The following is a 55,901-nucleotide window of genomic DNA, read 5'->3' as shown; positions in this document are numbered from 1 at the left end:
GCCATTCTCGGCCGGAAATGATGCGGGGGATGATGTCGAAGGGGATGAGTTTTTCGGCGCTGTCGGCGTGTCCGTAGACCGCGAAGGTGATGCCGGTTTTTCGAAAGAGGTTCTCGGCGTCCCTCGATTTGGCGATCAGGCGCGCCCGATCCTGTGTTTCGTACCACTCGTGATAGGTCTGGTAGGGTTGCCGCGGACCGGAGCCCGCATTCATCATTTCGTCAAATGCCAAAGGCGTGTTCCCCATTTTTCGTCATTTGAGTACAACGCCTCGGGCAATGCAAGAACCATGCTCCATGAGCGTTCAATAAATTTCACACCGCTTTGGAGGCGTTGGCGCGGGCTTTTGCAGCGGGCTGCCGCGTCCGTGGGCATATGCCTGAAAAGGCATCGGACCGCTTTTCCTTGAACCTAAGCATCAAGGAAATTCCTTTGACCCCTGCGGCCGCTCCGCCTATCGCTCCCGCACCGATTGTCCTCCTCCGGAAGCTCCATGACCCTCGATCGCCTGGCCCCGGCCATCTTCGTCCTGCTCTGGTCGACCGGCTGGGTCGTCGCCAAGTTCGGCGCCATCGTCTCCGAGCCGCTGACCTTCCTTTCCATCCGCTATTTCACGGCGGCGGTGCTCTTTGGAGGATTGTGTCTCGCCTCCGGCGTTTCCTGGCCGCGCGACGGGCGCACCGTGCTCCATGCGCTCGTCTCCGGCGCCTTCCTGCACGGGCTCTATCTCGGCGCGGTCTGGTGGGCGATCGGCGAGGGCGTGCCGGCGGCGCTCTCCTCCATCATCGCCGCGCTCCAGCCGCTGATGACGGCGCTTGCCGCACCCTTCGTCATCGGCGAGCGGCTGAGCCTGCGGCAGAAACTCGGGCTCGGGCTCGGCTTCCTCGGGGTGCTGCTCGCCGTGCTGCCGAAGTTCTTCGGCGCGGAGGCGGCGGAGATGCCGGCCTCCGCCATCGTCGTCAACATGCTGGGCATGGCCGCCGTGACCTACGGCACGATCTACCAGAAGCAGCACCTGCAGAAGGGCGATATCCGCGCCATCGCCACCCTGCAATATATCGGCGCGCTCGCCGTCACCTTCCCCTTCGCGCTGGGGCTGGAAAGCCTGCATGTCGATTTCGGCCTTGCCTTCCTTGCGCTGCTCGCCTGGTCGGTGCTCGGCATATCGATGGGGGCGATCCTGCTGCTGCTCTACCTCATCCGCCGCGGGCAGGTCTCGCGCGCCGCCTCGCTCATCTACCTCGTCCCGCCCATCGCCGCCCTGCAGGCCGCCGCCATCTTCGGCGAGGAACTGACGGTGCCGATGATCCTCGGCACGGCGATCGTGGTGGCCGGGGTGTACCTCACCAACCGCAAGGACGTCGCGCCGGCGGAGTAGTTGGCGCTCGGTGGGTGTGGCACAAACGAAAACGGCGGGCCGAAGCCCGCCGTTTCTTTATCCATGATGCGTCGGCTCACGCCTGTTCGCGGCGCTGGCCTTCCGCGCGGCGCGGCTTGCCGCGGTGCTGCGGGCGGCCCTGGCCGTTGCCGCCGCCGTGGTTGCGGTTCTGGCGCTCGCCCTGCTTCTGCGGCGGGCGGCCGCCCGGGCGCTTGGCGCCGCCGGCTTCGGCCTGTGCACCGTCGCCGAAGGGCTGGCGCTGCGGACGCTGTGCGGCGCGGCTGTTGCCGGAGCGCTGGCCGCCACGGCCCTTGCGCGACTTGCCGCCGGGGCCGGCGGTCACGACCGCCGGGGGCTCGCCGCTGGCGACGGTGATCTGGATGCCCATCAGCTTTTCGATGTCGCGCAAGAGGTGCGCCTCGTCCGGCGTGCAGAAGGCGATAGCGATGCCGTCGCGGCCGTTGCGGGCCGTGCGGCCGATGCGGTGGACATAGGCGTCCGGCACTTCCGGCAGGTCGTAGTTGTAGACGTGGGTGACGCCGGGAATGTCGATGCCGCGGGCGGCGACGTCGGTGGCCACGAGCACGCGGATCTCGCCGTCCCGGAAGGCCTTGAGGGCGCGCTCACGCTGGCCCTGGCTCTTGTTGCCGTGGATCGAGGCGGCCTTGAAGCCGATATGGTCGAGGTGCTTCATCAGCTTCTCGGCGCCGTGCTTGGTGCGCGAGAAGACGAGCGACAGGCCGTCCGGGTTTTCCGAAAGCGTCTTGCGCAGGATCTGCGCCTTCTGGTCCTTGCCGGGAACGTGGTGGACATACTGTTCCACCTTGTCGGCGGCCTTGCCGGGCGGGGTGACTTCCACCTTCTTCGGGTTGACCAGATACTCGCCGGCAAGCTCGGAGATCAGCTTGGGCATGGTGGCCGAGAAGAGCAGCGTCTGGCGGTTCTTCGGCACCATCTTGGAAATCTTGCGCAGGTCGTGAATGAAGCCGAGGTCGAGCATCTGGTCGGCCTCGTCGAGCACGAGGTAGCGGGCCTGCGTCAGCGTCACGGCCTTGCGGGCGACGAGGTCGAGCAGACGTCCGGGGGTGGCGACGAGGATGTCGGTGCCGCGGTTGAGCATTTCCGACTGCTTGTTGATGGAGGCGCCGCCGACGACGGTGACGACGCGCAGCGGCGTCTTTTTCACGAAGTCGCGCAGGTTGTCGGCGATCTGGTTCACGAGTTCGCGGGTGGGGGCGAGGATGAGGGCGCGGATGTTGCGCGGGTCGGGGCGGCGGGCCTCTTCCAGAAGCTTCTCGATCATCGGCAGGCCGAAGGCGGCCGTCTTGCCGGTGCCGGTCTGGGCAAGGCCGATCAGGTCCGAGCCTTCGAGGACGAGGGGAATGGCTTTTTCCTGGATCGGGGTCGCTTTTTCGAAGCCGAGCGCGGAAAGGGTGGCGACGATGGTCTTCGAGAGGCCGAGGTCGTGGAAAGTGGTCAAGTCAAATACCTTTCGGGGCGCCAAACGCGATTGCCCGGAACGCACCATGCGCTTCCGGTTTCGTCTGGCGTCAAGAACCCCGCGTGAATTGGGAACTTGTGGGTTGGGTTGGCTATCGTCTGCGCAGTCATCCGCAAATGGGAGGCGGATCGTTCTCTTGCGCTTGTCCTTCTTAGCATCCCGGTTCAGGGAAATCGCTGGGCTCGCTCACGCGGCGGCCGAAGGGCGACGCTTGCCGCTCATGTCGTTGTTTTGCGGCCAAAAGTCAAGCGCTACTTTCGCAGGTGCGAAACGGCGGGCCTGGCGGGGAACATGAATTGGGCCGCCGCGTTGGGCCGATACGCATCCTGCCACAATCCTGTCGGATGCTGTCACGGCAGCTCCGCTGCTATCCACGAACCTTCGCTACGGGAGTGAAAAATGACCGCTACGACTTGGATTCTCGCCGCCGACGGCAACCAGGCCCGCCTGCTCAAGGGGGTGAACCTGATGAAGGATGGCCAGCAGAGCCCGGAGCAGGAGGTTTTTCGCTGGGAGCCGAAGAAGGTGCAGGACATCATGGCCGACAAGCCCGGCCGCAGTCATTCCTCCGTCGGTCCCGGCCGGTCCGCCATGGAATATTCGAGCGATCCCGTGCGGGAGGAGCAGCAGAAGTTCACCGCGGAAGTCGCCAGCCGCCTCGATGACTACGCCGCCGAGGGCGCCTTCGACCGGCTCGTCGTCTGCGCCGCGCCGCAGACGCTCGGCGACCTGCGCAACAAGCTCTCCGAAAAGACCCGGACGCTGACGACGGCCGAGATCGACAAGAACTTCTCCAACCTGCCGACGGACAAGCTGATTTCCTCCGTCCGCTCGATCATGTTCGACGCCTAGGGCATCCTGCGTCCGGAACCGTCCGGGCGCAGACAAGACGCTCTAGAAGTCGGTCGGGACGCCGCCCTCTTCCTTGCGCCGGGCGACGAACGCGTCCAGTTCGTCCTCGATCGCCGGGTCGAGCGGCGGCCTCTCGTAGGCGTCGAGCTTTTCCCTGAAGATGCGGTTGGCGTGGTCGTAGGTGGTGGGCCGGCCAGCCTCTGTCCATGTCTCGAAATTGCGCCAGTCGGAGAGGATCGGCGAATAGAAGGCCGTCTCGTAGCGGGCGAGCGTGTGCGGCGTGCCGAAGAAATGCCCGCCCGGGCCGACGTCGCGCACGGCATCGAGGCCGAGCGCATCCGCGCTGACGTCGAGCGGCGTCAGGTATTCCGCCACCATCTGCAGCATGTCGACGTCGAGGATGAATTTCTCGAAGGAGGCCGTCAGCCCGCCCTCGCTCCAGCCGGCCGAGTGCATGATGAAGTTGCCGCCGCCCTGCGTCAGCGCCCAGAGCGAGAAGGCCGATTCGTAGGCGGCCTGTGCGTCCAGCGTGTTGGAGGCGTTGGTGTTCGAGGTGCGGTAGGGGATGTTGTACTTGCGGGCGAGCTGGCCGCCGGCGATCACCGCCTTCATGTATTCCGGCGTGCCGAAGGCGGGCGCGCCCGTCTTCATGTCGACGTTCGAGGTGAAGCCGCCATACATGACCGGCGCGCCTTTCCTGACCATCTGCGTGAAGGCGATGCCGGCGAGCGCCTCGGCGTTCTGCTGCACGAGCGCGCCGGCGATCGTCACCGGCGCCATGGCGCCGGCCAGCGTGAAGGGCGTGACGACGACCACCTGGTTGCGCGACGACATCTCGATGATGCCCTGCAGCATCGGCCCGTCGAGGCGCAGCGGCGAGGAGGTGTTGATGATGGTGAAGAGCGAGGGTTCGCGCTCCATCTCCTCCATGGAGATGCCGCGGCCGATGCGGGCGATCTCGATGCCGTCGAGGTTGCGCTGCCGGCCGAGCGAATAGACGTGGAAGACCTTGTCCGTCAGCTTCACCATGTCCGACAGGCAGTCGAGATGGCGGACGGAGGCGTGGATGTCGACCGGCTCGACGGGATAGCCGCCCGTCGTGTGGATGATGTCGTAGGACTGGGCGAGCTTGACGAGCTTGCGGAAGTCCTCCTGGTTGCCGGCGCGCCGGCCGCCCTCGCGGTCCGCCACGAAGGGCGCGGAGGCAACCTGCGCGAAGACGAGGTTGTTGCCGCCGATCTCGACGTTCCGCAGCGGGTTGCGGGCATGCATGGTGAAGGAAGAGGGGACAGAGGCCATCATCTCCATGACGAGGCCGCGGTCGAAGCGCACGCGGTCCGTGCCCGGCGTCACCTCGGCGCCGGCCGCCTTCATGCGCTCGCGCGCCTCCGGCAGGATGATGTCCATGCCGATCTCTTCGAGGATCGTCAGCGAGGCCTCGTGCACGGCCTCCAGCGCATCCTCGGAGAGGACGGCGGATTTCGCGGTCGTGTTGACGAGGTTGAGGTATTTCGTGGCGGCGGGGGGTCGGCGGGTCCGTTCGGCGCTGCGTCCGCCGCTTCGCCGGCGCCGCTCGACGGGCGGATCGCCTGCCGCCGTCTCCGGTTGTTCGAGGTGATTTTCGAGCTTGATCACGTCACCCATGCAGCGCAGCCCCGGTCGGTTTGCCTCTCCGCCTTGTCGCATATCCCGGGCCGCGATGCCCCCGCCATTTGCGACAGCGAAGTGCCCTCGTGGATAAGGCGGGGCCGGCTGCCCCGACCTTTGGCAACGATCGGTTAACCATCCGTTCAAGGATTGGTGATACTCCCCGAGTGGTACGAAACCCTTCTTCCTTGCCGCTTCGGGAGCGCCAGGCGTGGCTGAAACTCAGGACGAATTGCTGGTGGCGGCCTGCGCGCGCGTTCGCGAACACCCGCATCCGGCGTACGTCAAGAGCAGCGAGCTGCGTTATCTCGCCGTCAACGAGGCCTATGCGCGCCTGTTCGGCCAGGCCCCGGACGCGATGATCGGCCTGCGCAGCGACGAGATGGCGGAAGTGCGCGGCCACGGCGACCGCGACGATCCCGAGCGCCGCTGCCTGATCTTCGGCAATCCCGAGCGCGCCCGCTATGTGCATCCTTTCGGCGGCGGCAGTTTCGACATCGCGCTGAGGCGCGAACGCATCTCGCCGGCGCTTTCCATTCTCGTCGGCCTCTTCACGCCCTCGGCCGACGCGCTTGCGACGACGGTGCGCAGCGCTGCGAACGGCAACGGCGGATCGCCGCTGCCGGCGGGCGCTCCGGTGTCCGAGTTCTCAGCCGATCCGGTCCGGGGCGCGCTCGACGCGCTCGGCGCGGGCGTCGCCGTCTTCGGCGCCGACAACCACCTGACCTATGCCAACCGCAGCATGCGGGAATTCTACCGCGTCCTCGTCGGCGATGCCGCGGACGGCGCCGTGCCGCTCGCCACGCTCACCGGGGCCCTGCACGATCTGGAGATGGGCCGGAGGCCGGCGGAGGAGCGCGAGCGCTGGCTTGCCGCCCGGCTTGCCAGCTACGACCTGCCGCTCTACGAATCCGTCGCCCGCCTTGCCGGCGGCTGGACGCGCCTCGTCACCCAGCGCCGGCCGGACGGCACGCTCGTCGCCCTGCGCTTCGACGTGACGGCGCAGAAGGAGAGCGAAGGTCGCCTGAAGCAGCATTCGCAGGAGATCAGCCTCTACCGCGCGCTGCTCGACGAGCTGCCCGTCGCCAGCTTCATGCGCGACGAGAGCCAGCGCATGATCTTCGCCAACCGCGCCTATGTCGAGCTGACGGGCCGGCAGCCGGAGGAGCTTGTCGGCCTCACCACGCTGGAAATGTTCCCCGATCAGGGCGAGGCGTTCTACGAGCAGAACCAGTTCGTGCTCGATACCGGCGAACTTCTGGAAGCGGAGACCGAATACAGGCGCGCGGACGGTTCCGTGCTGCCGACGATCTCGCGGCTCTACCGCGTCACCACGCTCGACGAGAAGAGCTACCTCATCGGTTCCATCACCAACACGACGGTGCTGAAGAACCGCGAGAAGCAGTTGATCGAGGCCCAGCGCCAGGCGGAAGCGGCGCGCTCGGACCTTGCCAGCGTCGTGGAATCGCTGCCGGTCGGCATCGTCGTGGTGGACGAGGCCGGTGTCATCGAGCTGGTCAACGGCGCCTTCGAGGACCTGTGGGACGACGCGCTGCCGCCGCTGAAGGGGCGTCCGCTCGGCGAGCTTCTGCATTTCCAGCGGGGGCAGGGCGGCCAGTGCGAGGGCGGCGGCTGCGGGGTCTGCGAGGAAAGCCACGAGCAGGCCCTCCGGGACATCCGTTCGGGCCTGCGCCCGGTGCGGGAGATCGCCTATGCGAACGGCCGCACGGTCATCGAATCGGGCAGCGTGATCTCCGGCGGGCGCTGCCTGCTCACCTATATCGACATCACCGAGCGGCGCGAGCGCGAGCGCGAGGTGCTGGCGACGCGCAGCGCCCTCGAAGAGGTGGGCAGCCTCGTCAAGGATGCCGTCTCCTCCATGAGCCAGGGGCTGCTGATCATCGAGGGCGAGACGGTGGTGCTCTCCAACGAGGCCCTTTCCACCATGATCGCCATGCCGCAGGAGCTTCTGCAGCCCGGCGCGCTGGTCGCCGACGTGCTGCAGAGCTGCATCGACCGCAAGATCGCCGGTTTCGTCGGCGAGGAGCCGGTGGACGCGAGCGAGTTCGGCAAGATCCTCTTCACCGGCAAGCCGGCCTCGCTGACGGTCTTCAGCGGCTACCAGCGCTGGCTGCGCCTCGATGTGACGCCGACGAGCCGCGGCCGCTCCGTCATGGTCTTTTCCGACATCACCGACCTGAAAAGCCGCGAGGACGAACTGCGCCGGCTCGTCACCCGCGCCGAGACGGCCGATAAGGCCAAGTCGGAATTCCTGGCCAATATGAGCCACGAGATCCGCACGCCCATGAACGGCGTGCTCGGCATGGCCGAGCTGCTTGCCAAGTCCAATCTCGACACGCGGCAGAAGACGTTCATCGACATCATGGTGAAGTCCGGCAATGCGCTCCTGACGATCATCAACGACATCCTCGACTTCTCCAAGATCGACGCCGGCCAGATGACGCTGCGCAACGCCGCCTTCAACCCGGTCGAGGCGATCGAGGACGTGGCGACGCTGCTCTCGGCCAAGGCCGCCGAGAAGGACATCGAGCTCGTCGTGCGGGGAGCCGCCGACATGCCGGCGGCGGTGATGGGCGATGCGGGACGCTTCCGCCAGATCGTCACCAATCTCGTCGGCAATGCGGTGAAGTTCACCGACCACGGCCATGTGCTGATCGACCTTGCCTCCAGGACCACGGAAAGCGGCGTCGAGATCGTGATCCGGGTGGAGGATACGGGTGCGGGCATTCCCGCTGAGAAGATGGATTCGATCTTCGAGAAGTTCTCGCAGGTCGACAGCTCCTCCACGCGCCGGCACGAGGGCACCGGCCTCGGCCTTGCGATCACGGAAGGGCTGGCGCGCCTTTTCGGCGGCACGCTGGAGGCGGCGAGCGAGGTGGGCAAGGGCTCGGTCTTCACCGTGCGCCTGCCGATGGCCCTTGCCGTCGTCTCGCTTCCCGCCCGCATCGTACCGGCAAGGGCGCCGGGCGCGCGCATCCTCGTCGTCGACGAGCACGCGCTGTCGCGCAAGGCGGCGCACGACATGCTGCTCGACTGGGGTTTCGACGCGACGGCGGTGAGCTCCGAGGGCGAGGCGCTCGCCGTGCTGGCGGCGGCCGGCGACATGGGCGTCTCGGTCGATGCGGTCGTGCTCGACTACCGGCCGGAGCATTCGCCGGCCTTCCTCGGTGCGTTGCGCGCAAGTCCCGTGACGGCCGGCGTTTCCGTCGTCGTGCTGACCTCCATGAACCTTCCGGCCGAAGATCCGCTCCTCACCTCGCCGGATATCCAGGCCCATCTCATGAAGCCGGTCCGGGCCGATCTCCTGCGCGAGACGGTCACCGAAGTGCTGCGTGCGGCGCGCGGCGCCAGGCCGGCGGAAGCCGAGAGCGCCGCCAAGATCCTGCCGCTGCGGCCGGGCGCCGCCCTCCCGGAGGCTGCCGTGCCGGACGGCGAGGTGCTGGACGTGCTGGTCGCGGAGGACAACGAGGTCAACCAGATCCTCTTCACCCAGATGCTGATGGCCGCGGGCGTTCGCTTCCGGCTGGTCGGCAACGGGCAGGAGGCGGTCGAGGCCTTCCGCACCGGCCGGCCCGGCATGATCCTCATGGACCTTTCCATGCCGGTGATGAACGGGCTGCAGGCGAGCCGGGCGATCCGCGAGATGGAGAGCGGCACGGGCCGGCGCGTGCCCATCGTCGCCGTCACCGCCCATGTGCTCGAAGGCGACCGCGAGGAATGCCTCGCCGCCGGCATGGACGACTACCTGACGAAGCCGATCAGTATCGAGAAGCTGGAAGAAAAGCTCGATCGCTGGCTGAAGCGCACCGGCCCGCAGGCGGCCGGCGGCACGCTCCACTGAGCGTTCAGGCGGCCGGCTTTTCCCCGCACAGCATTTCGCGCTTTCCGGCAAAGCCGGGGCGCCGCTCCACGGCAAAGCCCGCGCCCGCAAGGTTGCGCCGCACGAAGCCGGCCGCGGCATAGGTGCCGAACCGCCCGCCGGGAACGGTGAGGCGGAAGACTTCCGCCATCAGCTCCGCCGACCACATGTCCGGATTGCGCGACGGCGCGAAGCCGTCGAGATACCAGGCGTCGAAGGGCGTCTTTTCCCGGCCGAGGCTTTCCAGCGCCGCGCCGATGACGACGGTGAGGCGGACGCCCGGTTCAAGATCGATCTCCACGCGGCCCTCCGGCGCATCCGGCCATTCTTCGGTGAGGAGGGCGCGCTCGCGCTCGATCTCCGGCCAGTGGGAAAGCGCCCGGGCGATATCGCCCCGCGCCATCGGAAAACGCTCGAAGGAGGTGAAGGAGAGGCTGGCGCCCGCCGGTGCGCTTTCGCGCCATTGCCGCCAGGTCTCGCAGAAATTGAGGCCGGTGCCGAAGCCGAGCTCGCCGATGCGGAAAGGCCCGGGATGCTGCCAGCGCTGCGGCAGGCCGTTGCCCGCAAGGAAGACGTGGCCGCATTCCAGCCGGCCGTCGCTGCGACAATAAAAGTGATCGTCAAAGGCGCGGGAATAGGGCATATCGCCCTCGTGCCAGTCGAGGACCGTTTCGGTCCGGCGTTCGTTTTCGGGATCGTGGTCAGCCATGGCAGTAGCCGATAATCGCGGTAAGCCGGCCGGTCAACCGGCCGTGGACCTCATCGTCGCCGGCGGCGGCGTCATGGGCCTGTGGACTGCGCTCTTCGCCGCCCGCAAGGGGCTTTCCGTCCGGCTCGTCGAGCGCAGGGCCATCGGCGCGGGCGCGAGCGGCGGCATGCTGGGCGCGCTGATGCCGCATCTTCCCGACCGCTGGAACGCCAAGAAGGCCTTCCAGTTCGAGTCCCTCGTCTCGCTGGAGGCGGAGGTTGCCGCGCTGGAGGCCGGGACGGGCCTTTCGGCCGGCTATCGCCGCTCCGGCCGCCTCATTCCGCTGCCGAAGCCGCATAACCGCGACATCGCGCTCGGCCACGCCCGCGATGCTCTGGACGTCTGGGCGACGCCGGATCGCGCCTTCGCCTTCGAGGTGCTGGATGCCGCGCCCGTCCCCGGCTGGCCCGATGCCGCCGCGATGGGCTGTGGCCTCGTCCACGACCATCTTTCCGCGCGGATTTCTCCGCGCGCATTGCTTGCCGCGCTCCGCGCCGCGCTCGACCGCCTGCCGAATGCGACAGTCGAGGAGGGCAACGGCCTTGCCGGCCTCGATCCGGCGGCCGGTCTCGCGCGTCTCGACGACGGCGGCACGTTAGCCTTCGGCCATTGCGTGCTGGCGGCGGGCGTCGAGACCTTCGGGCTGCTTGCACCGCTGAACCCGCCGCTTGCAAAGCCGGTCGGTTCTGCGGTGAAGGGGCAGGCGGCGCTGCTGCGGGCGGCGATCGACCCGGCGCTGCCGGTGATCTTCGCCGACGGGCTCTACATCGTTCCGCACGAGGACGGCATCGTCGCTGTTGGCAGCACGAGCGAGAACAGCTTCGCCGATCCGGTGGGCACGGACGATCTCCTCGAAACCCTGCTTGAGAAGGCGCGGCAGATGGCGCCGGTGCTGGCGGATGCGCCGGTCGTCGAGCGCTGGGCGGGCCTGCGTCCCAAGGCCATCGGCCGCGAGCCGATGGTGGGCCGCCACCCCGATCACCCGGCCGTCAGCCTGATGACGGGCGGGTTCAAGGTGAGCTTCGGCCTTGCCCATGCGCTCGCCCGCGCGGTGCTGGACGAAATCGAGGGCGGCACGCCCGGCGTACCGCCCTCCTTCACCGTCGCGGCCCATTTCGAGGAAGCGGGCCGGCTCTGATACCGGGTCACATCCAGTAGGGCGGAACGCCGTAATAGTCGCTGATGACCTTGCCGTTGCGGCGGTTCCACTCGTATTCCGCATCGCTCTCGTAATGCGGGGCGTTTTCCACCTGCTCCTTCGTGACGTCGACGCGATAGCCGCCGAGGCCTTCGTCGTAGTTGAGCTTGGCCCAGGGCAGCGGATAGTGGTCTTGGCCGAGGCCGAGGAAGCCGCCGAAGGAGAGGACGGCATAGGAGACGCGGCCGCTGCGCTTGTCGAGAATCAGCCGTTCGACCGAGCCGATATGCTTGCCATCCGCGCCGTAGACGCTGGTGCCTTCGACCTTGTCGCTGGCGATGAGATCCTGGGTTTCGCGAATGTTTGCGTCCTGCATGACCATAGGTGTTTCTCCTCGGTTGTAATGGACAGGAAACGGCGGGAGGGGCTATTGGTTCCCCTGCATGGCGTTCCGCAACGGCTTTCCGGCCGGAAAAGCCGCGGGTTGCGCCCCCTTTTCGAGGTGATCGAATGAGCGAGAAGACCTATCCGCGCGACCTGATCGGTTACGGCCGCACCCCCCCGAAAGTCCGCTGGCCGGGCGATGCCAACATCGCCGTGCAGTTCGTGGTGAACTACGAGGAGGGCGGCGAGAGCTGCATCCTCGACGGGGACGCGGCCTCCGAATGCCTGCTGTCGGAAATCGTCGGCGCGCAGCCCTGGCACGGCCAGCGCAACCTCAACATGGAATCGATCTACGAATACGGCTCGCGCGCCGGCTTCTGGCGCCTGCACCGGCTGTTCACCAGTCGCAACGTCACCACGACGGTCTACGGCGTGACGCTCGCCATGGCGCGCAACCCCGAGGCCGTCGCCGCGATGAAGGAAGCCGGCTGGGAAATCGCCAGCCACGGCTACCGCTGGCTGGAATACAAGGACTATTCGGAGGAAAAGGAGCGCGAGCACATCCGCGAGGCGGTGCGCCTGCACAAGGAACTGACCGGCTCGCACCCGCTCGGCATGTACCAGGGCAAGCCCTCGGACAACACGCTGCGGCTCGTCATGGAGGAGGGCGGCTTCGTCTATTCCTCCGATTCCTATGCCGACGACCTGCCGTACTGGGTTCCCGGCCTCGACGGCGAGCCCTTCCTCATCATCCCCTATACGCTCGAAACGAACGACATGCGTTTCGCCACCCCGCAGGGCTTCAATGCCGGCGACCAGTTCTTCAACTACCTGAAGGACGCCTTCGACGTGCTCTATCAGGAAGGTGCGGAAGGCAGCCCGAAGATGATGAACATCGGCCTGCATTGCCGCCTCGTCGGCCGCCCGGGCCGCGCCGCCGCGCTCGCCCGCTTCGTCGACTACGTACTGGGCCATGAGAAGGTGTGGATCCCGCGCCGCATCGACATCGCCCGCCACTGGATCGAGAACCACCATCCGTCGAAGGCGAAGGGCGCATGATCGACCGCAGCGATTTCCTCGCCCGCTTCGGCGGCGTCTTCGAGCATTCGCCCTTTATCGCCGAACGGGCGCTCGATGCGGGCGCCGTATCCGAGCCGCTGACGGCCGCGGGCGTGCATGCCGCGCTTGCCGATGCCTTCCGGGCGGCAAGCCATGCGGAGCAGCTCGGCGTGCTGCGCGCGCACCCGGACCTTGCCGGGAAGCTGGCGGTTGCCGGCGAACTGACGGAGGACAGCCGCAAGGAACAGGCCGGCGCCGGCCTCGACCGCCTGACGCCGGCCGAACATGCCCGCTTTACCGCGCTCAACACCTCCTATACGGAGAAATTCGGCTTTCCCTTCATCATCGCGGTGAAGGGCCTTGGCAAGGACGACATCCTCGCCGCCTTCGAAACGCGCATCGGCAACAGCGCCGAGGTGGAGTTCGAGACGGCGAAGAACCAGGTGGAGCGCATCGCGCTCCTCAGATTGAATGCTCTGCTCCCCGGAGATTGAAAATGCCTGAACACCAACGACCGCCCTTCCTCTCCCCGGGAGGGCTGTCCGATGGCTGAAATACTGAAGATCCAGCCCCTGACCCGCGACGCCTTCGCCCCGTTCGGCGAGGTGATCGAGACCGATCCTTCCGCCATGCGTTACATCAACGGCGGCACGACGGAGCGCTACCATGCGCTTGCCGAGGCCGAGGCCACCGGCGAGGACGCGCGCGTCATCATCAACATCTTCCGCGGCAGCCCGCGCACCTTCCCCTATGCCGTCGACATGATGGAGCGCCATCCCTTCGGCAGCCAGAGCTTCTCGCCCATCGACAACCGGCCGTGGCTGGTCGTCGTGGCCGAGGACGAGGGCGGCAGGCCCGGACGGCCGAAGGTCTTCCGCGCCGGCGGGCGGCAGGGCGTCAACTATCGCCGCAACGTCTGGCACCATCCGCTGATGACGGTCGGCGCGGTCAGCGACTTCCTCGTCGTCGACCGCCTCGGCAAGGGCGTGAACCTCGTGGAATATTCCTACGAGACGCCCTTCGTCATCGAGGCGCCGTAAGCGGGGCTTTCAAAGCCCCGCCTTCATCGGCCTGCCGGCCACATAGGTCTCGCGCACCGCGCGGTCGTCGCCGAGCGTCTGGAGCAGGAAGAGCTCGTCCGTGAGCGAGCGCGTCACCTCCATCTTCAGCGCCATGGCGGGCGTCGCGCCCGCGTCGAGCACCACGAAGTCGGCGTCGGTGCCGGGCTCCAGCGTGCCGATGCGGTCCGAAAGCGACAGCGCCTCGGCATTGCCGAGAGTCATGTGGTAGAAGCTCTCGAACGGGTTCAGCCGCTCGCCCAGCAATTGCTGGATCTTGTAGGCCTCGTCCATCGTCTTCAGCATGGAATAGCTGGTGCCGCCGCCGACATCGGTGGCGACGGCGACGCGCACCGGCCTTTCCCGCCGCGACAGGCTCTTGAGCGGGAAGAGGCCGGAGCCGAGGAAGAGGTTGGAGGTCGGGCAATGCACCGCGACCGCCCCCGCCTCGCTCATCGCGTCCGCCTCGCGCTCGGAGAGGTGGATGCAATGGCCGAACAGGCTCTTCGGCCCGAGCAGGCCGTACCGCGCATAGACATCCGTATAGTCGACGGCCTCCGGGTAGAGTTCGCTCGTAAAGCGGATCTCGTCGCGGTTCTCGGAAAGGTGCGTCTGGATGTGGAGGTCCGGGAATTCGCGGGCGAGCGCGGCCGTCATCTCCATCTGCGCGGGCGTCGAGGTGATGGCGAAGCGCGGGGTGATGGCGACGTGGTTGCGGCCCTTGCCGTGCCACTCGGCAATCACCGCGCGCGTCTCGTCATAGCCCGTCTCGGGCGTGTCCAGCAGGCCCTGCGGGGCGTTGCGGTCCATCATCACCTTGCCGCCGACCATGCGCATGCCGCGCTTGAGGGCTTCGGCAAAATAGGCGTCGGCCGAAGCCTTGTGCACCGAACAATAGGCGACGGCGGTCGTCGTGCCGTGGCGGATCATCTCGTCGTAGAAATGGCGGGCGATGCGGGCGGCGTGCGCGCTCTCGACGAAGCGGCATTCCTCCGGGAACGTATAGGTGTTCAGCCATTCGAGGAGGTTGGCGGCATAGGAGCCGATCACCTGCATCTGCGGGAAATGCGCATGTGTGTCGATGAAGCCGGGCAGGATGAGATGCGGCCGGTGGTCGATCTCCTCCGCATCGGCGGCCGCCATGGCGCGCACCGCCGCATAGGGGCCGGCATCCACGATCATCCCGTCCTCGACCAGCAGGCCGCCGTCCTCCTCGTAGCGATAGCTCGCCGTGTCGTCGATCGCTTCAGGGCGGCGCAGGAAGGAGAGCAGGCGTCCTCGGACAAGGGTTTGGGTCATGACGGTCGGCTTCCTTCTGCGAGGGTTTGGAGTGGGCTCTCTTCAGCGGCGGACAGCACCTTACCAGCAGATAGATCGCGCGGGCGGGCGGGGCAACCTCTTGTCGCCGCGCGCTCATGCCTCCTGCGGCAGCGCGGTGAGGATCCAGTCGCGGAAGGCGCGGATTTTCGGGATGCCGCGGCGGCTCTGCGGATAGGCGAGCCAGTAGTCGCGGCCGTCGTTGCAGGTGAGTTCGAAGGGCTGGAAAAGCTGGCCGGCCGCGACTTCCGCGCGGAAATGGCCGGGGTTGAGGATGGCGACGCCCTGGCTGGCGATGGCGATCTGCGCGTCGATGGTCTGCGTGCCGAGCTCGTTCGGCGGATAGCGCTCCAGGTCGGGATCGTCGATGCCCGCGGCGGAGAACCATGTGCGCCACCAGATGTCCCGCGCGCTGACGATGGGCAGCTTGAGGAGGTCGGCGGGCGCTTTCACCCCGCCGATGCTTTCCGAGAGCGCCGGGCTCAGCATGGGCGTGAAATTCATGCGCATGACGCGGTGGCATTCGAGGCCCGGCCAGTCGCCCTTGCCCCAGCGGATCGCGACATCCGCCTCGTCCTTGGCGAAGTCGATCACGTCCTGCGAGGTGGAAAGCCGCACGGCGACATTGGGGTGGCGAAGCTGGAAATCGCCGAGGGTGCGGCTCAGCCATTGCAGGGCGAAGGTCGGCGTCGAATGAATGTGCAGTTTCTGCTCGCTCGCCCCGCGCAGGTCCGCGATCGCCTCGGCGAGCTTGCCGAGCCCCTCGGCAACCTTCGGCAGCAGGCGCTCGCCCGCCTCGCTGAGCACGACCTGCCGCGGCTGGCGCAGGAACAGCGTTTCGCCCAGCGTCTCCTCCAGAAGCTTGACCTGATAGCTGACGGCCGTCTGCGTCATGCCCAGCTCGTCGCCGGCGCGGGTGAAACTGCCGTGCCGCGCCGCCGCCTCGAAGACGCGGAGCGCATTGAGCGGGAGGTTGCGCGACATCTTCAAGGCCAAGTTCTTTTTATGGATGCAGACGAAGGTTCGATTGGAATTCCATCATTTTCCGGCGCATCGTGCAAGCAATGGATAGGATTTTCGAGGCTCTGTCATGACCTGCATCGCCGAACACGCCGTATTCGAGGCGCCCGCAACCCGCCGCGAGCGCTTCTGGCACAAGCTCTTCCTGTTTCTGACGCGGCGCCGGACGCGCCGGCTGCCGCCGCTCGATCCGCAGGCGCTTTCCGATCATCTCAAGCGCGACCTCGGCTTCCTGGATGGCCGCAGCCGGCGCTAGCCCTTCTGCCGCCGGGCGGCGAAGGCGAGGAGGAGTTCGGCGGCGGTCATGGCGGCGATGACCTCCGGCCGCTTGTCGCCCGCCGCCGTGCCCCCGATGGGCAGCACCAGCCGGTCGGCCGCCGCGCGGCCCGGGCCTTCCGCGTCGAGATACCTGAGGAACGCGGCGCGCTTGGCCGCCGAGCCGATCATGCCGACATAGGCAAGGTCGGTGCGCATCAGCGCCGCCCGCCCGATGCGGAAGTCGAAGGCGTGGTCGTGTGTGACGATGACGACGGCCGCGCCCGCCGGGATATCGGCGACCAGCGTGGCGGGCAGGGTCTCCAGCCGGTGATGCACCTCCGAGGTCAGCAGGTCGAGTTCGCTTTCCCGCGCCTCGACCACGAAGACCTTGAGCGGCAGCGGCGTCAGCGCATCGGCGAGCGCCCGGCCGATATGGCCCGCGCCGAAGATCCAGACCTGCGGCTTCTGCCGCTCTTCCTCGGCCAGACGTTCCGTGAGCGCCTTGCGCGCCGCCTCGTCGGCGAAGGTGAAGGAAAGCTCCACCTCGCCGCCGTTGTCGGGGCTGAGCGGAATGGCAAGCCGCGCCTCACCGCCGGCATCGCCCAGCATCTTGCGGGCGTTCTCGATGGCTTCGTGCTCCAGCGCGCCGCCGCCGACCGTGCCGTGGATATCCGTCGGCGCGACCAGCATGAACGCGCCCTCGTCGCGGGGGGCCGAGCCCGTCACCGCGGCGACCTCGACGATGACGACGCGGTGTTCGCGGGCGAGGAACCCTTCGAGGCTGTCCTGCAGGAAGTTCATCGCGGCCTACTGGGCGGTCCAGCCGCCGTCGACGGAAATATGGGTGCCGTTGATCGATTTCGCCGCGTCCGAGGCGAGGAACATGGCGATGGCCGCCACCTCGTCCGTGCCGACGAATTCCTTCGTCGGCTGGAATTTCAGCATCACGTCGGTCTTCACCTCGGCCTCGCTGATGCCGCGCGCCTTGGCGGTGTCGGGGATCTGCTTTTCGACGAGCGGCGTCAGCACGTAGCCGGGGCAGATGGCATTCACGGTGATGGCGTTCTCGGCGACTTCCAGCGCCACGGTCTTGGTGAGGCCCATGACGCCGTGCTTGGCCGCGACATAGGCGGCCTTGAAGGGCGAGGCGACGAGGCCGTGCGCGGAGGCGACGTTGATGATGCGGCCCCAGCCCTTGCGCTTCATGTGCGGCACGGCGTTACGGATGGTGTGGAAGGAACTGGAAAGGTTGATCGCGATGATCTGGTCCCATTTCTCGACCGGGAAATCCTCGATCTTCTCGACATGCTGGATGCCGGCATTGTTGACGAGGATGTCGACGCCGTCGAAGGTCTCCACCGCCGTCTCGATGAGGTCGGAAATCTCGTGCGGCTTCGTCATGTCGGCGGGATGGTAGATCACCTTGCCCTTGCCGAGGCCGTCGAGCCTCGCCCGCGTCGCCTCGATCTCGTCCGCAGCGCCGAAGCCGTTGATGACGACATTGGCGCCGCTTTCGGCGAAGGCGGTGGCGATGGCAAGGCCGATGCCGCTGGTGGAGCCGGTGACGACGACGCTCTTCATGGCTTTCACTCCCGATATGCTGCGTTGCGGCAGCCTACGCCGAAAACTCGAGCGATGACAATTGCGTTTTCCGCGCGGTACAGTCCCGCTGGAGGCGGGACACGATTTGCGTTTTATTTTCCTTTGACATTCGTTTTAGTCTCGTATTGAAGATTCCGAAGGGTCTGGGAGTGACCCTTTGCTGGGGAGGAAGTGATGGGCGGATATGTTCTCGCGATCGATCAGGGCACGACGTCGAGCCGGGCGATCGTCTTCGACGGCAAGCAGAAGGTCGTCGGCTCCGGGCAGAAGGAGTTCACCCAGATCTTCCCGCAATCGGGTTGGGTCGAGCACGATCCTGAGGAGATATGGGAAAGCGTCGTCTGGTCGGTCAAGGCCGCGCTGAAGAAGGCCGGTGTCGCGGCCTCCGACATCTCCGCCATCGGCATCACCAACCAGCGCGAGACGGTCGTCGTCTGGGAGCGCGAGAGCGGCAAGGCGATCCACAACGCCATCGTCTGGCAGGACCGCCGCACGTCCTCCTATTGCGAGAAGCTGAAACGGCAGGACCTCGAAAAGACCTTCACGAAGAAGACCGGCCTGCTGCTCGACCCCTATTTCTCCGGCACCAAGCTCTCCTGGATGCTCTCCAACGTGAAGGGCGCGCGTGCGCGCGGCGCAAAGGGCGACCTCTGCTTCGGCACCATCGACACCTTCCTCATCTGGCGGCTGACAGGCGGCAAGTCCCATGTCACCGACGCCACCAATGCCAGCCGCACGCTGATGTACAACATCGCCACGAACGCCTGGGACGACGAACTGCTGGAGATCCTGCGCGTGCCGAAGGCCATGCTGCCTGAGGTGCTGGACTGCGCGGCCGATTTCGGCGTGACGGAAAAGAGCCTGTTCGGCGCGGAAATCCCCATCCTCGGCGTTGCCGGCGACCAGCAGGCCGCCACAATCGGCCAGGCCTGTTTCGAGCCGGGCATGATGAAATCCACCTACGGCACCGGCTGCTTTGCCCTCCTCAATACCGGCGCGGACATGGTGCGCTCGAAGAACCGGCTGCTCACCACCATCGCCTACCGGCTCGACGGCGAGACGACCTATGCGCTGGAAGGCTCGATCTTCATCGCGGGCGCGGCCGTGCAATGGCTGCGCGACGGGCTGAAGGTCATCAAGGCGGCGTCCGATACCGGCGATCTCGCCGCCAAGGCCGACCCGACGCAGAACGTCTACCTCGTACCCGCCTTCACCGGCCTCGGCGCGCCGCACTGGGACCCGGAGGCGCGCGCGGCGATCTACGGCATGACGCGCAACACCGGGCCGGCGGAATTCGCCCGCGCCGCGCTGGAGGCCGTCTGCTACCAGACGCGCGACCTGCTCGACGCCATGCACAAGGACTGGAAGGCGAACGGCAAGGAGACGGTGCTGCGCGTCGACGGCGGCATGGTCGCCTCCGACTGGACCATGCAGCGCCTTTCCGACATCCTCGACGCCCCCGTCGACCGCCCCACGATCCTGGAGACGACGGCGCTGGGCGCCGCCTGGCTCGCCGGCCAGCGCGCCGGCGTCTGGCCCGACCGCAAGGGCTTCGCCAAATCCTGGGCCCGCGACACGCGCTTCACGCCGAAGATGGACGAGAAGACGCGGGCCGTGAAGATCAAGGGCTGGAAGGATGCGGTGCGGCGGACGCTGAGCGCGGGGTAACCGCCGGCCCTAAAGAACGGTGCGATATCCGGCCGCCGCGCCGCGATCCGGCAGCCGTGCCGCGGTGGGGCTTCGGCGCTTCCCACACCCTCCTCCGTCATCCTCGGGCTTGACCCGAGGATCCAGCCCGATATTCTGCGCGTGCCGTTTCGATGGATCCTCGGGTCAAGCCCGAGGATGACGACGGAGGTGTTGGGAGGGGCACTTCTTTCAGCACGCGTGCTCACCCATCCATCAAAAATATTCCGGTGCACCCTGTCGGCCAAGACGCTACTCCTACGTCTTTCAACCAACGGGAGTTTACCATGCTGTATGCCGTTCTCTGTTACGATGCCGAAAGTGAAGTCTGCGCCTGGTCGAAGGAGATGGACGACAAGGTCATGGCCGATCTCGGGGCGGTCAACCAGCGCTATGCCGAGGCCGGCAAGCTGGGGCCGGTCGCGCGGCTGATGCCGACGACGGCGGCCGTCACCGTGCGCAAGGGCGCGACGGAGAATATCGTCATGGACGGGCCCTTCGCCGAGACCAAGGAACAGTTCCTCGGCTTCTTCGTGCTTCAGGCCGAGACGCTGGACGAGGCGATCGCCTTCGCCCGCGAGCTTTCCGCCGCCAACCCGGCGAACGGCACCTACGAGATCCGGCCGTTGCAGTTCTTCAATCCGGGGGTGCCCATAACATGAGAGACCTTGCCTGGATCGACCTGGCGCTGACATCGGCGCGGCCGCAGGCCATGGGGGCGCTGCTGCGCTATTTCCGTGACCTCGACATGGCGGAGGAGGCCTTCCAGGAGGCCTGCCTTCGTGCGCTGAAGACCTGGCCCGACAAGGGCCCGCCGCGCGATCCGGCCGCCTGGCTCATCTTCGTCGGCCGCAACAGCGGCATCGACCAGGTGAGGAAACGCGCCCGCAACCAGCCGCTTCCGCCCGAAGAGGTCCTATCGGACCTCGAGGATACGGAGAGCGACCTTGCCGAACGGCTGGACGGCGCGCACTACCGCGACGACATCCTGCGCCTGCTCTTCGTCTGCTGCCATCCGGACCTGCCGGCGACGCAGCAGATCGCGCTGGCGCTGCGCATCGTTTCCGGCCTTTCGGTAAAGCAGATCGCCCGGGCCTTCCTCGTCTCGGAAGCGGCGATGGAGCAGCGCATCACCCGCGCCAAGGCGAAGGTCGGCGCGGCCGGCATCGCCTTCGAGACGCCGGATGCGGCGGCGCGGGCCGAGCGGCTCGGCCTCGTCTCGGCGATGATCTACCTCGTCTTCAACGAGGGCTATTCGGCCGGCCTGCCGGAAAAGGCCGATACGCCCTTCTGCGCGGAGGCGATCCGCCTTGCGCGGCTGCTCCTGAAACTCTTTCCCGCCGAACCGGAGATCATGGGGCTGACGGCGCTGCTCCTCCTCCAGCAGTCGCGCCTTGCCGCCCGCTTCGACGCAGAGGGGCAGATCGTGCTTCTGGAGGATCAGGACCGTTCGCTCTGGGACCGCGCGATGATCGACGAGGCGCTGGTGCTGATCGACAAGGCGCTGCGCCACCGCGCGCCGGGGCCGTTCCAGATCCAAGCCGCCATCGCCGCCCTCCATGCCCGCGCCGCGACGGCCGCGGAGACGGACTGGGTGGAGATCGACCTTCTCTACCAGACGCTGGAACGCATCCAGCCCTCGCCCGTGGTGCGCCTCAACCGCGCCGTCGCCGTCGCCAAGCGCGAGGGACCCGAGGCGGCGCTGGCGCTCATCGAGCCGCTCGCCGGCAAGCTCTCCGGCTATTTCTATTTCCACGGCCTTCGCGGCGGGCTCCTCAAGCAGCTCGGCCGCTACCGCGAGGCGCACGAAGCCTTCGACCGCGCCATCGCGCTCGCCACCACCTCCGCCGAAGCCGCCCATATCCGCCAGCACATCGACCAGATGCAGCGCGAGGCGGCGGGACTGTAAACACACTGTTTCGCCGCCGGCCCTTTCAACGCGCCGCGGCAGGCCGTATCTCTCGGCAAACGACCTCTGACCCCGGACCCTCCCATGGAACTTGGCCTCTATACGTTTGCCGATGTCGATCCCGCTGCCGCCGACAAGGGGAGGGAGGGGGAGCGCCGGCTCAAGGAGCTGATCGAGGAGATCACGCTTGCCGATGAAGTCGGGCTCGATGTCTTCGGGCTCGGCGAGCATCACCGGCCCGACTATGCGGCCTCCGCGCCGGCCGTGGTGCTGGCGGCGGCGGCTGCGCGCACGAAGACCATCCGCCTCACCAGCGCGGTGACGGTGCTGTCGTCGGACGATCCGGTGCGGGTGTTCCAGCAGTTTTCGACGCTCGATCTTCTGTCCGGCGGCCGGGCGGAGATCATGGCGGGGCGCGGGTCCTTCATCGAATCCTTCCCGCTCTTCGGCTATGCGCTCGACGATTACGACACGCTCTTCGAGGAGAAGCTGGACCTCTTGCTCGCCATCAACGAGAGCGAGACGGTGTCCTGGAGCGGCACGATGCGCGCGCCGCTGCCGGGGCTCGGCGTCTATCCGCGCCCCGCGCACGGCCGCCTGCCGATCTGGATCGCCGTCGGCGGCACGCCGCAATCGGTGGCGCGGGCAGGGGCCTACGGCCTGCCGCTGGCGCTTGCCATCATCGGCGGCACGCCGGCGCGCTATGCGCCGCTCTTCGACCTCTACCGCGAGGCCGCGCGCCGTGCCGGGCAGGATGCGGAAAAGCTGAAGACCAGCATCAACGTGCATGGCTTCATCGCCGATACGGGCGAGGCGGCGGCGGACGCCTTCTACGGGCCGCAGGCCGAGGTGATGAACCGCATCGGCCGCGAGCGCGGCTGGGGGCCGACGAGCCGGGCGCAGTTCGACCAGTCGATCGGGCCGGACGGCCATCTCTTTCTCGGCGATCCGGAAACCGTCGCGAAGAAGATCGTCGCGCACCACAGGATTTTCCGCAACGACCGCTTCCTCCTGCAGATGGCCATCGGCCCGATGCCGCACGACAGGATCCTGCGCGGCATCGAGCTTTACGGCACGAAGGTCGCGCCGCTGGTGCGCGAGATGCTGGCCGAAGCGACGGCAAGCGCCTGACAGCGGCGCGCGGGCATGATAGGAGGCGGGCGAAAGAGAGACGCGATGACCCTTGAGAACGACGAAGACCTGCGCGGCCTGCAAGCCATCGGCCGCATCTGCGCCAACGTGCTGCAGCACATGTCGACCGCCATCCGGCCCGGCATGACCACGGCGGAGCTCGACCTGATCGGCCGGCGCATGCTGGAGGCGGCGGGCGCCCGCTCGGCGCCGGAAAGCTGCTACAATTTCCCGGGTGCGACCTGCATTTCCGTCAACGAGGAAGTGGCGCACGGCATTCCGGGCGACCGGGTGATCAAGGACGGCGACCTCGTCAACATCGATGTCTCCGCCGAGCTCGACGGCTATTTCGCCGATACCGGCGCGTCCTTCACCGTCGGGCGCGCGGCGCCTTCGGTGGAGCGGCTCTGCCGCGACGGCAAGCGCGCGCTCTGGGTGGGCCTCAAGGAGGTCAAGACCGGCAAGCCGCTCGCCGAGGTCGGCAACGCCATCGGCGCCTTTGCCCGCAAGAACCGCTATACGCTGATCGCCAACCTCGCCAGCCACGGCGTCGGCCGCTCGCTGCACGAGGAGCCCTCGGAAATCGCCACCTGGCCCGATCCGCAGGAAAAGCGCCGCATGACGGAAGGCCTCGTCTTCACGGTCGAGCCGTTCCTGTCGCTCGGCGCGAACTGGGCGGAAGGCGGCGAGCGGGACGAATGGACGCTCTACAGCGACCCGAGTGCGCCGACGGTGCAGTTCGAACACACGGTCGTCGCCACCCGCAACGGCCCGCTGGTGCTGACGCTTCCGGGCTGACCGCCTTCAGCGCGGCTGATCCGCCGATCAATAAATGTCGTTTGTCGCCTTTATGCTGCGGTGCAATAGTCACGGCATGACGCAACGCATCCCCGCCTTCTCGCGCGAGCCCGTCCGGGCGGCCGTCGCCGGCGCGCTCGCCATGGCCGTCGCCATGGGGCTCGGCCGCTTCTTCTATACGCCGGTCCTGCCGGGCATGATGGCGGGGCTGGGGCTCGATGCCGCTGCGGCCGGCGTCATCGCGGCGGCGAATTTCGCCGGCTATCTCGTCGGCGCGGTGCTTGCGGCCTATGGGTGGGCGGCGGGATATGAGCGGCGCCTTGCGCTCGGCGCGCTCTTCGCCACGGTGCTGCTGCTCTTGGCCATGGGCGTGCTCTCCGATGTCACGGCGCTCTCCGTCGTGCGGTTCCTCGCGGGGCTTGCCAGCGCCTTCGCCATGATCTTCACCATCGGCATCGTGCTGACGGTCGGCCTCCAGCACCGCGATCCGCGCGTGCAGATGGCGCATTTCGCCGGTGTCGGCTTCGGCATCGCGGTCTCGGCGCTGCTGGTCTATCTCCTCTCCTTCATCGATTTCGGCAGCCTTTCCCCATGGCGCGCCGACTGGCTGTTCGGCGCGCTGCTCGGGGCTATCGGCCTTGCCGCCGTCATGGTGCTTTTGCCGCGGCCGGCGGTCGGGGCCTCGGTCCTGCGCGAGCCGCCCATCGCCTGGACGCGGCCGCTCGCGGCGCTGACGGTGAGCTACGGGCTCTTCGGCATCGGCTATGTCGTCACGGCCACCTTCATCGTCGCCATCGCGCGGGAAGGGGCGGAAAGCCCGCTGCTCGAATCGCTGACCTGGCTCGTCACCGGCGTTTCGGCGGCGGTCTCGCTTCTTGCCTGGAAGCCGGCGGAGCGGCGCTATGGCGTGGCGGCGGCCTATCTTGCGGCGATCCTCGTCGAGATGGTCGGGGTGGCGATCACCGTCACGCTGCCGTTTCCCGCTTCCGCGCTCATCGGCGGCGCGCTGCTCGGCATCACCTTCATCGTCGTCACGGCCTACGGCCTCCAGCTCGGCCGGGTGCTTGCCAGCGAAAGCCCGCGCCGGGTGCTGGCGCTGATGACGGCGGCGTTCGGCGTCGGGCAGATTCTCGGGCCGCTCGGCGCGGGCTTCCTTGCCGCGCGCACGGGCAGCTATGTCCTGCCCAGCCTTGCCGCCGCCGGCATCCTCCTGCTTGCGGCCGTCATCGCCGCGCTCGGCGGCGCGCTCTCCATTAAATCTCGGTAATGCCGGCGCCGGGCAATTGTTGGCTCAGGCAAACTCATCTAGGTTCTGCGCGAACCGGCGGCATCGCCGCCCTTTGAAAACGAGAGTTTCGCGCCTTGTTCCATTCCTTCTTCCCGCAGCCGAAGCTGTTCTTTTCCTCCGGCGCCCTTTGGACCGTGATCTGCATCGCCGTCTGGTACACCGTGGGGCCGCAGATGGGGGCGGCCGTCGGCCTTCCGCCGCTCGGCCCCGACGAGAAGGCGCCGATCGGCCTTGCCTACTTCTTCTCGCCGGACAATCTCTGGTTCTACCTCTATTTCACGGTCTTCGTTCTGGCCTTCGGCCTCTTCTGGAAAGCCATCGCGCGCAACCATCCCTGGACCAACTGGTCCATCTGGGGGTCCGCCTTCATCATCTTCATCGCCTATTTCTCGGTGCAGGTCTCCGTCGCGCTCAACAACTGGCGCGGCCCGTTCTTCGACCTCTTCCAGGCGGCGCTGTCGAAGCAGGGCAACGTCACGGCGGCGCAGCTCTATACGCTCCAGCTCCGCTTCCTGGAGATCGGCCTCGTCGGGGTGGTGCTCAACGTCGTCACCGCCTTCTTCACCAACCACTATGTCTTCCGCTGGCGCACGGCGATGAACGACTACTACATGTCCAAGTGGTCGAAGCTGCGCCATATCGAGGGTGCCTCGCAGCGTGTGCAGGAAGACACGATGCGCTTTGCCAACATCCTCGAAGGCCTCGGCGTCACGCTCATCAACTCCGTGATGACGCTGGTCGTCTTCCTGCCGCTGCTCTTCCGCATGTCGGAATATGTCAGCGACCTGCCGGTGATCGGCGCCATCCCGCATGCGCTGTTCTGGCTGGCCATCGCCTGGTCGCTGTTCGGCACGGCGCTGCTCGCCTTCGCCGGCATCAAGCTGCCGGGCCTGCAGTTCCGCAACCAGCGCGTCGAGGCGGCCTATCGTAAGGAGCTCGTCTACGGCGAGGACCATGCGGACCGCGCCGATCCCGTCACCGTGCGGGAGCTCTTCGCCAACGTGCGGCGCAACTATTTCCGCATGTACTGGCACTATTGCTACTTCAACGTGGCGCGCTACACCTACGGCCAGCTCGACGCGATCTTCCTCAACTTCATCCTCATCCCGACCATCGTGGCCGGCCGCATCACCATGGGCACCTGGCAGCAGATCGCCACGGCCTTCGGCGAGGTGAGCAATTCCTTCCAGTACCTCGTGAACTACTGGTCGACGATCATCGAGCTCCTGTCGATCCACAAGCGCCTCAAAGCCTTCGAGGCGGCGATCGAGGACGAGCCGCTGCCGGAGATCGACCGGCGTTACCTCAAGAGGGCGGCGGAGGAGGGCGAGCTTGCGGCCAACGAGCCATAAGCCTCAGAGGGCGGCTCCGGCCGCCTTCTTCTCTTTTGCGAGGATGTCCACCGCCTCGGCATAGCTGACACAGGCGACGTCCGTTTTCCCGCAGGTCTCCGTCAGGAAGCGGTCGAGCGCGCGCCAGTAGGCGCCGGCATTCATCTCGACGAAGTGGAAGCCGAGCTGGAGGGGAATGCGTGTCCCCTCATATTGCGCGGCAAAGGCCTTGCGGTAGGCGGCAAGGGCGCTTTCCTCGAAGGCGGCGCTCTTTTCCGGGTTCTCCTTGCCCTTGGAATGGCGGACATAGAGATTGTAGTCCATGGCGATGACGGGGCGTCCGGTGGCGCCTTCGGGAATGAGCGGCAGGCCGAAGCGGGCGATGTCGCCGCTTGCGACGGGCATGGCCGGCCCCTTCGTCACGAGGCTGGCATCATAGGAAAAACCGTTCTTCTCCAGCGCCTTGACGAGGCTGCTTCCCGCCGAAAGATAGGGTGCGCGGAAACCCTTGACGTCCTGCCTGACGAAGCGGCGCCAGTCCGCCGGTTCCCGTTCGCCGACGCCGGCATTCCGCCAGCCGTTTTCCAGCGCGTTGCGGGAGAAGGTCAGTTCCTGCGTCCAGTCCGCCTCGGTCCACTTGCCGCCGTCGAAATGGCCGCAGGCATGGCTGCCGATATCGTGGCCCTCGAGTTTTGCCAGCCAGATCTCGCCGAGGCGCTGGATCGTGTCCTCCCTGTCCGGTGCGAAGCCGACATTGGAGCGGCCGCGCTTTTCATGCGGCGCCTGGTAGGTGGCGCGCTCGGCCTTCGGGAAAAGGAAGGTGCAGGAGAGGAAATAGGTGAAATGCGCGCCGGTGCGCTTTGCCATGGCGCGGCTCTTTTCCCACAGGAGATTGTCGTGCGCGCCGTCGAAGGAGACGACGACGAGCTGCTTGCGCTTCGGTGCCGCATCTTCGGCAAGAGCGGGACCGGAAAGGGCTGCGGCGAGCACGGAAAGGACGATCCGGGAGGAAAAAGACGACGACATGGCACCCCGCGACAATTTGCAAAGGGTCCCTCATCGGTGTCGAATGCGGCAATCCTTTGATCGGATTGGAATTGTCGGATATTCCAGTCGCACGAAAATTTTCCCAACGGGGGCATTTCCATGACGCTGCTTATTATCGGTCTCGTTCTTTTCGTCGTCACCCATCTTTTGCGCCCCGTCGCGCCGGGCCTGCGCAACGCCGCCATCGCGACGCTCGGCAAGCCGGCCTGGATGGCCTTCCACGGCATCGTGTCGCTCCTCAGCCTCGCCCTCATCGTCTACGGCTTTATCGATGCGCGCGCGAACGGCGGCGACGGCGTCTTCATGGTCTACACGCCGCCGGCCTTCATGGCGCATATCACGCTGACGCTGATGATCATCGCCTCGGTCTGTCTCGTCGCGGGCTTCCTGCCGGCCGGCCATATCCGCACGAAGCTGAAGTTCCCCATCCTCGTCGCCATCAAGATCTGGGCCCTTGCCCACCTGCTTGCCAACGGCGAGAGCTATTCCGTCGTACTCTTCGTGACGATCCTTGCCTGGGCGATCATCCTGCGCATCACGCTGAAGCGGCGCATCGCCAGCGGCGAGACGAAGCTGCCGGTCTTCGTGTCGGCGAAATACGACGTGATCGCCATCGTCGTCGGCCTCGTCCTCTATGTCGCCATCGTCTTCAAGCTGCACGAATGGATCATCGGCGTCGCGCCGCTGCCCTGATCGTTTCGCTCATCTGGGGCTTTTCGTGCCTGCCCCCTTACAACGCCGTCAAAATGGGGTAGAAGGCGCTAACTTCAAACGTTAGCTCGGGCGCGAAATGGTACATCAGGACGACAGCTTTATCCGCGAGGTGAACGAGGAACTGCGTTCCGATCAGATGCGCCTGATCTGGAAGCGCTTCGGCCGCGTCCTCATCGGCGCTGCCGTGCTGGTCGTCCTCGGCACCATCGGCAAGGTCGGCTACGATTACTGGCGCGACAGGGAGGCCTCGGCCTCCGGCGACCAGTTCCTCGCCGCCCTGACGCTGGCGCGCGAAGGCAAGAATGAGGAGGCGCTGACCGCGCTCACCAACCTGGAGAAGGACGGCTTCGGCTCCTATCCGGTGCTTGCCCGCATGCGCGCCGCCTCGCTGACGGCCGAGACCGACGTGCCCGGCGCCATCGCCGCCTTCTCCGCCATCGCCAAGGACACCTCCGTGCCGCAGGCGCTGCGCGATGCCGCGCGCCTTCGCGCCGCCTATCTCCTCGTCGACACCGGCACCTACGAGCAGGTCTCGGCCGAGGCCGAGCAGCTTGCGACGCCGCAGGATGCGCTGCGCCATTCGGCGCGCGAGGTCCTCGGCCTCTCCGCCTACAAGCACGAGGATTACAAGCGCGCCAAGGAATGGTTCGAGGCGATCCTCAACGACAGCGAAGCGCCGCGCAACCTTGCCAACCGCGCGCAGATGCTGCTTGACCTGATTGCGGCAAGCGGCAAGCTGTCCTCCTGACCGGACAGAACGGAACACGTCCATGAGCTTCACCGTCGCCATTGTCGGGCGCCCCAATGTCGGCAAGTCCACCCTGTTCAACAGGCTTGTGGGCAAGAAGCTCGCGCTCGTCGACGACACGCCGGGCGTGACGCGCGACCGCCGGCCGGGCGATGCCCGTCTCGTCGACCTGAAATTCCGCATCATCGATACGGCCGGCCTCGAGGAGGCCGCGCCCGATACGCTCGAAGGCCGCATGCGCGCCCAGACGGAGGCGGCCATCGAGGAGGCGGACCTTTCGCTCTTCGTAGTCGATGCCAAGACGGGGCTGACGCCCGTCGATACGGCGCTGGCGGACATGCTGCGCAGGAAGGGCAAGCCCGTCGTGCTCGTCGCCAACAAGTCCGAGGCGCGCGGTTCCGACGGCGGCTTCTACGACAGCTTCACGCTCGGCCTCGGCGAGCCGACGCCGATCTCCGCCGAGCACGGCCAGGGTATGCTCGACCTGCGCGACGCCATCGTCGCGGCGATCGGCGAGGAACGCGCCTTTCCCCCGAAGGAGGACGAGGCCGTCACCGACGTCGACGTGCGTGCCGAAGCGGCAGCCGAGGACGAGGATTTCGAGCCGGAATACGACGAGACGAAGCCGCTGCGCGTCGCCATCGTCGGCCGCCCGAATGCCGGCAAGTCCACGCTGATCAACCGCTTCCTCGGCGAGGACCGGCTGCTGACCGGCCCCGAGGCCGGCATCACGCGCGATTCCATTTCCGTCGAATGGGACTGGAAGGGTCGCACGATCAAGATGTTCGACACGGCCGGCATGCGCCGCAAGGCCAAGGTGCAGGAGAAGCTGGAAAAGCTCTCCGTCGCCGACGGCCTTCGCGCCATCCGCTTTGCCGAGACGGTGGTGATCGTCTTCGATTCCACCATTCCCTTCGAAAAGCAGGACCTGCAGATCGTCGATCTCGTGCTGCGCGAGGGCCGCGCCGCCGTGCTCGCCTTCAACAAGTGGGACCTCATCGACGATCCGCAGGCCGTTCTCGCGGAGCTGCGCGAGAAGACCGACCGGCTCCTGCCGCAGGCGCGCGGCATCCGCGCCGTGCCGGTCTCCGGCCAGACGGGCCGCGGCCTCGACAAGCTGATGCAGGCCGTCATCGACACGGACCGCACCTGGAACCGCCGCATCTCCACCGCCAAGCTCAACCGCTGGCTCGATGCGGTGCAGACGCAGCATCCGCCGCCGGCCGTTTCCGGCCGCCGCCTGAAGCTGAAATACATGACGCAGGTGAAGGCCCGTCCGCCGGGCTTCATGATCTCCTGCACGCGCCCCGATGCGCTGCCGGAATCCTATGTCCGCTATCTCACCAACGGCCTGCGCACCGACTTCAACCTGCCGGGCGTACCGATCCGCATCCATTTCCGCGCGGCGGACAACCCGTTCGCCTCGAAGGCCAGGAAGAAGCGCTGACGCCGTCAGGCGGCCGGCAGCTTGTCCCTTGCCACCAGCGCGCCGTGGTGCTGGATGACGGCGGCGGCGACGCCTGCCGCAAAGCGGGCGGCTTCCTCCGGGCTTGCGCCGATGGCAAGGCGCGCCAGGAACGCGCCGTTGAAGCTGTCGCCGGCGCTGGTCGTGTCGACGATCGTCTCGACCTTCGCGGAGGGAACGTGGCTGCGTTCGCCGCCGAAGACGAGCGTCGCGCCTTCGCTGCCGTCCTTGACGACGAGCCCTTCCACGCCAAGCCCGCGATAGCGCGCGATGGTTTCCTCGATCGACGCATCGCCGAAATGCGTGGTCTCGTCATCGAGGCTCGGCAGGACGAGCGTTGCCGCGCGCGCGCCCTCGGTGATCGTTGCGCGCATCCGCTCGGCATCGTCCCACAGGCGCGGGCGGATGTTCGGGTCGAAGACGACGCGCTTGCCGGCGGCTTTCGCGCGGCGCAGTTCGGCCAGCAGCGTTTCGACATCCCCGGCGGGAAGGATCGCCAGCGTGATGCCGGAGAAGACGACGATGTCGGAGGCTTCCATCGCGGCGCGCAGCCGGTGGCCGTCGCGGGCGAGCAGCTTTGCGGCGGAGGTCGAGCGCCAGTAGGAAAAGCTGCGCTCGCCGTCCTTCAGGTGGATCATGTAGAGGCCGGGCGAGCGGCCCTCGATGCGCGCGACGTGGCCGGTGCCGATGCCGCGGCTTTCCATGAAGGCCAGCATCTCGTCGGAGATCGTGTCCGCGCCGACGGCGGAGAAATAGTCGACGTGCCAGTCGCCCGGCAGGTACTGGCGGGCATAATAGGCGGTGTTGAACGTGTCGCCGGCGAAACCCTTGCGCATTAGGCCGCCTTCGGCCTGCATCAGTTCCACCATGCATTCGCCGATCGAAAGCAGCCGTCCCGCCATGTCGTTTCCCTCCCGGCCAAGTGCGCCGAAAGAGGAAATACTGTCAAAGAGTTGGCGGGGCAAGCCGTTGCCGGCGCTTTCCGGAGGTGTCGAGGAGGCCGGGTGTTTCGTCCGTTGCCGAAAAATCCGGCGCCTGCCGTTTACGCTCCGCGGGGTGCGCGCTACATCTTCCCGGCGAGCAACGGGACGTGGAGTGAGAGCGCATGGTCAAACACCGCAAGCATGCCGACGACTGGTGGCGCGGCGCGGTCATCTATCAGGTCTATCCCCGCTCGTTCCAGGACACGACCGGCGACGGCATGGGGGACCTGCGCGGCATCACGAAGAGGTTGGGCCACATCGCCTCGCTCGGTGTCGACGCCATCTGGCTTTCGCCCTTCTTCAAGTCGCCGATGGAGGACATGGGCTACGACGTCTCGGATTATTGCGACGTCGACCCGATGTTCGGCACGCTTGCCGATTTCGATGCGATGCTGGCGGAGGCCCACCGTCTCGGCCTCAAGATCATCATCGACCAGGTGATCTCGCACACCTCCGACCAGCATCCCTGGTTCGTCGAGAGCCGCTCCAGCCGCGACAACCCCAAGGCCGACTGGTACGTCTGGGCCGATCCCAAGCGGGACGGCACGGCGCCCAACAACTGGCTGTCGATCTTCGGCGGCCCTGGCTGGGAATGGGACGGCGTGCGCAAGCAATATTACATGCACAACTTCCTGATCTCGCAACCGGACCTCAACTTCCACAATCCAGATGTGCAGGATGCGCTCTTGAAGACCGTGCGCTTCTGGCTTGACCGGGGCGTCGACGGCTTCCGCCTCGACACGGTGAACTTCTATTTCTGCGACAGGAAGCTGAGGGACAATCCGCCCCACGAGCCCAATCCCGACGAGATCGGCCTCGATGCGCCGGACGTCAATCCCTACGGCATGCAGACGCATCTCCACGACAAGACGCAGCCGGAGAACATTGCCTTCCTCAAGCGCTTCCGCGCGCTGCTCGACGAATACGAGGGGCGCATGACCGTGGGCGAGGTGGGCGACGGGGCGCGCTCGCTGAAGACGGTCGCCGACTATACCAGCGGCGGCGACAAGCTGAACATGTGCTACACGTTCGACCTGCTGGGGCCGGACTTCACCGCCGACCACATCCGCAAATGCGTGCAGAGCTTCCAGCGCGCGGTGACGGACGGCTGGGTCTGCTGGGCGTTCTCCAACCATGACGTCAACCGGCATGTCAGCCGCTTCATCAAGGCGCCGGAGGAGCGCGAGCGCGTCGCCAAGCTCGCCGTCACGCTGCTTTCGACGCTGCGCGGCTCGATCTGCCTCTACCAGGGCGAGGAACTGGGGCTGACGGAGGCGGACCTCGCCTTCGAGGACCTGCGCGATCCCTACGGCATCCGCTTCTGGCCGGCCTTCAAGGGCCGCGACGGGTGCCGCACGCCGATGCCCTGGCAGCGCGGCGAGGCCCATGCCGGCTTCAGCAGCGCCAAGCCCTGGCTGCCGGTGCCGGAGGAGCATGCGCGCCTTGCCGTCGACACGCAGGAGAAGATTGCCGGCTCCGTGCTCAACCACTATCGCACGACGCTCGCTTTCCGCAGGGAACATGCGGCGCTTCACGACGGCGACATGTCCTTCGTCCATTCCAACCAGGATATCCTCGCCTTCACCCGCGAGAAGGACGGTGAAAAGCTGCTCTTCGTCTTCAACCTGACGCGCGAGAAGGCCGAATTCGTGCCGGCGAAATCGCTGAAGCTCGGCGAACCGCTCTCGGTCCCCGGCTTCGGCGCGAAGCTGAAGGACGGGACGATCGAGCTGGACGGGCTGGATATGGCGTGTGTACGGGTTTAGCGTTTGCGGCCTACGAGCCGGTCGTACTCGGCATGTGAGCCGATCCAGAACCAGACGAGCGTTTCGCTCTCTGGATCCTTGACCGCAAGTGCCCGCCAGGAAAGGCCGACGCGGGCGGACCAGAAGCGCCCAACGGATTTAAGCTGCAACGACGGATGGTCGGGATTTGTCCTGAGCAGGCCGAAATTCTTGTCTGCCAATTGGCGAACGGTCGGCGGCAGTGCACCATAGCACTTCCAGAACGCGTCCGTCGCATGATGCTTCAAAGCGACCGCGTCCGTTGGCTGCGAAACTGTGAAAGGGCAAGCTCCGCAAGCTCATCCAACGTGCCGTTGGCGACGTCCTCCGCCATTTCTCGATCCCAGCGCTCTGCCTGAAGGGCTTCGAACCATGCGGAGAAGCGTTCGAACTCATCCGGGCTAAGCTCGGATACGCTTTTTTCGATCTGTTCGAGTTTCGTCATGTCGATGGTCCTTTCGTAGGTATTGTACGAAAAGGAGACGTGCGCGAAAAGCCTAATCCGTCACCCGATCAGCGCGAACCGGTCCACGTCCACCATGCCCCTGTCGGAAATCTTCAGGTGGGGGATGACGGGGAGCGGCAGGAAGGCGAGCTGGAGGAAGGGTTCTTCGAGCGTGGCGCCGAGGGCGAAGGCGGCGTGGCGCAGGTGGTGGAGCGTGTCGCGCACGCTCTCGTAGGGCTCGAGGCTCATGAGGCCGGCGACGGGCAGGGCGATCTCGCCCTTCACCTTGCCGTCTTCCACCACCACGAAGCCGCCCTTGATCTCGCCGAGGCGGTTCGCCGCCGTCGCCATGTCGTCCTCGTTGACGCCGACGACGCAGATATTGTGGCTGTCATGGCCGACGGTGGAGGCGATGGCGCCCTTCTTCAGCCCGAAGCCCTGCACGAAGCCGTTGGCGTGGTTGCCGTTCTTGCCGTGGCGCTCGATGACGGCGACCTTGATGATGTCCTGCGCGAGGTCGAGGGCCGTCTGGTTGCCCTTCGCCGGCAGGCGGTAGCGGCGGTGCTCGGTGATGATCTTTCCCGGCAGGACGCCGATCACCGGCGTTTCCCCGTCCGTGACGGGTACGGCGAAATGGGCGGCGGCGACGGGGCGTGCCTTGACGCTGTCGAGGCCGACGGGCTCCACCGGCCTGCGGGTGGCAAAGAGGGCGTCGTCCACCTTGCGGCCGGCGGAGAAGACCGTCTCGGCCTTGCAGGTCTCCAGCGTGTCGATGACGACGAGGTCCGCGCGCCAGCCGGGGGCGACGAGGCCGCGGTCGCGAAGCCCGAAGGCCTTTGCCGCGGAGATGGAGGCGGCGCGGTAGACGGCGAGCGGTGCGCGGCCGTGGCTGATCGCGGTGCGGATCATGTAGTCGAGGTGGCCTTGCTCGGCGATGTCGAGCGGGTTGCGGTCGTCGGTGCAGAGCGCCAGGAAGGGCGAGAGCCGTTCGGTGAGGATCGGCATCAGGGCATGCAAGTCCTTGGAGACGGAGCCCTCGCGGATGAGGATATGCATGCCCTTGCGGATCTTCTCCAGTGCCTCCTCGGCGGTGGTGCATTCGTGCTCGGTGCGAATGCCGGCGGAAAGATAGCCGTTGAGGTCGTTGCCGGAAAGCAGCGGCGCATGGCCGTCGATATGGCCGCCCTGGAAGGCTTCCAGCTTGGCGAGACAGACGGGGTCCTTGTGGATGACGCCCGGAAAATTCATGAATTCGGCAAGGCCGATGACCTTCGGGTGATCGCGGAAGGGCAGCAGCCGCTCGATCGGCAGGTCCGCGCCTGAGGTCTCCAGATGCGTCGCCGGCACGCAGCTCGAAAGCTGCACGCGGATATCCATGATGGTTTCCAGCGCGCTGTCGAGGAAGAACTGGATGCCTTCGGTGCCGAGCACGTTGGCGATCTCGTGCGGATCGCAGATCACCGTCGTCACGCCGTAGGGCAGCACGCAGCGGTCGAATTCGTGCGGCGTCACCAGCGAGGATTCGATGTGGAGATGCGTGTCGATGAAGCCGGGCACGACGATGCGGCCGGAAATGTCGATCTCCGTGCGGCCCCGGTATTCGCCGCAGGTGCCGACGATGCGCTCGCCGGAAATGGCAATGTCCGAGGCGACGAGCTCGCCCGTCACGAGGTCGAAGAACCGGCCGCCCTTCAGCACGATATCGGCCGGTTCGCGGCCGGTTCCCTGGTCGATGAAGCGTTCCAAGTCGGTCATGGCAGTCTCCGATTCCCTTTTCGCGACTGTAGCCGCCTTGCGGCGGGAGAAAAGGCGAATGTTCAGGCCGGGAAGGTGACGGTGAAGGCAAAGCGCCTGCTTTCGCCGGCCGGAAGCGTCGTCGTGTAGGGCCGGTCCTTCAGTTCGCGCGCGCCGCCATATTCGGCGGCGGTGCCCTGCCAGGGCTCGACGCAGAGGAACGGCGCGCCGGGCTTCGTCCAGAGCGCGAGGTTCGGCAGGGCCTCGAAATGGAAACGGAGGGCCGGCCCGCCCTCGGCGGCATAGGTGAGGCCGTCGCCCGCGCCTTCGGGGAAGACGAGCGCGTCATGCTCGAAGAGATCGTGTGCGAGGAGGAGACGGCCTTTGTCGAACGGAGAGGGATCGCGGACCTGCGAGAGCAGGCCGTTTTCCAGCGGCTGGCGTAGCGGCTCCGCGCCGTTGTCGAGGGTGACGACATGCGGCCTGCCTTCGCCGCCCGGCAGCGGCCAGAGAAAGGCCGGGTGAAAGCCGAGGCCGAAGGGCATCGGCGTCTCGCCGCCGTTCTCCACCGTTGCCGCAATGGTGAGGGCCGGGCCATCGAGGCTATGCTCGACGGAAAGGCCGAAGTCGAAGGGGTAGACGGCGCGCGTTTCGGCCGAGGCTTCCAGCCGGTAGCGGCAGGTCGTCGCCGAGGCCGCTTCGAGGGTGAATTCCCGCCGGCGCGCGAAACCGTGCTGCGCCATGGAATAGGACCTGCCGTCGACGAGGAGCGTATCGTCCGGCGTCTTGCCGACGATGGGGAACAGCACCGGCGAGCGCCCCGTCCAGAAGGCGGCGTTGCCGTTCCACAGCCAGTTCGCCCCGTCGCGCGTCGTTGCCGACTGCATCTCGGCGCCGAGAGAGGAGACCTCGATGGAGAGGTGCTGGTTTTCAATGCGGGTGGAGGTCGGCATCGGTTGGCCCTCGTCGTGGTGGCCGCACAATTGCGCTGAACGGGGCGGACTTGCAAGAGCCGCATTGCATCGCCTCAACCACCGTCGTCATCCTCGGCCTTGAGCCGAGGATCCACCGCCGCGGGTGCCGCGTGGATGATCGGGTCAAGCCCGACCATGACGGAGGAAGGGACTGTGTGGCACGTCCCCTCGCCCCGCTTGCGGGGAGAGGGGGCGGGGTAAGGGGCAGGCGCCGTATCCGCCTCAGATGTTGTTCTGCAGCACCTCGCGCAGCTTGCCGAACAGTTCGTCGATCTCGCGCTTCTCGATGATGAGCGGCGGGGAGAGGGCGATGATGTCGCCGGTCGTGCGGATCAGCAGGCCCTTTTCGTAGGCCTTGAGGAAGGCGTTGAAGGCGCGTTTCGTCGGCTCGCCGGCGATCGGGGCGAGCTCGATGGCGCCGATCAGGCCGACATTGCGGATGTCGATGACGTTCGGGCAATCCTTCAGCGAATGCAGGGCGTCCTCCCAGTAGGGGGCAAGCTCGGCGGCGCGGGTGAGAAGGCCTTCTTCCTTGTAGGTGTCGAGCGTGCCGAGGGCGGCGGCCGAGGCGATCGGGTTGCCGGAATAGGTATAGCCGTGGAAGAACTCGATCATGTGTTCCGGGCCGTTCATGAAGGCGTCGTGGATTTCCGACGTCACGAAGACCGCGCCCATCGGGATCACGCCATTGGTGAGGCCCTTGGCGGTGGTGATGATGTCCGGCTTGACGTCGAAATACTGCGCGGCGAACGGCGTGCCGAGGCGGCCGAAGCCGGTGATGACCTCGTCGAAGATGAGGAGGATGCCGTGCTGCGTGCAGATCTCGCGCAGCTTCTGGAGATAGCCCTTCGGCGGGATGAGGACGCCCGTGGAGCCGGCGACCGGCTCGACGATGACGGCGGCGATGGTCGAGGCGTCGTGCAGGGTGATGATGCGCTGGAGTTCGCTGGCGATGTCGCCGCCGTGCTCCGGCTCGCCGCGGGTAAACGCGTTCCTGTCCGGGAAATGCGTGTGCGGCATGTGGTCGACGCCGGTCAGCAGCGTGCCGAACATCTTCCGGTTGGAGACGATGCCGCCGACGGAGATGCCGCCGAAATTGACGCCGTGATAGCCGCGCTCGCGGCCGATGAGGCGCGAGCGCGCGCCGTCGCCCTTGGCGCGGTGATAGGCGAGCGCCACCTTCAGCGCGGTCTCGACCGATTCCGAGCCGGAATTGGTGTAGAGGACGTGGTCCATGCCCTCGGGCGCGATGTCGACGAGGCGGTTGGCAAGCTCGAAGGCCTTGGGATGGCCGAGCTGGAAGGCGGGCGCGTAGTCGAGTTCGCCCGCCTGCTCGCGGATCGCCTCGGTGATCTTCGGGCGACAATGGCCGGCATTGACGCACCAAAGGCCCGCCGTGCCGTCGAGCACCTGCCGGCCGTCATGGGTCGTGTAGTACATGTCCTTCGCGCCGACGAAGAAGCGCGGCTCCTTCTTGAACTGGCGGTTGGCCGTGAACGGCATCCAGAAGGCGCGCAGATCGTTGGGGGTATTGAGGCGGTTGGACATGCGGTCTCTCCTGGGTTTCGGCTGCAAGGCGGGAATTTTACCTGTCGGTCAAATTATCAAGGCGGCCCGGGCCGTCAAGGCGAATAAGGGGCCGCGCGGGCGTGCGGGAACCGCGCCAAAGCAAAACGCCCCGGACGCTGGTCCGGGGCGTGGGAAATGCGAAGATTTCCGTCCGTCAGGCGATGCGGAGCTTCTTTTCCGAAGCGCCGTTGCCGGGGGTCTTGTAGATGCGGTCGAGCGCGTCCAGAATGGTCAGGACGGCGTCGGACTTGCTCGAATAATAGATGGTCTGGGCATCGCGGCGCGTGGTCACGAGATTCTGCGCGCGCAGCTTCGACAGGTGCTGCGAAAGGGCCGACTGGCTGAGGCCGACCTGGCCCGCGAGCGCGCCGACGGCGATTTCACCGCCGACCAGCACTTTCAGGATGAGGAGGCGCTTGGGATTGGCCATGGCGGAAAGGAAATCGGATGCAATCTCGGCCTGCGCGTGTTCTGCGTCTGAAATCTTGTCCATCTGAAACTCCTTGGGGCGTTTCCGCTTCAAATCATGTGTTTTTATGTGAATCCGCTTGTTAGCATATAAACAAACCCACCCCCATCAAGAGCAAGAAATGGGGGTAGGTGCACGCATGGCGACAGGTGCCTTACGGGAACGATAGGCGCCGCCTGGCGGATGTCTTCGCGAAAACGCCGGTTGCTCAGCCTGCTGCTCTTGCTTCGCGGAGCAAACGTGCAAGCTCGGCGCGAAGTTCCCCGGCCTCCTCGAGTTCGCGGGAAAATTCGAGCCGCTTCAATCTGTCGCCGCTGGCAAGGTCGACCCCGGCCGCGTCCAGCCCCACGATCGTCCATTCGCCGTCCTTCGCGCCGCAATAGTGGCGGGCGTAGATGCCGGCGGCCTCCGCATGGTCGCTGTTCATGTGTTCGACGGCGCCGGTTTCCATCTCGGCAAGGGCGCTGCGGGCGGGTGAGCGGATCAGCAGGTCCTCGGCCGTGAGCACGAAGGCCTTGCCGAAGCCGCCGTTGAGAAGGGCGCGCTGCGGCACGAGGCGGAAGAAGGTGAAATCGGGGAAATCGACATAAAGCTTCGCCTTCGGGTGGCGGCGGATGAAGCGCTCGCGAAGGGCGGCGCGCGCCTCGCTCTCGCGCGGCACCTCCTCGGCAATCGAGATGACGGTGAGGCGCGGATGGGCGAGCGGATCGCCCTTGCCGGGCTCGCCGGCGAGCAGCGAGGCGCGGGGATCGGCCCTGAGCGCCTGCGTGTGGAAGGAAAGGGCCGAGACGAGGATGACGGGCGTGCCGTCGGTATCGGTGCCGGTCAGGGTGCGGCTGGCGAAGGGAAAGCCCGTCTCCGGCTCGAACACGGCGAGAGGGCAACTGCGCGCCGAGCGCAGGAGGGTGCGCGCAAGGCGGCGGGCCTCGTCGTCCGTTACGCGCAGAACGCTCGGTTTGTCCTTCTCGGTCATGATGTCTGGCTCCGTATGTCGATAAAAAGGCGGCGCCCCGCATGGAGGCGCCGCCCTATCTAATCCGATCGCCGGCCGATGTCAGCCGCGCCGGCGGTGCCGCGTCAATCCGTTGACGATGTCCTGCGCGTTGATCGTGCCGATCACCGTGCCGTTGTCGACGACGCCGACATTGCCGGGCGTGCGGGCCATGGCGTCGAGGACGTCGACGAGCGGGGTCGTCGGCGCGGCGGTCGCCGTCACGCCGCCGCTGCCGTCGGAGGCGCCGTGCTGCATGACGTCCCCGGCGGTCAGCATGTTGATCGGGTTCATGTTCTGCACGAAATCCGCGACATACTGGTTGGCCGGGTTCTTCACGATCTCCTGCGGCGTGCCGCACTGGATGATGCGCCCGCCCTCCATGATGGCGATGCGGTTGCCGATGCGGAAGGCCTCGTCGAGGTCGTGGCTGACGAAGATGATGGTCTTCTTCAGCCGGCGCTGGAACTCCAGGAGCTCGTCCTGCAGGCGCGTGCGGATCAGCGGGTCGAGCGCGGAGAAGGGCTCGTCCATGAGCAGGATCGGCGCGCCGGTCGCAAAGGCGCGGGCAAGGCCGACGCGCTGCTGCATGCCGCCCGAAAGCTCGTTGACCTTGCGGTCCGCCCATTTGGAGAGGTTGACGAGCTCGAGCTGTTCGCCGACGCGCGCCTTTCGCTCGGCATCCGGCACGCCGGCAAGCTCGAGGCCGAAGCCGACATTGTCGGCGACGGTGCGCCAGGGCAGGAGCGCGAACTGCTGGAACACCATGGAGACGGTGTGCATGCGGAAATCGCGCAGCGCCTTGGGCGTCGCCGTGTAGGGATTGACCGAGCCGGCGCCGGCCTTCACCTCAACCTCGCCGCGCACCACCGGGGCAAGCCCGTTGACGGCGCGAAGCAGCGTCGACTTGCCGGAGCCCGAAAGGCCCATCAGCACGAGTATCTCGCCCTCGTTGATGGAGAGCGTGGCGTCGGCCACGCCGAGCACGAGGCCGGTTTCCGCGCCGATCTCGTCGCGGGTCTTGCCCGCGTCCACCATCGAGAGGGCCTTTTGCGGATTGTCCCCGAAGATGATGGAGACGTTCTTGAAGACGACGGTATCGGTCATCAGGAGTCTCCTTCATCGGAAGAGCGGAAGAGCCGGTCGAGGATGATCGCGAGGATCACGATGCACAGCCCCGCCTCGAAGCCCATGGAGATGTTGACGGTGTTGAGCGCGCGCACCACCGGAACGCCGAGCCCTTTGGCGCCGACGAGCGCGGCGATGACCACCATCGACAGCGACAGCATGATCGTCTGGGTGAGGCCGGCCATGATCTGCGGCATGGCGTAGGGCAGCTCCACCTTGCGCAGCACCTGGCCGGGCGTCGCGCCGAAGGCCTGGGCGGCCTCGACCAGCGACGGGGGCGTCGAGATGATGCCGAGGCGCGTCAGGCGGATCGGCGCGGGTATGGCGAAGATCACGGTCGCGATCAGGCCCGGCACCATGCCGAGGCCGAAGAGGATGAGCGCCGGGATGAGGTAGACGAAGGTGGGAATCGTCTGCATCAGGTCGAGGATGGGGCGCAGGATCGAGTAGAACCACGGCCGGCGCGCGGCCGCGATGCCGAGCGGCACGCCGACGACCATGCTGACGCCGGTCGCCGCCAGCACGAGCGCGAGCGTTTCCGTCGTCTCCTTCCAGTAGCCCTGGTTCACGATGAGCAGCAGGCCGAAGAAGGTGAAGGCGGCAACGCCGATGGAGCGGTGGAAGCGCCAGCTTACCGCCGTCAGGAGCACGATGAGGAAGAGCGCGAAGGCGAGCTTGCCGCCCGCGCTCTCGATGAAAGGCCCCTGCAGCAGGAACAGGAGGGCATCGATGCCGGCCTGAAGCACGACCTTGAGGAAATCGAACAGTCCCTTGCCGTTCGTCGTCAACCAGTTGACGGCGTCCTTGGCGATCGGACCGATCGGAATTTTGGAGACGGTGAGCCAATCCACGGCAGCAGACCCTTGGCTGGAGGTTGAGGATGCGCCTTCACGCTTCCGAAAATCCGGGTGCAAAACCGCTCGAACGTTTTCGCTGGGATTGCAGTATCCGGAGGGAAGAAGAAGGGCGGGAAAGTTTCCTTCCCGCCCTGGTCTTGCCCGTTAGAGGCCGAGCGCGGTCTTTGCCGCTGCAAGGGCCTCGCCGCTGCCGTCCTTGGTGGTCACGCCCGCAAGCCACGGCTCGATGGCGGCGGGGTTGGCCTTCAGCCATCCGGCCGCTGCCGTTTCCGGATCCTGCCCGTCGTTCAGGATCTTGCCCATGATCTGGTTTTCCATTTCCAGCGTGAACTTGAGGTTCTGCAGGAACTTGCCGACGTTCGGGCATTCGGTGGTGTAGCCCTGGCGCACGTTGGTGTAGACGGTGGCGCCGCCGAAGTTCGGGCCGAAGACGTCGTCGCCGCCCGTAAGGTAGGTCAGCTTGAAGTTGGCGTTCATCGGGTGGGGTTCCCAGCCGAGGAAGACGATCGGCGCGTTTTCCTGCTCGGAGCGGGCGACTTCAGCCAGCATGCCCTGCTCGGAGGATTCGACGACCTCGAAGCCGGAAAGGTCGAACTTGTTGCCGGAGACCATGTCGATGATCAGGCGGTTGCCGTCATTGCCCGGCTCGATGCCGTAGATCTTGCCGTCGAGCTCGGCCTTGTGGGCGGCGATGTCCTTGAAGTCCTTGATGCCGATCTCGGCGCCCTTGGCATTGGTCGCCAGCGTGTACTTCGCGCCTTCGAGGTTCTCGCGCACCGTCTCGACAGAGCCGTCGTCGCGGAAGGGCTTGATGTCGGCTTCCATGGTCGGCATCCAGTTGCCGAGGAAGACGTCGATGTCCTTGTTCTTGAGCGAGGTATAGGTGACCGGAACGGACAGGACCGTTACTTCCGTTTCATAGCCGAGGCTCTTGAGGATGGTGGTCGCGGTCGCCGTCGTGGCGGTGATGTCCGTCCAGCCGACGTCGGAGAAACGGACCTTGCCACAGCTTTCCGCCTCGGCGGCCGAAGCCGTTGCGACGCCGACCGCCAGAACGGATGCGGCGGCGGCAAGCAGCGTCTTGAACGATGATGCAGTCTTCATTTTATTGCTCCCCTTATGACTGGTGTTTAGCCAATCACCAAAACGATATGCTTTCAAGCGCCTTGGCGTAACCGGAAGGCCCTGAAAGGTCCAATAAATTTCGGCCCTGTTCGCAATTTCGCACATGGATGTCGCAACGGATGGGCCCCGATGATTTCTGTGGTTTTGCGGCCTTTCCCGCTGGAAAAGCGCGCCCTGCCGGGCCATGAGACGGGCAGCGGAGAAAATCATGGCCAAGCTCTATTTCAGTTATGCGACGATGAACGCGGGCAAGTCGACGCTGCTCCTGCAGGCGTCCTACAACTACCGCGAACGCGGCATGCGCACGGCGATCCTCATCGCCGCCTTCGACGACCGCGCCGGGCAGGGGCGCATCTCCTCGCGCATCGGCCTTTCCGCCGACGCCATCGCCTTCGACCGGGCGGACGACCTCTACCGGCATATCGAGGAACTGAACGGGGAGGGCGACGACAGGATCGCCTGCGTCTTCGTCGACGAGGCGCAGTTCCTCACCGAGGAACAGGTCTGGCAGCTTGCGCGCGTCGCCGACCGGATGCACATTCCCGTCATGGCCTACGGCCTGCGCACCGATTTCCAGGGCAAGCTCTTCCCCGGCTCCAGGGCGCTTCTCGCGCTTGCAGACGAACTGCGCGAGGTGCGCACCATCTGCCATTGCGGCCGCAAGGCCACCATGGTCGTTCGGCTCGGGGCGGACGGCAAGGTCGTGAAGGAGGGCGCGCAGGTCGAGATCGGCGGCAACGACAAATACGTCTCCTACTGCCGCCGCCACTGGGACGATATCATGGCCGCCGACTGAGGCCGTCCGGCGGCGAAAGGACGAACGATGAGAAAGCTCTGCACCCTTGCCGCCATTTCCCTCTGTCTTTCCGCCCCCGCGCATGCGGAGGGCGATGCGGTGGCGGGCAAGGCGGTCTTCCGGAAATGCGCGCCGTGCCATTCGACGGAGCCGGTCAACCGCGTCGGGCCGACCCTTGCCGGGGTCGTCGGGCGCCCGGTCGCTTCCGTAGCCGACTACAGCTATTCCCCGGCGATGAAGGCCTTCTCCGAGGGCGGCAAGGTCTGGAACGAGGCGGTGCTTGCCGAATACCTGCAATCGCCCAAGGCGATGGTGCCGGGAACGCGCATGACGTTCGCGGGGCTGAAGAAGATCGAGGATATCGCCAACCTCATCGCCTATCTGAAGGCGCCCGCCGGACAATAGCGGCGCGCGGAAAATTTCGCCGGCCATCTTGCGGCGCGTTCGCCGTGTCCCACATGTTTGACCGGGAAAACCCGCGGACAGGTTCCTATCTGTCTGAAATCGTATAGTGTCGCGGCGGAATAAATCGCGCGGCGCGGACGTCTGCCGTGGAGAGACAAGGGGAGAGGGATGGCCACACTTCAGAACTTCGATACGGAAATCGCAAAGACCCGCGGCGTCGTCAACGAGATGCGCGGCAAGCTGGAGCAGTCCGGCGTCGTGCTGGAGCAGTTCGCCAAGGCCGACACCAAGCTCGGCGACGTCAATTTCGATATCGAGAACGCCCGCATCCAGGATGTCATCGCCCAGCAGAAGGTGATGGAGGGCAACATCGCCGACCTCATCATCGGGCTGGAGGACGCCACCAACGTCTTCGGCACCGAATTCGAGAGCATGAAGAGCTATACGGGCTACGAGAAGTTCATCGGCATCTTCTCCAAGCAGAAGATGCAGCGCATGCGCACCGACCGCGTGCGCAACATGTCGCTGGCCGGCAATCTCCAGGAACTGCTCTCCAAGTCCGACACCATCGTCGGCATCCTCAAGGAGCAGAAGTCGATCCTCGACCAGCGCTACAAGACCTCCGAGGCGAGCCTCGTGCAGGTGATCGAGCGGCGCAAGGGCACGATGGCGAACCTCGAAACGACGCAGAAGCGCATCGAGGAACTGAACCCGCTCCTGATGGACCTCGAAAACCGCATCGCCGCCTCGACGGACCAGAAGACCCGTACGGAGCTTGAGGGCGAGCGCTCGGCGCTGGCGACCGAATACAACCAGATGCAGGCAAGGGAACAGGAGCTTCTGGCCGAAAGCCAGACGCTGGAGCGCTATACCTCCATGTTCCAGACCTTCGTGGATTCGCTCAACAACCAGATCGCCGCGCAGAACACGCTGATCAACAAGCTGACCATCGACACCGAGCAGCGCATCGTCCTCTACAAGGCGCTGGAGGATTCGCTGAAGACGGCCGCCCAGCAGGACGTGGCGCACAAGATCAACACGCTGGGCTCGCAGGTCGATACGGCGGCGGAAGAGACCATGGCCGGCATCGGCTCGGCCGCCCAGCGCCATATCGGCGACCTTCTCGAAATGCACGAGAAGAACATGCTCGCGACGCAGGACATCCAGCGCCGCAAGAAACTCGCCGACGACGCCTTCGCCCGGCGCTTCCAGGCCGTGATGGACAAGCACAACACGGCCAATTACGTGAAGTCGTGATGGTTTTTTCGATGACGGGTTTGTTGTCGGCAAGGTCGACGGGTGTGGCTACCCCCCTCTGCCCTGCCAGGCATCTCCCCCTCAAGGGGGGAGATCGAATCGTGGCAACGTCTCGGTCATCACTTTCGCTGCAAGAGGAAAGAAGCCCCTGCTTCCAGCCAATCTCCCCCCTTGAGGGGGAGATGCCCGGCAGGGCAGAGGGGGGTATTTTCGGGGCACGCCCCCGATGAACACCCCCGCTGACAGCCCCGTCGCGCAATATTTCGCCACCATCCGCTCCGCCCTCGGCGGGCTCGAAATCTTCCTTGGCGACCGCAATTCGCCGCTCTACCGCAATTCCGTGGTGGGGGAGGTGGTCATGCCGTATCTCTCGCGGCTGAAGGCGTCCTTCGCCTGCTGGGAGAACCGTATCGGCTTCGTCCAGCAGTTCCGCGTTTCGCGGGCCGAGAGCGGCTTTCCGGTTTTCCAGAACGTGCTGGAGCTGGAGAACGACCGGCAGAGCGCGGAGAAGCGGCTTGCCGCCATGCCGAACGCCGACCAGCTCCGGTCCGAGATGGCGGATTTCATCCTCCGGCAGAAGGCCTTTCCCGGCGACCTTCAGGCGCGCATGGCCGAAAGGCTCTATCTGGAGCAGATCGGCAAGGGCGACATCTTCTCGCCCTTCGTGTTGCCGGAAACCATTCGCGTCGCCGTCAACCCGAAGACCATGCGGCCCTATTACGTCGTGTGCTGGGGCGCCTTCGACGGCACGGCGACGCTGCCGATGATCTACATGGCGACCATCGAGGATTCGGCGGAGAACGTCATCGACATGCTGGTGACGAAGGACGGCAAGCTCAACCCGGACGTGGATATCCCGCTGCCGGTCGGCGGGCTGCTCAATCCCGAGCTTGCCTCCCGCTTCGACGATTTCGCGCTAAAGAACAGTGCCTATTCGCTGACGCCGGTGACGATCGCCACCAACCTCGACCGTGATTTTCCGACGCTGCATCCCAAGCAGCTCCGCCGCATCGTGCTCGGGCCCTTCTATTCGGCGGGCATCACCGAGAACAACGAGAAGGTCAACGAGATCCTCTCCAAGGTGCGGCGGCCGGAGAACGCCTGGCTGCTGACATGGACGGTGCAGGAGGTGTTCTCCAAGGCCGAGCGCCCGGCGCAGAAGGGTTTCTGGAGCTCGACGCCCGCGCAGGAGGAATTCCACATCGAGACCGACGATCTCGAAGCCATCCGCATGGGCGTCAGCGCCTATGAGAAGCACGCGCTCGTGCCGCACGACGCCTACCAGGCGCTCTATGCGGCGGGCGAGACGCAGGGCATCTTCGGCAGCTACAAGGTCCATGTGATCTCGGGAAACCAGGTAATCAGCGAGGGCTAGCATGAGCCTCAATGCCGGACTGACGACGATCCACGAGGACGACATCGCCAAGCACCAGGCGGCGGCGCAGAGCCTCGTCACCAAGCTCGTCATCCTCGAAAGCGACGACGGCCGCAACGGCACGGCGCTTGCCGGCACGGGACGGCGCTTCGTCTCGACGGTCTCGACCGCCGGCACGCGGCGCACGCGCGAGGTGGAGCTGGCAAGGACCGTCCAGTCCGTGCGCGCGGACGACCCGATGCTCTCGCCGCAGCAGCATGCCGTGCTTTTTCGCGCGCGGCGCGGGTTGCAGGTGGCGCTGGCGGTGGCGGAGGTGTTTTCGCGCCAGAGCGATCTCGAAGGCCTGCAAGCGCGCAATCTCGCGGCACCGCTCGGCGGCGAGGAGGCGAGCCGCTTCAAGGCGCTGCTCTCGGCCTCCGCCTATATCGCCGCCTTCACTTTCGCCGCCTATCTCGGTGCGACGCTGCCGGGCGAGGGCGAGCCGGTGGAGGATGGCGGAGAACCGGACTATCTCTTCGACACGCCGCAGGATGCCCTGAAGAGCATGGTCGCCGGCCTCGACCGCACGCTTGCCGGTGCGCCGGACGATGCGGCGCTCGTCAGCCGGGCGCGCGCCTTCTCGCGCGTCGCCATCGAGGGATTGATTTCCCGCCGCGCCCGCTTCACCGGGCTTGCCGGCTTCGAGAACGCGCATATCCGCATAGAGCAGGACGATTTCACGCTCTCCGGCTTCGATGTCGCGCCCGGCCAGAAGCGCAAGCCGCTTGTCATGACGTTCAAGAAACCGAACGAGATCATCGGCAACCACATCGCCAAGTACCAGGCGATGAAGCTTGCCAAGATGCTCGTCGCCTACGATTTCGAGCGGCAGCTCAATCCTTTCGTCGAGCTCGGCGGCTTCCTCTTCACTTTCATCGGCGACGGCATGCCGGGCACCGGCAAGACGATCCTCATCCAGATGCTGGCCGGCCTTCTCGACGACTACTGCCGGATCGCCGGCTACGCCTTCCACTACGAGAATTTCGGCGTCGACCAGATTTCGTCCTACCAGGGCAAATCCGGCCAGAACTGCAAGGAGTTCGTCACCAACGTCGTCAATCCCAAGGCCATCGGCTTCGGCACGATCGACGACGTCGACCAGGTCGCCGCGAAACGCTCCGACGACCGGGCCTCGGCCGGCCAGCACGAGGTGACGGCGGTGCTGATGGAGAGTTTTGCCGGTGCCTCGACGGTGGTGCGCGGCAACTGCACCTTCGGCATGTTTTCCAACTATCCGGAGAATGTCGACGACGCGCTGCGCCAGCGCGCCGGCGCCCGCTGGCTGGTCGACGGGCCGCAGACCGAGGACGACTATATCGACATCTTCGCCATGCTCGTCGGCAGGAACCATTCGATCCCGCTCGGCGGCCATGTCCTCTTCGAGGGGCAGGAGATCAGGCGCGCCGTCTCCAGTTCCTACGAGCAGCACGCACGCCCGCAGGAGGACGGTCTGCTGGCGGTGTGGGAGCGGCACGAGAAGGAGCACGGCGCGATCCGCACGCTGGAGGACATCGGCAGCTATCTCCACGCCATCAAGATCGCCGAGCCGCGCTTCACCGGCCGCGCCATCAAGAACATCACGGATGCGATCAAGATGCGCGCCATGGACGTCGACCTGCCGGACGATTGGTTCGCGACGCCCGAGGCCTTCATGCACAAGGGCTACGACGAGAAGAAGGCGATGATCGAGGAACTGCGCGGGCCCATCACCATGGAGATGGTCCTCCAGGAGATCAACCGCTACGCCGACTCGGAATTCCGCTACACCGACAAGTCCGACGACGCCGCCGTCTCCGACATCATCCGCCGCGAGCGCCAGCGCGAAAAGGCGATCCGCGAGATGGAGGCGATGAAGGCGGAGGGGCGGTGGTAATTGCGTGGTTGCCCCTCATCCGGCCTGCCGGCCACCTTCTCCCCGCAAGCGGGGCGAAGGAGATATGCCGCGCCGTTTTCCCACATATTCAGTGCTGCATGGGGCACGTTCCCTCTCCCCGCCTGCGGGGAGAGGGTTAGGGTGAGGGGCAAATGCGCGGTGCGAACGGCAAGAGAATCACAAGAGCAAGGCAGTTGCGCCGGGTCGATAACGATGCCGAGGCGTGGCTTTGGTCCGAGTTGCGCGGGCGGCGGTTGAATGGCTTCAAGTTCGTGCGCCAGCTCGTGATCGGTCCTTATTTCGCAGACTTTGCCTGCCGGGAGAAAATGGTGGTGATCGAGGTTGACGGCAGCCAGCACGCAGGTAGTGAATACGATCGGAAACGAAATGAATTCATGGGCATGAACGGTTGGTCCGTTGCCCGCTTCTGGAATGTGGATGTGATCACGAAGCGCGATTCGGTGCTGGAGACGATTGTAGCGATCTGCGAGGACCGCCTGACGGAGCGCGTGACCGAAACGGATTTCACGTTTCTGCCGGCAACGGTGACCGCATGAAACGCCTCCTCGAAGCCGAACTGGTCTATGGCCGGCTGCTGCCGGTGGAGGAGCCGCATCTGATCGAGCGCTACAACAAGGCGCTCGACGGGTTCGGCACGCCGCGCACGGCGCTTTCGGGCTTCCGCATCGACATGACGGGCTTTTCGCCGGAGATCGCGGACGAGCTGGGCGACCGGGACTATCTCGATCCGAACCGCGTCAACCGGCGCTTCATCGTCATGACGCCCGAGCAGGTGAACCTGCCGGTGGTCCATACCAGCTTTTCCAACACCGCCGCGCTGATGCACGAGTTCTTCGCGGCGAACGCGCGGGCGATCAATGCGGTGACGATCCGCGATGCGCTCTATGGCGAGATCGAGGATTCCGTCTCGGTCGTGCGCGATATCGACGATCTTCTCTCGATCAACGAGGTGCGCTTCAGGGTGCTCTCGGCGGAGGACATGCTCGGCAAGGCGGCGGAGCTGCGCGGGCTGGTCGACCGGCTGAAGACGGTGCCGAACGCCTGGTCGGACGACGCCATGCTGACCCGCATGGTGGAGCTTGCGAAACAGACCGGCGACATCCGGCAGAACGCGCTGGTGCCGGACCAGCTCGTCTTCCGCCACGAGGCCTATTGGGCCAATCATTTCGGCGGCGTCTACGTCTTCCTCGACGGCAAGGCGACGACGGTGATCTGCGATCCGACCGTGCCGGGTTTCCGCCGCTCGCGGCCCTGGCAGGTGAGCTATATCGCGCTCGACGACCACAGGCGCATCTTCGACTTCCTCGTCTCGACGAAGCGGCTGGAGCTGCCGCGCGCCTCCTGGGTCGAGCCGTCCGGCCTCTTCCAGCACCGGGCGGACATGACGATCGCCGGCCTCGTCAACGAGAGCGACCCGACCGCCGACCTCGAAAAGGCCGACCGCATCTGGCTCCAGACCTGGATGCACCGCAACGCCGACCGGGTGGCGGCAGAGGGCTCCTATCCGTTCCTTCAGGAGGCGATCCGCACGGTGGCGGCGACAGGCGAGATCAAGATCGACGAGGTGGAGCCGAAGCGGCGCTTCCAGCTCGTGCGCGCCGCGCCGGACCATCCGGACCAGTGGCTCGTCAACCGCCTGATTTCGCAGATGGTCCCCTACGACTTCGTGTCCCGCTTCGTCTTCGACAAGCAGGGCTTCTACGCCGCCTACGAGCGCTACAGCGAAAAGTTCCGCGCTTATGTTGTTGCGACATTGACGGGAACCTATCTGCAGGACAAGGCTGCTTTCCGCAGGAAGCTCTACGGTATCAGAGAGGACGACGCCAATGCTTGACCCGATCGCCCTGTTTTTCCAGCGTATCTTCGCGGCCGTCGGGCGGGGTGTCGGCCTCGTGGTCGCCTGGATCCTCTGGCCCTTCGTCACGGCGGCGAACTGGTACAGGGCGCGCGGCTGGCTCATCCGCGGGCCGATCGGCATCTTCCTCATCCTCCTTGTCGGCTTCTACGCCTATTTCATCTGGCAGACGCAGGCATGGACGAACTTCAACCCCGACTATGTCAACGCCTACAATCTCGGCGAGCGCAAGCAGGATGCAGGCACGTCCTCCGCCACGACGCCGACCGGCGAGGTGGGCGAGCCGGAGCCGAAGACCTGCGTGCGCTCTGCCATCGTCGACGTGACGGCCGACCTCATCGATTTCAACGTCAACCAGAATGCCTGGATCTCCTCCATGCTGCTCTACAAGCTCGGGCTCTTCGGGCTGGAGTGGGACAAGACGCCCTGGTTCGACAACAAGGCGGCCTTCCAGCGCGGCGTGAACCAGGCGATCCGCCGCACCGCCGTCGAGCTGGTCGACGCGCTCGGCCGCGTGCGCGGCACCTCCGGCATCAACAACGACCTCCAGCGCGCCCGCGGCAACATGCAGTTCGACGAGGAGACCTGGTATTTCGGCTCGGATTCGCTGCTGCCGAAGACGCCCACGCCGAACTATTACCGCACGGCCATGGGGGACCTGCGCAAGTTCAACGCCTCGCTCGAGGCCTGCGAGGCGATCTTCGACGGGCGCTCGGACAACCTGATCGAATTCCTCGACCGCATCACCAACGATATCGGCGCCACCTCCGACATCATCCGCAGGCAGTCGGAATTCCAGAACGGCGGCTGGTTCGATACGCGCGCCGACGACCGCTTCTGGTTCGCCTACGGCCAGCTCTACGGCTACTACGGCATCCTTTCGGCAGCCGGCGCGGATTTCGACGCGGTGATCAAGGCGCGCGGCATCGGGACGCTGTGGGGCGAAAGCATCAAGCAGCTGCGCTCCGCGCTGAAGGTGCAGCCGTTCATCATCTCCAACGGGAAGGAAGACGGCTGGATCATGCCGACGCACCTTGCCACGATGGGCTTCTATATCCTGCGCGTGCGCTCCAACCTGGTGGAAATGCGCGACGTGCTGGCTCGGTAACGAGCGCAGAACGGGCGGGGAGACCCGCCCGCCTTCACGCTGGAATGGCATGCCAACAGGAATGCGCCGCGGACGGAGGAGGAGAAACCCGGCCGCGGTCGCCCGCTCAAAAGGGGGAGCACCGCATGGCCGACGTGAAATCCGACATCGAAATCGCCCGCGCCGCCCGCAAGAAGCCGATCCTGGAGATCGGCGAAAAGCTCGGCATTCCGCCGGAACACCTTCTGCCCTACGGGCACGACAAGGCAAAGGTCAGCGCCGAGTTCATCGCCGCGCAGAAGGACCGAAGGAACGGCAAGCTGATCCTCGTGACGGCCATCAACCCGACGCCGGCGGGCGAGGGCAAGACGACGACCACCGTGGGGCTCGGCGACGGGCTCAACCGCATCGGCAAGAAGGCGATCGTCTGCATCCGCGAGGCCTCGCTCGGCCCCTGCTTCGGCGTCAAGGGGGGCGCTGCCGGCGGCGGCTATGCGCAGGTCGTGCCCATGGAGGACATGAACCTCCATTTCACCGGCGATTTCCACGCCATCACCGCGGCGCACAACCTGCTCTCCGCCCTTCTCGACAACCACATCTACTGGGGCAACGAGCAGAACATCGATATCCGCCGCATCGCCTGGCGGCGCGTGATGGACATGAACGACCGGGCGCTGCGCCAGATCGTCTGTTCGCTCGGCGGGGTAGCCAACGGCTATCCGCGCGAGACGGGCTTCGACATCACCGTCGCCTCGGAGGTCATGGCGATCCTCTGTCTCGCGCGCGATCTCAAGGACCTCGAACGGCGCCTCGGCAACATCATCGTCGGCTACCGCCGCGACAAGTCGCCGGTCTTCGCCCGCGACATCAAGGCGGACGGGGCGATGACCGTGCTTTTGAAGGACGCCATGCAGCCGAACCTCGTGCAGACGCTGGAGAACAACCCCGCCTTCGTGCATGGCGGGCCCTTCGCCAACATCGCCCACGGCTGCAATTCGGTGATCGCGACGACGACCGCGCTGAAGCTTGCCGACTACGTGGTGACGGAGGCCGGCTTCGGCGCCGATCTCGGCGCGGAAAAGTTCTTCGACATCAAGTGCCGCAAGGCCGGGCTGAAGCCGGATGCGGCGGTGATCGTGGCGACCGTGCGGGCCATGAAGATGAACGGCGGGGTGAAGAAGGACGACCTTAACCGCGAGGATATCGAGGCGGTGAGGAAAGGCTGCGCCAATCTCGGCCGTCATGTGCAGAACGTCAAGAAATTCGGCGTGCCGGTGGTCGTCGCCATCAACCACTTTACCTCCGACACCGAGGCGGAGATCCGGGCGGTGAAGGACTATGTGGCGACGCTCGGGGCCGAGGCGATCCTCTGCCGGCACTGGGCGGAGGGCTCGGCCGGCATCGAGGCGCTCGCCCGCAAGGTGGTGGAGCTTGCCGATTCCGGCCTCTCGCAGTTCTCGCCGCTTTACCCGGACGACATGCCGCTGTTCCAGAAGATCGAGACGATCGCCAAGGACATCTACCACGCCGGCGAGGTGATCGCCGACAAGACGGTGCGCGACCAGTTGCGCGTCTGGGAGGAGCAGGGCTACGGCCGGCTGCCGGTCTGCATGGCCAAGACGCAGTATTCCTTCTCGACCGACCCGAACCTGCGCGGCGCGCCCTCCGGCCATACGGTGCCGGTGCGCGAGGTGCGGCTTTCGGCCGGCGCCGGCTTCGTCGTCGTCATCACCGGCGAGATCATGACCATGCCGGGCCTGCCGAAGGTGCCGTCCTCGGAGCGGATATTCCTCAACGAGGACGGCCAGATCGAGGGGCTTTCCTGAGAGGAGAGGGGCGCTTTCGCGCCCCTTTTCGTCGTTCAGCTACGGCCGAGGAAATCCAGCTTGCCGACGGGAACGCCGTTGTGGCGCAGGATCGCGTAGGCGGTCGTCAGGTGGAAATAGAAATTCGGCAGGGCGTGGGTCAGGAGATAGTCCTGGCCCGTGAAGCTCACCTCCCGGTGCCGCGTCTTGAGCACGACGGTGCGCTCCTCCGCGCCCTCGAAGGCAGCCTCCGGCACGGAGGCGAGATAGGCGGCGGTCTTCTCGATGCGGGCGCGCAGGTCCGCAAGCGTCACCTCGTCGTCCGCAAAGGCCGGGGCTTCCGTGGCGGTGAGGCGCGCGGCCGCGCCCTTCGCCGTGTCGCTCAGGCGCTGGACCTGGCCGGCGAGCGACAGCATGTCCGGGGCAAGGCGCGCATCGACGAGGACCTGCGGCTTGAAGTTCTTCTCCTCCGCATAGGCCTCGGCCTTGTCGAGCAGTTTTGCAAGAACGGCAAAGCCGTGCTGGAAGGCCGGGATGGAGGCGGAATAGGGCGAAATCGACATGGGGAACCTCGACAGGTGAAAGGGCGGGAGCCGCGACGGGCCGCGCTACAGATAGGTGCCGGTCCACCCGCTTTTTATGGCGCGGGCGAAAATATTCCCGCCTACCAGCAATAGCGGTAGCCGCCGCGGCGCGCCTTCACGTCGAGATGCAGGTGGTTCTGGTGGGCGGCGTCGCTGCCGGGATCGAGCACGGTGGTGAAATAGAGGCAGCCCGCCTCGGTGATGGCGCGCTGGAAGGCGCCTTCGAGAGAGGAATCCTTGTCGGCCGGGCGGATGGTGAACGTCTTGCCGCTCTTCAGCGTGAAGCCGGCGATATCGATGGCATTGCCGAAGGCGTGCTCGGAGATCTTCCCTTCCGCCGCGCCGTTCCTGTTGCGGCAGACATAGGCGGAGGCCTGCGAAATCCCCGTGATCGCCTCGCCGGGGAACGCTGCGGCGAGCGACGGCTTGACCGATCCTTCCAGCCAGCGCGAGAGCTGGAGCGCCGTTTCGCAGCGCACCGTCGCCTCCGGCTCGACCTTTACGCCGCCGGGCAGGCCCTTCAGGAGGACCGGCTTTTCCATGCCGCAGGCCTTGCCGTCGTTGACCGTCGGGGCATCGGTGAAGATCGCGCCGATGTCCTGCAACGCCGTGCGGCAGGCAGCGGTCGCGCGCTCGTCCTCCTTTGGCCGCTCGCGCGCCTTCTCCTCGTCGTCCTTTACGGGCCTGGTTTCCTCCGCCGGCGCTTCGGCGGCGGGCTTGTCCTCCGGCCGGCGCTCGGGAAGAGGGCCTTCCTTCGGCAGGTCGGCCGCTCCGCAAAGCGCAAGGAGCGCGGCGACAAGGGTGAGGTGGCGAAGGGCAAGGATGGGGCTTCCTCCCGGCTGAGACAGTCGGAAGGAAACGCCCGGAAACGGATTTGGTTGCCGCGAACGCCTAGATGCCGGCGCCGCAGGTGATTTCCAGCGCCGGTGCCGGGTGGGCGGCGCACGTGCCGGCGATCTCGCGGATGCGCTCGATGAAGCGATGGTTGTCGCTGGCATCGTTGTTCTCGATGAGGTCGAGAAGGAAACCGAGGACCGCATGGGCCTCGGCCGCATTTTGCGGCTTGTGGCGATAGATGGCCTCGAAGAGATGCGAGAGCCTGTCGTCGAGCGCCTTGAAGCGGGGTGTTTCGTAGTGTTCGAGTTCCCTGACGAGCTGCGACTGCATCTCGCGGAACTCTTCCACCATGATGGAGATCATGGGTGCTTTGCCTTGCTGTCGATGGTCTGGATCATTCGCCATTAGCATATGCTTATGGTTCGGGCCATGGCGAAAACTAGCGATATCGGCGGATTGTTTCGCTGCGTCGAGGCCGCGTGCAAGAATGCGGATGGCGAGGCGGCTTTGGCGTAACAAACGCAAAGCATCTGAACAGGCTCATTTATGTGGTAGTCGGCGCCTTGTTCTTATAGTTGATTGTTAAACTCATATTTTTTATGTTGACAAAATTATTCAAGTTTCATAGCGAAAGAGCGGGCCACAGCCCTACCACCTTTTTGCCATATTTCCGCATGGCTCGCAGCCGGCGTATCACGATGCGTCGGAACGATGCCGCGCGAGCAGACCCGATAGAGGATAGACATGCAGGCTCGGCGTTCCCGCTCCGCACTTCTGGCATGCACGGCGCTCGCCGTGTTTTCGCTTTCCGCTGGCGCTTTCGCGCAGGAGGCAACAAAGGCAGACGATCAAAGCACAGCGCTCCAGCCGATCGTCATCAAGGGCAAACGGGTTGCACGACCGGCTGGCAGTGTCGCCGACACGCCGCTCGCCACGCAGACCACCGCGGAAACGCTGCGCGAGAAGGAGATCAATTCTCCCGCGGACCTCTCGCGCATCGATCCGGGCGTCCAGTTCTCTTCATCCGACAAGGGCTTCGTCGTCCGCGGCATGGAAGGCAACCGCGTGACGACGCTGGTAGACGACATACCGCTGCCCTTCCTCACCAATTCCGCCCGCTCCGGCGGCCCGTCTACCACCACCAATGCCAATGGCGGCACGAACGTCTTCTCGTTCAACTCCGTCTCCACGCTGGATATCGTCAAGGGTGCGGATTCGAGCCGTGCGGGATCGGGCGCATTGGGCGGGGCCATTGTCCTGCGCACGCTCGAACCCGAAGACCTGATCGGCGAGGGGCGCAATTGGGGCGGCCTCGTCAAGGGCACCTACGACAGCGCCAATAAGGGCGTGGGCGGCAATGTCGCCGTCGCAAAGCGTTTCGATGCGACCAGCGTATTGTTCCAGGGCTCCTACCTTCGCGCTCATGAAGCCGACAATGCGGGCTCGGTCGGCGGCATCGGCTTTGCGCGCGACGAGGCAAACCCGGCGGACATCACCGAGTACAACCTGCTCTTCAAGCTGCGCCGTGAGCTGGAAGGCGGTCGCAAGATCGGTCTGACGGCCGAACATTATAACCGCGACACCGACACCGAGCTGCTGACCCTCCAGGGCGGAACGACGTCGAGCCGCGGTTATCAGAACTTCTTCGGCTTCGAAGACAGCGCGCGTGACCGCGTGTCCCTCGACTATCAGCAGGATGAGCCCGGCGGTTTCTTCGACACCGTTCGCTCGTCGATCTACTGGCAGAACGTCAAGCGGGAGGCGGGCAACGAAGGCTATCGCATTCCCAATCCGAAGGGCGACTGGTATCGCTCCAACCAGTTGGAAGAGCAGTCCGTCGGTATCGTCAGCACGCTCGGAAAGCACTTCGATACGGGCAGCTTCACGCACGATCTGAACATTCACGGCAATTTCTCCTATTTCTGGGCGCAATCCTTTACGGAAGGGCG

53 protein-coding genes (2 of these 53 running past the window's edge) are annotated in these 55,901 nt (G+C 65.9%); 29 read left to right on the top strand and 24 right to left on the bottom strand.

Annotation, left to right across the window (positions count from 1 at the left end; all coding sequences use genetic code 11):
* Positions 1-217, bottom strand: partial view of a circularly permuted type 2 ATP-grasp protein gene (locus HNQ66_RS09900; protein WP_184143854.1) — the 5' portion only. Its footprint begins 1,178 nt before the window's first position; 217 of the gene's 1,395 nt are visible here — the first part of the coding sequence; it begins with the start codon at positions 215-217; its stop codon lies beyond the left edge, outside the window.
* Between the two features lie 276 nt (positions 218-493).
* Here HNQ66_RS09900 and HNQ66_RS09895 point away from each other — a divergent pair, with 276 nt between their 5' ends.
* Entirely contained in the window at positions 494-1,378 is an 885-nt protein-coding gene (locus HNQ66_RS09895; protein WP_184143635.1) for a DMT family transporter, read from the top strand.
* Between the two features lie 76 nt (positions 1,379-1,454).
* On the opposite strand, the gene HNQ66_RS09890 is transcribed toward HNQ66_RS09895, so the two are convergent.
* Positions 1,455-2,858 (bottom strand): DEAD/DEAH box helicase, encoded by a 1,404-nt coding sequence (locus tag HNQ66_RS09890; RefSeq protein WP_184143633.1) that lies wholly within the window; start codon positions 2,856-2,858, stop codon positions 1,455-1,457.
* A 420-nt stretch (positions 2,859-3,278) separates the two neighbouring features.
* Here HNQ66_RS09890 and HNQ66_RS09885 point away from each other — a divergent pair, with 420 nt between their 5' ends.
* Complete coding sequence (locus HNQ66_RS09885) at positions 3,279-3,731, top strand: host attachment protein (protein ID WP_184143631.1); 453 nt, start codon at positions 3,279-3,281, stop codon at positions 3,729-3,731.
* 42 nt (positions 3,732-3,773) lie between these two features.
* Here the strand turns inward: HNQ66_RS09885 and HNQ66_RS09880 are convergent, their stop codons facing one another.
* Positions 3,774-5,375, bottom strand: a complete 1,602-nt coding sequence (locus HNQ66_RS09880) for a trimethylamine methyltransferase family protein (RefSeq protein ID WP_184143629.1) — start codon at positions 5,373-5,375, stop codon at positions 3,774-3,776.
* 214 nt (positions 5,376-5,589) lie between these two features.
* Here HNQ66_RS09880 and HNQ66_RS09875 point away from each other — a divergent pair, with 214 nt between their 5' ends.
* The gene (locus HNQ66_RS09875; protein WP_184143627.1) at positions 5,590-9,240 is read left to right on the top strand and encodes a PAS-domain containing protein; all 3,651 of its coding nucleotides are present in this window, start codon (positions 5,590-5,592) and stop codon (positions 9,238-9,240) included.
* A 4-nt stretch (positions 9,241-9,244) separates the two neighbouring features.
* Here HNQ66_RS09875 and mnmC2 read toward each other — a convergent pair whose 3' ends face one another.
* On the bottom strand, positions 9,245-9,967 hold the full coding sequence (gene mnmC2, locus HNQ66_RS09870) for a tRNA (5-methylaminomethyl-2-thiouridine)(34)-methyltransferase MnmC2 (protein ID WP_184143625.1): 723 nt from the start codon (positions 9,965-9,967) through the stop codon (positions 9,245-9,247).
* Here mnmC2 and HNQ66_RS09865 point away from each other — a divergent pair.
* Positions 9,966-11,144: an NAD(P)/FAD-dependent oxidoreductase gene (locus tag HNQ66_RS09865; protein ID WP_184143623.1), complete on the top strand. Its 1,179-nt coding sequence runs from the start codon at positions 9,966-9,968 to the stop codon at positions 11,142-11,144. The two genes, mnmC2 and HNQ66_RS09865, sit on opposite strands and share 2 nt — an antisense overlap.
* 7 nt (positions 11,145-11,151) lie before the next feature.
* On the opposite strand, the gene HNQ66_RS09860 is transcribed toward HNQ66_RS09865, so the two are convergent.
* Positions 11,152-11,526 (bottom strand): PRC-barrel domain-containing protein, encoded by a 375-nt coding sequence (locus tag HNQ66_RS09860; RefSeq protein WP_184143621.1) that lies wholly within the window; start codon positions 11,524-11,526, stop codon positions 11,152-11,154.
* Between the two features lie 128 nt (positions 11,527-11,654).
* Here HNQ66_RS09860 and puuE point away from each other — a divergent pair, with 128 nt between their 5' ends.
* From puuE to HNQ66_RS09845, 3 genes are read left to right on the top strand one after another with little or no spacing between them, the layout of a single operon-like run.
* Positions 11,655-12,587, top strand: a complete 933-nt coding sequence (puuE, locus tag HNQ66_RS09855; protein ID WP_184143619.1) for an allantoinase PuuE — start codon at positions 11,655-11,657, stop codon at positions 12,585-12,587.
* Entirely contained in the window at positions 12,584-13,081 is a 498-nt protein-coding gene (gene uraD, locus HNQ66_RS09850) for a 2-oxo-4-hydroxy-4-carboxy-5-ureidoimidazoline decarboxylase (protein WP_184143616.1), read from the top strand. Before puuE ends, uraD begins: the two co-directional genes overlap by 4 nt.
* A 51-nt stretch (positions 13,082-13,132) precedes the next feature.
* The gene (locus HNQ66_RS09845) at positions 13,133-13,627 is read left to right on the top strand and encodes an ureidoglycolate lyase (RefSeq protein WP_184143614.1); all 495 of its coding nucleotides are present in this window, start codon (positions 13,133-13,135) and stop codon (positions 13,625-13,627) included.
* A gap of 9 nt (positions 13,628-13,636) precedes the next feature.
* On the opposite strand, the gene guaD is transcribed toward HNQ66_RS09845, so the two are convergent.
* Positions 13,637-14,944, bottom strand: coding sequence for a guanine deaminase (guaD, locus tag HNQ66_RS09840; RefSeq protein ID WP_184143612.1), 1,308 nt, complete (start codon positions 14,942-14,944; stop codon positions 13,637-13,639).
* A 114-nt stretch (positions 14,945-15,058) separates the two neighbouring features.
* On the bottom strand, positions 15,059-15,946 hold the full coding sequence (locus tag HNQ66_RS09835) for a LysR substrate-binding domain-containing protein (protein WP_210308727.1): 888 nt from the start codon (positions 15,944-15,946) through the stop codon (positions 15,059-15,061).
* 106 nt (positions 15,947-16,052) lie between these two features.
* On the opposite strand from HNQ66_RS09835, the gene HNQ66_RS09830 reads away from it, so the two are divergent.
* Positions 16,053-16,238, top strand: a complete 186-nt coding sequence (locus tag HNQ66_RS09830; RefSeq protein WP_184143610.1) for a hypothetical protein — start codon at positions 16,053-16,055, stop codon at positions 16,236-16,238.
* Here HNQ66_RS09830 and xdhC read toward each other — a convergent pair.
* Both xdhC and HNQ66_RS09820 read right to left on the bottom strand, forming a co-directional pair.
* Entirely contained in the window at positions 16,235-17,041 is an 807-nt protein-coding gene (xdhC, locus tag HNQ66_RS09825) for a xanthine dehydrogenase accessory protein XdhC (RefSeq protein ID WP_184143608.1), read from the bottom strand. The genes HNQ66_RS09830 and xdhC overlap by 4 nt on opposite strands.
* 6 nt (positions 17,042-17,047) lie before the next feature.
* Positions 17,048-17,821 carry a 3-hydroxybutyrate dehydrogenase gene (locus HNQ66_RS09820; RefSeq protein ID WP_184143606.1) on the bottom strand — a complete coding sequence of 258 codons (774 nt, stop codon included), beginning with the start codon at positions 17,819-17,821 and terminating at the stop codon, positions 17,048-17,050.
* A gap of 195 nt (positions 17,822-18,016) precedes the next feature.
* Between HNQ66_RS09820 and glpK the strand changes: the two genes are divergently transcribed.
* The 7 genes from glpK to sbmA all read left to right on the top strand — a co-directional run bounded on the left by glpK (position 18,017) and on the right by sbmA (position 26,006).
* Complete coding sequence (gene glpK / locus HNQ66_RS09815; RefSeq protein ID WP_184143604.1) at positions 18,017-19,510, top strand: glycerol kinase GlpK; 1,494 nt, start codon at positions 18,017-18,019, stop codon at positions 19,508-19,510.
* A 305-nt stretch (positions 19,511-19,815) separates the two neighbouring features.
* Positions 19,816-20,190: a YciI family protein gene (locus HNQ66_RS09810; protein ID WP_184143602.1), complete on the top strand. Its 375-nt coding sequence runs from the start codon at positions 19,816-19,818 to the stop codon at positions 20,188-20,190.
* A complete protein-coding gene (locus tag HNQ66_RS09805) occupies positions 20,187-21,437 on the top strand; it encodes an RNA polymerase sigma factor (protein WP_184143600.1) in 1,251 nt (416 codons plus the stop codon). Before HNQ66_RS09810 ends, HNQ66_RS09805 begins: the two co-directional genes overlap by 4 nt.
* Positions 21,438-21,521: 84 nt before the next feature.
* On the top strand, positions 21,522-22,568 hold the full coding sequence (locus HNQ66_RS09800; protein WP_184143598.1) for an LLM class flavin-dependent oxidoreductase: 1,047 nt from the start codon (positions 21,522-21,524) through the stop codon (positions 22,566-22,568).
* Between the two features lie 45 nt (positions 22,569-22,613).
* The gene (gene map / locus HNQ66_RS09795) at positions 22,614-23,366 is read left to right on the top strand and encodes a type I methionyl aminopeptidase (protein ID WP_184143596.1); all 753 of its coding nucleotides are present in this window, start codon (positions 22,614-22,616) and stop codon (positions 23,364-23,366) included.
* A 76-nt stretch (positions 23,367-23,442) separates the two neighbouring features.
* Positions 23,443-24,633, top strand: a complete 1,191-nt coding sequence (locus HNQ66_RS09790; RefSeq protein ID WP_246434260.1) for a YbfB/YjiJ family MFS transporter — start codon at positions 23,443-23,445, stop codon at positions 24,631-24,633.
* A 95-nt stretch (positions 24,634-24,728) separates the two neighbouring features.
* Positions 24,729-26,006: a peptide antibiotic transporter SbmA gene (gene sbmA, locus HNQ66_RS09785; protein WP_184143592.1), complete on the top strand. Its 1,278-nt coding sequence runs from the start codon at positions 24,729-24,731 to the stop codon at positions 26,004-26,006.
* A 3-nt stretch (positions 26,007-26,009) separates the two neighbouring features.
* Here sbmA and HNQ66_RS09780 read toward each other — a convergent pair whose 3' ends face one another.
* Positions 26,010-27,011, bottom strand: coding sequence for a polysaccharide deacetylase family protein (locus HNQ66_RS09780; protein ID WP_184143590.1), 1,002 nt, complete (start codon positions 27,009-27,011; stop codon positions 26,010-26,012).
* Positions 27,012-27,131: 120 nt separating this feature from the next.
* On the opposite strand from HNQ66_RS09780, the gene HNQ66_RS09775 reads away from it, so the two are divergent.
* From HNQ66_RS09775 to der, 3 genes are all read left to right on the top strand, one after another.
* On the top strand, positions 27,132-27,725 hold the full coding sequence (locus HNQ66_RS09775) for an NnrU family protein (protein WP_184143588.1): 594 nt from the start codon (positions 27,132-27,134) through the stop codon (positions 27,723-27,725).
* 97 nt (positions 27,726-27,822) lie between these two features.
* The gene (locus HNQ66_RS09770) at positions 27,823-28,494 is read left to right on the top strand and encodes a tetratricopeptide repeat protein (protein WP_184143586.1); all 672 of its coding nucleotides are present in this window, start codon (positions 27,823-27,825) and stop codon (positions 28,492-28,494) included.
* Between the two features lie 22 nt (positions 28,495-28,516).
* Complete coding sequence (gene der, locus HNQ66_RS09765; RefSeq protein ID WP_184143584.1) at positions 28,517-29,941, top strand: ribosome biogenesis GTPase Der; 1,425 nt, start codon at positions 28,517-28,519, stop codon at positions 29,939-29,941.
* Between the two features lie 5 nt (positions 29,942-29,946).
* Here der and HNQ66_RS09760 read toward each other — a convergent pair whose 3' ends face one another.
* The gene (locus HNQ66_RS09760; protein WP_184143582.1) at positions 29,947-30,861 is read right to left on the bottom strand and encodes a sugar kinase; all 915 of its coding nucleotides are present in this window, start codon (positions 30,859-30,861) and stop codon (positions 29,947-29,949) included.
* 203 nt (positions 30,862-31,064) lie between these two features.
* Here HNQ66_RS09760 and bglA point away from each other — a divergent pair, with 203 nt between their 5' ends.
* Positions 31,065-32,708 (top strand): beta-galactosidase BglA, encoded by a 1,644-nt coding sequence (bglA, locus tag HNQ66_RS09755; RefSeq protein ID WP_184143580.1) that lies wholly within the window; start codon positions 31,065-31,067, stop codon positions 32,706-32,708.
* Here bglA and HNQ66_RS09750 read toward each other — a convergent pair.
* The 10 genes from HNQ66_RS09750 to HNQ66_RS09705 form a co-directional block, all read right to left on the bottom strand.
* Positions 32,705-32,974, bottom strand: coding sequence for a type II toxin-antitoxin system RelE family toxin (locus HNQ66_RS09750; protein WP_184143578.1), 270 nt, complete (start codon positions 32,972-32,974; stop codon positions 32,705-32,707). The two genes, bglA and HNQ66_RS09750, sit on opposite strands and share 4 nt — an antisense overlap.
* Complete coding sequence (locus HNQ66_RS09745; protein WP_184143576.1) at positions 32,971-33,171, bottom strand: hypothetical protein; 201 nt, start codon at positions 33,169-33,171, stop codon at positions 32,971-32,973. The genes HNQ66_RS09750 and HNQ66_RS09745 overlap by 4 nt, the downstream gene beginning before the upstream one ends.
* 60 nt (positions 33,172-33,231) lie before the next feature.
* Positions 33,232-34,926: an adenine deaminase gene (gene ade, locus HNQ66_RS09740; protein WP_184143573.1), complete on the bottom strand. Its 1,695-nt coding sequence runs from the start codon at positions 34,924-34,926 to the stop codon at positions 33,232-33,234.
* 62 nt (positions 34,927-34,988) lie between these two features.
* Complete coding sequence (locus HNQ66_RS09735; RefSeq protein WP_184143571.1) at positions 34,989-35,858, bottom strand: aldose 1-epimerase family protein; 870 nt, start codon at positions 35,856-35,858, stop codon at positions 34,989-34,991.
* A 243-nt stretch (positions 35,859-36,101) separates the two neighbouring features.
* Complete coding sequence (gene aptA, locus HNQ66_RS09730) at positions 36,102-37,427, bottom strand: omega-aminotransferase AptA (protein ID WP_184143569.1); 1,326 nt, start codon at positions 37,425-37,427, stop codon at positions 36,102-36,104.
* A 175-nt stretch (positions 37,428-37,602) separates the two neighbouring features.
* Complete coding sequence (locus HNQ66_RS09725) at positions 37,603-37,941, bottom strand: ArsR/SmtB family transcription factor (RefSeq protein ID WP_184143567.1); 339 nt, start codon at positions 37,939-37,941, stop codon at positions 37,603-37,605.
* Positions 37,942-38,125: 184 nt separating this feature from the next.
* Entirely contained in the window at positions 38,126-38,890 is a 765-nt protein-coding gene (locus tag HNQ66_RS09720; protein WP_184143565.1) for a HugZ family pyridoxamine 5'-phosphate oxidase, read from the bottom strand.
* An 81-nt stretch (positions 38,891-38,971) separates the two neighbouring features.
* Positions 38,972-40,015 carry a choline ABC transporter ATP-binding protein gene (gene choV / locus HNQ66_RS09715; protein ID WP_184143563.1) on the bottom strand — a complete coding sequence of 348 codons (1,044 nt, stop codon included), beginning with the start codon at positions 40,013-40,015 and terminating at the stop codon, positions 38,972-38,974.
* Entirely contained in the window at positions 40,015-40,887 is an 873-nt protein-coding gene (gene choW, locus HNQ66_RS09710) for a choline ABC transporter permease subunit (protein ID WP_184143561.1), read from the bottom strand. The genes choV and choW overlap by 1 nt, the downstream gene beginning before the upstream one ends.
* A gap of 150 nt (positions 40,888-41,037) precedes the next feature.
* Positions 41,038-41,997 (bottom strand): choline ABC transporter substrate-binding protein, encoded by a 960-nt coding sequence (locus HNQ66_RS09705; protein WP_184143559.1) that lies wholly within the window; start codon positions 41,995-41,997, stop codon positions 41,038-41,040.
* Between the two features lie 229 nt (positions 41,998-42,226).
* Between HNQ66_RS09705 and HNQ66_RS09700 the strand changes: the two genes are divergently transcribed.
* The 9 genes from HNQ66_RS09700 to HNQ66_RS09660 all read left to right on the top strand — a co-directional run bounded on the left by HNQ66_RS09700 (position 42,227) and on the right by HNQ66_RS09660 (position 52,552).
* Entirely contained in the window at positions 42,227-42,814 is a 588-nt protein-coding gene (locus tag HNQ66_RS09700; protein ID WP_184143557.1) for a thymidine kinase, read from the top strand.
* A gap of 27 nt (positions 42,815-42,841) precedes the next feature.
* The gene (locus HNQ66_RS09695; RefSeq protein ID WP_184143555.1) at positions 42,842-43,219 is read left to right on the top strand and encodes a c-type cytochrome; all 378 of its coding nucleotides are present in this window, start codon (positions 42,842-42,844) and stop codon (positions 43,217-43,219) included.
* A gap of 168 nt (positions 43,220-43,387) precedes the next feature.
* Complete coding sequence (locus HNQ66_RS09690; protein ID WP_184143552.1) at positions 43,388-44,476, top strand: coiled-coil domain-containing protein; 1,089 nt, start codon at positions 43,388-43,390, stop codon at positions 44,474-44,476.
* Between the two features lie 226 nt (positions 44,477-44,702).
* Positions 44,703-45,851 (top strand): hypothetical protein, encoded by a 1,149-nt coding sequence (locus HNQ66_RS09685; RefSeq protein ID WP_184143551.1) that lies wholly within the window; start codon positions 44,703-44,705, stop codon positions 45,849-45,851.
* 1 nt (position 45,852) lies between these two features.
* On the top strand, positions 45,853-47,763 hold the full coding sequence (locus tag HNQ66_RS09680) for an AAA family ATPase (RefSeq protein WP_184143549.1): 1,911 nt from the start codon (positions 45,853-45,855) through the stop codon (positions 47,761-47,763).
* A gap of 152 nt (positions 47,764-47,915) precedes the next feature.
* A complete protein-coding gene (locus tag HNQ66_RS09675) occupies positions 47,916-48,320 on the top strand; it encodes an endonuclease domain-containing protein (protein WP_184143547.1) in 405 nt (134 codons plus the stop codon).
* The gene (locus HNQ66_RS09670) at positions 48,317-49,618 is read left to right on the top strand and encodes a DUF6638 family protein (RefSeq protein WP_184143545.1); all 1,302 of its coding nucleotides are present in this window, start codon (positions 48,317-48,319) and stop codon (positions 49,616-49,618) included. Before HNQ66_RS09675 ends, HNQ66_RS09670 begins: the two co-directional genes overlap by 4 nt.
* Entirely contained in the window at positions 49,611-50,747 is a 1,137-nt protein-coding gene (locus HNQ66_RS09665) for a DUF2333 family protein (RefSeq protein WP_184143544.1), read from the top strand. The genes HNQ66_RS09670 and HNQ66_RS09665 overlap by 8 nt, the downstream gene beginning before the upstream one ends.
* Before the next feature lie 125 nt (positions 50,748-50,872).
* On the top strand, positions 50,873-52,552 hold the full coding sequence (locus tag HNQ66_RS09660) for a formate--tetrahydrofolate ligase (protein ID WP_184143542.1): 1,680 nt from the start codon (positions 50,873-50,875) through the stop codon (positions 52,550-52,552).
* Positions 52,553-52,587: 35 nt separating this feature from the next.
* On the opposite strand, the gene HNQ66_RS09655 is transcribed toward HNQ66_RS09660, so the two are convergent.
* The 3 genes from HNQ66_RS09655 to HNQ66_RS09645 form a co-directional block, all read right to left on the bottom strand.
* Positions 52,588-53,094 (bottom strand): DUF1993 domain-containing protein, encoded by a 507-nt coding sequence (locus HNQ66_RS09655; protein ID WP_184143540.1) that lies wholly within the window; start codon positions 53,092-53,094, stop codon positions 52,588-52,590.
* 101 nt (positions 53,095-53,195) lie between these two features.
* The gene (locus HNQ66_RS09650; protein ID WP_184143538.1) at positions 53,196-54,113 is read right to left on the bottom strand and encodes an extensin family protein; all 918 of its coding nucleotides are present in this window, start codon (positions 54,111-54,113) and stop codon (positions 53,196-53,198) included.
* Positions 54,007-54,315, bottom strand: a complete 309-nt coding sequence (locus HNQ66_RS09645) for a hypothetical protein (RefSeq protein ID WP_184143536.1) — start codon at positions 54,313-54,315, stop codon at positions 54,007-54,009. Before HNQ66_RS09645 ends, HNQ66_RS09650 begins: the two co-directional genes overlap by 107 nt.
* 381 nt (positions 54,316-54,696) lie before the next feature.
* On the opposite strand from HNQ66_RS09645, the gene HNQ66_RS09640 reads away from it, so the two are divergent.
* Positions 54,697-55,901: the 5' portion of a TonB-dependent hemoglobin/transferrin/lactoferrin family receptor gene (locus HNQ66_RS09640; RefSeq protein WP_184143534.1), read on the top strand. 1,051 nt of this gene lie beyond the right edge of the window; the window shows 1,205 of its 2,256 coding nt (coding positions 1-1,205); its start codon is at positions 54,697-54,699; the stop codon falls past the right edge of the window.

Source organism: Shinella fusca (assembly GCF_014203155.1).
Classification (GTDB): Bacteria; Pseudomonadota; Alphaproteobacteria; order Rhizobiales; family Rhizobiaceae; genus Shinella; species Shinella fusca.
Note: the sequence above shows the minus strand (reverse complement) of the source record. Positions and strands in the feature narration are given on the sequence as shown.

Excerpts from the sequence above, each read along its gene's own strand:
- HNQ66_RS09895 (WP_184143635.1), top strand. The coding sequence starts at position 494 with ATGACCCTCGATCGCCTGGCCCCGGCCATCTTCGTCCTGCTCTGGTCG.
- HNQ66_RS09885 (WP_184143631.1), top strand. The coding sequence starts at position 3,279 with ATGACCGCTACGACTTGGATTCTCGCCGCCGACGGCAACCAGGCCCGC.
- HNQ66_RS09880 (WP_184143629.1), bottom strand. The coding sequence starts at position 5,375 with ATGGGTGACGTGATCAAGCTCGAAAATCACCTCGAACAACCGGAGACG.
- HNQ66_RS09865 (WP_184143623.1), top strand. The coding sequence starts at position 9,966 with ATGGCAGTAGCCGATAATCGCGGTAAGCCGGCCGGTCAACCGGCCGTG.
- mnmC2 (WP_184143625.1), bottom strand. The coding sequence starts at position 9,967 with ATGGCTGACCACGATCCCGAAAACGAACGCCGGACCGAAACGGTCCTC.
- HNQ66_RS09860 (WP_184143621.1), bottom strand. The coding sequence starts at position 11,526 with ATGGTCATGCAGGACGCAAACATTCGCGAAACCCAGGATCTCATCGCC.
- puuE (WP_184143619.1), top strand. The coding sequence starts at position 11,655 with ATGAGCGAGAAGACCTATCCGCGCGACCTGATCGGTTACGGCCGCACC.
- uraD (WP_184143616.1), top strand. The coding sequence starts at position 12,584 with ATGATCGACCGCAGCGATTTCCTCGCCCGCTTCGGCGGCGTCTTCGAG.
- HNQ66_RS09845 (WP_184143614.1), top strand. The coding sequence starts at position 13,133 with ATGGCTGAAATACTGAAGATCCAGCCCCTGACCCGCGACGCCTTCGCC.
- guaD (WP_184143612.1), bottom strand. The coding sequence starts at position 14,944 with ATGACCCAAACCCTTGTCCGAGGACGCCTGCTCTCCTTCCTGCGCCGC.
- HNQ66_RS09835 (WP_210308727.1), bottom strand. The coding sequence starts at position 15,946 with ATGTCGCGCAACCTCCCGCTCAATGCGCTCCGCGTCTTCGAGGCGGCG.
- HNQ66_RS09830 (WP_184143610.1), top strand. The coding sequence starts at position 16,053 with ATGACCTGCATCGCCGAACACGCCGTATTCGAGGCGCCCGCAACCCGC.
- xdhC (WP_184143608.1), bottom strand. The coding sequence starts at position 17,041 with ATGAACTTCCTGCAGGACAGCCTCGAAGGGTTCCTCGCCCGCGAACAC.
- HNQ66_RS09820 (WP_184143606.1), bottom strand. The coding sequence starts at position 17,821 with ATGAAGAGCGTCGTCGTCACCGGCTCCACCAGCGGCATCGGCCTTGCC.
- glpK (WP_184143604.1), top strand. The coding sequence starts at position 18,017 with ATGGGCGGATATGTTCTCGCGATCGATCAGGGCACGACGTCGAGCCGG.
- HNQ66_RS09810 (WP_184143602.1), top strand. The coding sequence starts at position 19,816 with ATGCTGTATGCCGTTCTCTGTTACGATGCCGAAAGTGAAGTCTGCGCC.
- HNQ66_RS09805 (WP_184143600.1), top strand. The coding sequence starts at position 20,187 with ATGAGAGACCTTGCCTGGATCGACCTGGCGCTGACATCGGCGCGGCCG.
- HNQ66_RS09800 (WP_184143598.1), top strand. The coding sequence starts at position 21,522 with ATGGAACTTGGCCTCTATACGTTTGCCGATGTCGATCCCGCTGCCGCC.
- map (WP_184143596.1), top strand. The coding sequence starts at position 22,614 with ATGACCCTTGAGAACGACGAAGACCTGCGCGGCCTGCAAGCCATCGGC.
- HNQ66_RS09790 (WP_246434260.1), top strand. The coding sequence starts at position 23,443 with ATGACGCAACGCATCCCCGCCTTCTCGCGCGAGCCCGTCCGGGCGGCC.
- HNQ66_RS09780 (WP_184143590.1), bottom strand. The coding sequence starts at position 27,011 with ATGTCGTCGTCTTTTTCCTCCCGGATCGTCCTTTCCGTGCTCGCCGCA.
- HNQ66_RS09775 (WP_184143588.1), top strand. The coding sequence starts at position 27,132 with ATGACGCTGCTTATTATCGGTCTCGTTCTTTTCGTCGTCACCCATCTT.
- HNQ66_RS09770 (WP_184143586.1), top strand. The coding sequence starts at position 27,823 with ATGGTACATCAGGACGACAGCTTTATCCGCGAGGTGAACGAGGAACTG.
- der (WP_184143584.1), top strand. The coding sequence starts at position 28,517 with ATGAGCTTCACCGTCGCCATTGTCGGGCGCCCCAATGTCGGCAAGTCC.
- HNQ66_RS09760 (WP_184143582.1), bottom strand. The coding sequence starts at position 30,861 with ATGGCGGGACGGCTGCTTTCGATCGGCGAATGCATGGTGGAACTGATG.
- bglA (WP_184143580.1), top strand. The coding sequence starts at position 31,065 with ATGGTCAAACACCGCAAGCATGCCGACGACTGGTGGCGCGGCGCGGTC.
- HNQ66_RS09745 (WP_184143576.1), bottom strand. The coding sequence starts at position 33,171 with ATGACGAAACTCGAACAGATCGAAAAAAGCGTATCCGAGCTTAGCCCG.
- ade (WP_184143573.1), bottom strand. The coding sequence starts at position 34,926 with ATGACCGACTTGGAACGCTTCATCGACCAGGGAACCGGCCGCGAACCG.
- HNQ66_RS09735 (WP_184143571.1), bottom strand. The coding sequence starts at position 35,858 with ATGCCGACCTCCACCCGCATTGAAAACCAGCACCTCTCCATCGAGGTC.
- aptA (WP_184143569.1), bottom strand. The coding sequence starts at position 37,427 with ATGTCCAACCGCCTCAATACCCCCAACGATCTGCGCGCCTTCTGGATG.
- HNQ66_RS09725 (WP_184143567.1), bottom strand. The coding sequence starts at position 37,941 with ATGGACAAGATTTCAGACGCAGAACACGCGCAGGCCGAGATTGCATCC.
- HNQ66_RS09720 (WP_184143565.1), bottom strand. The coding sequence starts at position 38,890 with ATGACCGAGAAGGACAAACCGAGCGTTCTGCGCGTAACGGACGACGAG.
- choV (WP_184143563.1), bottom strand. The coding sequence starts at position 40,015 with ATGACCGATACCGTCGTCTTCAAGAACGTCTCCATCATCTTCGGGGAC.
- HNQ66_RS09705 (WP_184143559.1), bottom strand. The coding sequence starts at position 41,997 with ATGAAGACTGCATCATCGTTCAAGACGCTGCTTGCCGCCGCCGCATCC.
- HNQ66_RS09700 (WP_184143557.1), top strand. The coding sequence starts at position 42,227 with ATGGCCAAGCTCTATTTCAGTTATGCGACGATGAACGCGGGCAAGTCG.
- HNQ66_RS09695 (WP_184143555.1), top strand. The coding sequence starts at position 42,842 with ATGAGAAAGCTCTGCACCCTTGCCGCCATTTCCCTCTGTCTTTCCGCC.
- HNQ66_RS09690 (WP_184143552.1), top strand. The coding sequence starts at position 43,388 with ATGGCCACACTTCAGAACTTCGATACGGAAATCGCAAAGACCCGCGGC.
- HNQ66_RS09685 (WP_184143551.1), top strand. The coding sequence starts at position 44,703 with ATGAACACCCCCGCTGACAGCCCCGTCGCGCAATATTTCGCCACCATC.
- HNQ66_RS09680 (WP_184143549.1), top strand. The coding sequence starts at position 45,853 with ATGAGCCTCAATGCCGGACTGACGACGATCCACGAGGACGACATCGCC.
- HNQ66_RS09675 (WP_184143547.1), top strand. The coding sequence starts at position 47,916 with ATGCGCGGTGCGAACGGCAAGAGAATCACAAGAGCAAGGCAGTTGCGC.
- HNQ66_RS09670 (WP_184143545.1), top strand. The coding sequence starts at position 48,317 with ATGAAACGCCTCCTCGAAGCCGAACTGGTCTATGGCCGGCTGCTGCCG.
- HNQ66_RS09665 (WP_184143544.1), top strand. The coding sequence starts at position 49,611 with ATGCTTGACCCGATCGCCCTGTTTTTCCAGCGTATCTTCGCGGCCGTC.
- HNQ66_RS09660 (WP_184143542.1), top strand. The coding sequence starts at position 50,873 with ATGGCCGACGTGAAATCCGACATCGAAATCGCCCGCGCCGCCCGCAAG.
- HNQ66_RS09655 (WP_184143540.1), bottom strand. The coding sequence starts at position 53,094 with ATGTCGATTTCGCCCTATTCCGCCTCCATCCCGGCCTTCCAGCACGGC.
- HNQ66_RS09650 (WP_184143538.1), bottom strand. The coding sequence starts at position 54,113 with ATGCCAGCGACAACCATCGCTTCATCGAGCGCATCCGCGAGATCGCCG.
- HNQ66_RS09645 (WP_184143536.1), bottom strand. The coding sequence starts at position 54,315 with ATGATCTCCATCATGGTGGAAGAGTTCCGCGAGATGCAGTCGCAGCTC.